The organism is Nocardioides sp. Root240 (genome assembly GCF_001428825.1).
Classification (GTDB): domain Bacteria; phylum Actinomycetota; class Actinomycetes; order Propionibacteriales; family Nocardioidaceae; genus Nocardioides.
Map to the genome: position 1 here is coordinate 135,000 of NZ_LMIT01000011.1, position 57,149 is coordinate 192,148.

The following is a 57,149-nucleotide window of genomic DNA, read 5'->3' on the forward strand; positions in this document are numbered from 1 at the left end:
TCGAGGCGTCGTACTTGAGGTAGAACTGCATCTTCGTCGGCCCACCGTCGTTCAGGTACAGGCCGACCCCGGGGTCGTTGCTCGCCTCGTCCGAGAACTCCCCCGCGATCGTGGTGCCGGCGATGACGGCCTGCTGCTCGGGGTCGAAGCTGTGCATCCGGATCCGGCCCTCCATGACGGCTGTGACGAGGCCGCGGATGGACTCCACACTGTTGCCGCGCCCGGCCGCGAACGCGTTGAAGACGGCCTTGGCGACCGCCTCCTGGTAGGCGCTGTGGACCCGGCGGTCGTTGGACAGCACGTAGATCTGGTTCTCGACGCCCCACACCACGTTGGCGGCGTTGACCGCGGGGTAGCCGGGGACGTTGACCGGTCCGGTGCCGCGCAGCAGGTAGGAGACCGCGACCGGGTCGACGTAGAACATGCCGTCGAGATGGCCCCCGACCTTGAGCTCCCAGCGGGCCCGGATGATCTCGGAGGCACGGACGAAGTCCGGGGTGAGCGTGGCGTTGACCGCCAGCCGCTCGAGCCGCTGCCCGAAGATCCGCTTCTCCTCGGCCGTCAGCGCGATGACCGGCGCGGTGTCACCGCCGAGGTCGGCCATGTCGACCTGCTCGACGATGTCGACCCGGCCGTTCTTCATCTCGACGAGGGAGAGCGAGCCCGGCAGCCCGCCGCTGCTCCGGATCTCCGCGTTGTTCTGCATGACCATCAGGTAGTAGCGCGGCCGGTCGGTGCCCATCATCTGCGGGATGATCTTCGCCGCCCGGTACGTCGACCCGAGGGTCGAGCGCGCATCGGTCACCAGGTCGCGGAGCTGCTCGTACTGGCCGCGGACCGGTCCGATGAAGTGGTCGGAGTCGACCTGCCCGAGCGCCGACGCGGCGTCGTCGAAGGCCCGCTCGCTCTGCTGGGCGGGCCCGGCCATGGCGGCGATGCGGTCGACCGGGAAGGCGCCGTTGGTCGGCTGGAAGGTCTGGGCGGCCACGAGGTCGGCGGCGTCGGCGATCGGCGGCAGCCCGTCACGGCCGATGTCTGCCAGCACGTCGGAGGCGACCTCGATGCCCTTCAGGTCGTCGCCGAACAGCGGCGTCAGCTCCAGGACCGACCAGGTCGGACCGCCGGTGCGGGACTCGGCGGTCTCGGCGGCGTCCTGATAGGCGGTCATCGCGCTACGCGCACCCTCGGCGTCGCCGCGAACCAGCGCGGCCTTCATGACCCGGGCCTGGTCGGAGACCTCCTGCAGGGCACGGTTCGTCGACCAGAGGGTCCAGCCGACCCACAGGACCGCGAGGACCACCAGCCCGATCACGACCAGCGCGCCGCGCGACTGGCCGGTGACGACGTGACGGAGCCTGCGCCGGAACCGCTCCATCGGCGTGAGCGGCTTGCTGCGCCGCCGACGCTGGCGGCGCACCTCTTCCGTCATGGCCGGTGAGCGTAACAGCGGCCGTTTCCTGATGTGACCGGCCGATTCGATGAGCGCGTCCGAGGCCTCGCACCCCGAGCGCCGCCCAGCATCCACGGCGGCGGCGTTGCAGACGCTCGACGTGCGCCCAGCATGCCTTCGCGCCTGCGCCTGGCCGACGCGGCGCTGAGCGACGCTCAGCGCACGATCCCTCGGACGTACTCATCTCGTGGCGCCGTGCAAGCGTTCGTGAGGTGACCGCCTACACTTTCGACGGCCGGCGTCCGCCGGCAGACGCAGCCAGGACGTGAGGGCAAGGTCGAAGCTTTGGACTTCAAACAGTTTGTGGGAGTGCTCCGGCGCCGTTGGCTCACCGTGGTGTCCCTCGTGGGGGTCTCGCTCGCTGTCGCATCCCTGCTGAACTTCGTGCTGCTGACGCCGAAGTACGAGTCGGACTCGACCGTCTTCCTCAGCGTCGACGTGCGTGACACGACCGACGCCTACGCCACCCTCCTCTTCGCGTCCAACCGCGCCGAGTCGTACGCCAAGGTCATCAAGAGCACCGAGCTGGCGGCCGAGGTGATCGACGAGCTCAACCTCAAGATCACCCCCGAGGACCTCTCCTCGCGCACCAACGCCGAGGTGGTCGAGTCGACCTCGCTGATCAAGATCAGCGTCAAGGACGAGAACGCACGTGACGCGCAGCAGATCGCCGACGTCATGACGGACCGGTTCACCAAGTACATCGGCAAGATCGAGGCGCCGGGCGGCGAGGGCAGCTCGCCCATCGTGGCGCGGGTGACCGACAAGGCGTCGTACAACCCCAGCCAGGTCAGCCCGAACATCCTGCTGAACATGATCGTGGCGTTCCTGCTCGGCATCCTGCTCGGCGTCGCGCTGGCGCTGGCCCGCGAGATCCTCGACCGCACCATCCGTACGGCGGACCACGTCGCCGACATCACGCCCGCGCCGGTCCTGGCGAGCATCGGCTTCGACGGCGACATCAAGTCGGCGCCGCTGCTCACCGACCTGGGCGGCTTCGCGGCCCGCACCGAGGCCTTCCGCCTGCTGCGCACCAACCTGCAGTTCATCGACCTCGACCACCGGCCGCGCTGCCTGGTGATCACCAGCGCCGTCCCCGGCGAGGGCAAGACGATGACGTCGACCAACCTCGCCGTCGCGCTCGCCCAGACCGGTCGCAACACGCTGATCATCGACGCCGACCTCCGTCGTCCCCGCGTCGCCAGCACCCTCGGCCTCGACCCGGCGATCGGCCTCACCACCGCGCTCGTCGGCAAGACCGAGATCCACGACGCGATCCAGGTCCACGAGCCGAGCGGCCTGCACGTCCTCGCCTCGGGCGCCAAGCCGCCGAACCCCACGGAGATCCTGCAGTCGCGGATCACCCAGGACCTCGTCGAGCGCCTGCGCGCGTCGTACGACATCGTGATCATCGACGCCCCGCCGCTGCTGCCGGTCGCCGACGCCTCGGTGCTGGCCAAGCTGGCCGACGGCGTGATCATCGTCGTGCGCCACGCGAAGACGACCCGCGACCAGGTCACCGAGGCCGTCAACCGCCTCAACCAGGTCGGCGCCCGCCTCTACGGCGTCGTGGTCAACATGGTCGCGCGCCGCGCGGTCGGCTCCTATTACTACTACTACTACGAGGAGACCGCGCCCTCCGGTCGCGGCAGCAACAGCTCCTCGGGTGGCCGCCGCCGCGCCTGAGCGCAGCAGCACCGCACGAACGCCGAAGGGCCGGGAGATCATCTCCCGGCCCTTCGGCGTTGCTGGTGGCTGCCGGTGACTGCTCAGCCGGCCTTGTGGACGAAGACCATGAGCGTCGGCGCGAGCCGCGGCGGGGTCAGCCGGTCGACGAGCTGGGCGGCGCGCCAGGCCGGCGCCGAGCCACCGAAGTACGTCGGCTCCGACGCGTGGCCGTAGACGACCAGCTCGTGCGGCCTGGGGAACAGCTCGGCGAGCCGACGGCGGGTGTTCATCGCGTAGCGCACCGGGAAGACGTCCTCGGCCTTGCGGTCGGGCTGCAGCCGCTTGAGGACCTTGGTGTGCAGCGAGTTCGGGACCGCCCGCGCACCGACGCCGATCATCCCCCACTTGTTTGGGGTCCGCGCGACGAACCAGCCGCCCGGGCGCACGATGCGCAGCAGCTCGGCCGCGACGGTCGGGGCGTCCTCCTCCGAGACGTGCTCCAGCACGTGGTCGGCGAGGACCACGTCGAAGCGGCCGTCGGGGAAGTCGAGCGGTTGGCCGGGCTCGATCACCTGCGCCGAGGCGAGGTTGGTGTTCTTCATGACCACCGGGTCGACGTCGACGCCGACGACCTCGGCCACCCGCTCGTGGAAGGCGCGCAGCTGCTTGTGCAGCGCGGGCAGCGGCTCGGTCGCCCACAGCCCTCGGCCGGCGCCGAAGTCGAGCACCCGGCTCTCCGGGGTCAGCAGGGCGTTGACCCGGGTGTAGAACTCGATGAAGCCGTCGTACCGGGTGTAGCCGCCGGCACGGACCTCCGGGTACAGCCGCGACAACGTCTCGCCGGGCTCGAATCCCTGTCCCGCTTCACTCATCTGGTCGTCCTCGCGTCGGGTCGTCACTGGTGGTGTCCGCTCAGCATGTCGTCAACGATGTCCAGCACCTTCTGGGGCGGCGCGGAGACGTCGTCGAGCACTCCGGAATTGCGGCCCGGTCCCCCGGTCGGCCCGTCACCCACAAGGTAGCGGTAGTCCGCGTCGATGGCCTGGCAGATCGACCACAACCCCAGGTGGACGTACGTCGAGGCGAACATCTCGAGCACGCGCACACCGGGCCGGGAGAAGGTGATGTTGCTCAGCCCGGCGCCGTGGGGAGAGACCACGACCTCCGCACCGTGGAACAGGTCGATCTGCTCCTGCACGCTGTGGGCGCCGGGGTCGATGCGGACGAAGCCACGCCGCTCCAGCTCGGGCCACAGCGCGGGCTCCTGCACGTAGCGGCGGGTCCGGGGGGTGTCGCCACGGGTGATGTAGATCCGGCGCGGGCCGTCGGCACCGGCACCCGGCGTCGGCGCCAGGTGCTCACGCAGCCACCGCACGGTCGCCGGCGGCGCCTGGAGCGCCCAGTTCGGGTTGCTCGGTACGACGAGCCGGTCCGCCGCGACCGTCCGGCCGCGCTCGGGCTGGATCAGCCGCCCGCCGACGCCGGCGAGCTCGAGCAGCTGGCGCTGGTAGCGCGCCCCGTGCGGGACGACGACCGCGTCGGGCCGCAGCGCGTCGAGGCCGCCGAGGCACTCGTCGAGGACCGCGAGGCGGCCGATCGCGTCGTACAGGAAGTGGTAGTAGTTGATCGACGTGCCGCGGGTGGTCAGGCTGAGGACCGTGCCGGGCACGTGCTCGGTCGGTCCGAGCGTGGGCCGCAGGAAGACCGGGTGCTCACGCCAGTCCTCGACGCCGAAGTAGGTGCTGGTCTCGTGGTCGAGCACCTTGCCCGGCGTCGTCGTGGCGGCGTAGTCGCCGGAGAGGCGCCCCTCCTTCACCTCGAGCACGAAGGTCGCCGGCACGATCGCCGTGCGGAGCTCCTCGAAGAGCCAGTGGCCCGCCGGATCGCCCTTCGTGGCCGGGCGGGTGAGCTGCTCCTCCGCGCTCCCCGGGTGCAGTACGACGTGCGCCGGGTCGAGCGCGGCGGTCTCGCTGGAGCGGGCGGTCGCCCGGACCGGGACGCCGCGGCGGCCCAGGACGCGCGAGAGCACCCGGAACACGCAGCCCAGGACGAAGGTCAGCGCACGGTGCAGGCGCTTGAACAGCGGCCACCACGGCCGCAGCCAGGAGGGGAGGCTCATCGGGGTCCCCGCGACGTTGTGCGCTGGAGGAGCGGAGCGGGGGAAGCGTAGAACTTCGTGGGGTGGTTCATCTGGACACCCGGTCCCGCGAGCGGCTGACGAAGCGCTGGACGGCCATCGCGGGGCGGCTGTTGACCGCGGTGCGCGCCGCGCGGCGCAGCCGCGGCGAGCGGACCATGCGCCGCGCCACCCGGGCGAACCGGCCGCCCACCCGGCTGAGCACGAGCTCGAGCTCCCGCTCGACCTCGACGTTGACGGCCACCTGCGCCGGGTGCCGCAGCGGGAAGTCCATCGCCGCGGCGCCGTGGTCGCGCTTGCCCTCGGCCGCGCCGTGGGTCGCGTCCGCGCCCCAGCCGACGTTCTCGACGAGGTTGCGCGACGGTGAGATCGCCAGCCCGCCGAGGGTGAGCATGGTGATCCACCAGTGCTTGTCCCAGCCGTGGGTGATCGTGTCGTCGGACCGCGCCGCGTCGGCGAAGTGCTGCTCCCCCGACCGGGTGACCAGGTGGCCCGGCTGCTGGGTCGGCGCGACCGTGCGCACCGGCGCTTCGCTGGGCGCGTGGTCACGGGTGAAGATCGCGCGGTGGCGCTGCCACCGGTCGGCCCAGGTCGCCCAGCCCCACACGCTCGCCCACGCGGTGTAGGCGTAGCTGTCGCCGCCGAAGAGCCGCTCCGGCACACCCATGCCGCTCCCCGAGACCTGCCAGATGCGCGGGTCGTCGCGGTGGTGCGCGAGCAGCTCGTCGGCGTACCGGAAGAAGGAGGGGTCCGGGTGGCAGTCGTCCTCGAGCACGATCGCGGACTCGACCTGCGAGAACAGCCAGTCCAGGCCGAGCTCGACGTTGGCCTCGAGGCCCAGGTTCTCCGGGGCGAAGCGACGGTGCACCTCGCACGGCCAGTCGACCGCGTCGAGCAGTGCGCGCGTCGCCGCGCAGAGCTCGGCGTCCTCGGGCCGGTCGGCCCGCGGGCCGTCGGCGATCACGTAGAGCTGCTGCGGTGCTGCTTCCCGGATCGCGGCGAGGGTCTGCTCGGTCAGGTGCGGTCGGTTGAAGACGACCAGGGCCACAGGGGTCGTGAGCACGTGTTCCTCGGGTGCGGGGCGGGGGGACTTCCGGGTGGACAACGGGGCAGCGTGCTCCGGGTTCCGGCGACATTCCACCAGATGGGCGAGCGCACGGTTACAGTTTCCGACCGTGTCCCCCACCAACTCCTCGCCCGTGGCCAAGGCCCGCCACTGGGCCACCCAGCGCACCAAGATCGCTGCGGCGCGCGCCGGCTTCCTGATCACCCGGATGAACGAGGAGAGCCGCCGCTACGTCGAGATCTCCCACAACGACGAGGTGCCGCTTCCTGCCGGTGCCGAGCACGAGCTGCGGCCCGACAACCCCGCGCTCGACGAGCTCGAGGCGGCGTACGACGGCCTCGGCATCCCCGCTGCCGCGCACACCCAGTGGCGCCAGAGCTTCCTGAAGAAGAACCTGTCGCTCGCGTGGTTCCGCGGCGACAACGCCTACGTGTGGCAGTTCCGCCACCTCGGCAACTCCGCACGGATCCGGATGTACCTGTCGATGCTGGACGTGAAGCAGCGCGACCGGCTCGGCCTGTTCGACAAGCTGAGCGAGGACGGCCTGTTCGGCGCGTTCACGTTCACCTTCGGCGACCGCGCCCCGATCAGCCGCGACCTGCTCGACAGCATCAACGAGATCAACTACCTCGACGACCAGATGGGCCTGTCGTCCATCGAGGGCCTGCGCGTCCTCGACATCGGCGCCGGCTACGGTCGCCTCGCCCACCGGATGGCGACCGCCTTCCCGGACATCGCCGCCTACGACTGCATCGACGGCGTCTCCACGTCGACCTTCCTGTGCTCGTACTACACCCGCTTCCGCGAGCTGCCCGAGGCGGTGCGCGTCGTCCGCCTCGACGAGCACGAGAAGCTCGGCGAGCGCTACGACGTCGCCGTCAACATCCACAGCTTCTCGGAGTGCTCCCTCGACGCCATCCGCTGGTGGCTCGACCGGATCGCCGAGCGCGACATCCCGTGGCTGCTCATCGTCCCGAACACCCCGGACGAGCTGCGCAGCACCGAGGCCGACGGTTCCATGAAGCCGTTCCGCCAGGACGTCCTCGACCGGGGCTACGAGCTGGTCGACGACCGCCCGATCCACCAGTCGGACGAGCTGCGCGAGCTGATCGACCTGCACGACCGGTTCTACCTGTTCAAGCGCAAGGGCGCCTGACCGCTCGGGCCAGGAGGCCCCACGACGCGGGCCGCCCGCCGTTCACACGCTCCAGTGCTCGAACGGCAGGCCGGTCAGCGCCCGCAGCCGTGCGGCCTCCGGCGCCAGCAGCTCCTTGAGCCGCGCCTCGGTCCCGGGCGCGAGGGTGGGACGCTCGACGAGGTTCCCCGAGCGGCGCCAGGCCGCCATGCTGATCATCTTGCGCGGCCCGGCGGGCAGGCGTCGTACGGCGCGCAGGAGCGGCCCGCGGCGCAGCTTCAGCACCCAGGCGGGGATCTGGTACTTCTCCTCGAGCGTGTTGTGGCGCCCGTAGTCCTCGGCGCTCACGTCGGGCGGCGTCAGGCCGAGGAAGGTGAAGACCCGGGCCATCGTGCCGACGACGTCGGCGCCGAGGTCGGCGAGGTCGAGCACGAGGATCTGCTCCGCCGGGTAGCGACGCAGGAACTCCTCCAGCTGGGTGGCGTAACGGCTCGACGCCATCACCGCGTTGGCCGGGTCGGCGGCGTCGACGGCCTCCTCGTCGAGCGTGCGGTGGGCGTGGTGCCACTGCAGCTGCTCGACGTAGTCGGCGACGATCCGGTCGACCGGGTCGCGGACCAGGTAGATCAGCTTGGCGTCGGGGACCAGGTCGGCCATCCGGTCCACCACCCCCGGTACGACGGGGAACTTGGTGTAGTGCGGCGAGGACTCCACCCGGATGCGGGTGCCCGTGGGGAAGTGGTCCTGGTAGCGACCGACCCAGCCGAGCGCGCCCGGGTCGGAGAAGAAGCGCATCTCCTTCTCGGTCGACACCGCGACGTCGGGGTGGACGTCGAGGTAGTTGTGCATGCTCGTCGTACCGGCCTTCATGGCGCCGATCACGATCACGTTCGGAAGGCGGTCGGGGTCCGGCGTCGTCGGCACCGCGTCCGCCCGGGCCACGCGGTTGCGCGGCGCGAAGTGCGCGGAGCAGTTCACGCAGGCGTCGAGCGGGTGCCCCTCGGAGCGCAACGACCAGCCCAGCTTCGTCATCTGCTCGGGGGTGCCGACGGTCAGCACCGGGGGGATGCAGACGTCACACTGCAGGGAGACCTGGGCACCGGGAACCTCGGCAAGCACGACCACGGGCGTGAGAATACGGCCCAGCCGTCGTTGGTGATGTGTAAGGTCGCGTCGTGCGACAGGCCCTCACGACTCTTGTGTTCCTGCTGCCGCCGAGCGGACTCAAGATCCGCCTCCTCAACCGGCTCGGGCACCAGATCCACCCGACGGCCGTCATCGGCATCTGCCTGGTCCGCCGGGTCGAGCGGTTCGAGGTCGGCGAGCGGTCGCTGATCCACCACTTCAACCTGTTCCGCGACCTCCGCCTGGTCAAGCTCGGCGAGGGCTGCCGGATCATGCTGTTCAACCAGGTCGTCGGCGACTCCGGCTACGAGCCCGGCGCCGAGCAGACCGAGAACCTGCGCACGCTGCGGCTGGGCGACTTCTCGCACATCATCAGCCAGCACTACCTGGACTGCGGCGGCGGCGTGGTGCTCGGCAACGAGACCTGGGTGACCGGGATCCGCTCGACGCTGCTGTCCCACGCCTTCGACCCCACCAACGGCGGCGTCATCCTCGACCCGGTCACGATCGGCGACCGCGCGGTCGTGGCGACGTCCTGCACGATGCTGCCCGGCACGACGATCGGCGAGGGCGCCCTCATCGCTGCCGGGTCGACGACCTGGACCGGCCAGGAGGCCAAGGGCGGCCACCTGCACGGCGGTGTGCCGGCTCGCCGGCTCGCCGCGATCGACATCCCCGCACATGTCTACCTGCGGGCCCGTCACCCCGGGGCCACCGGTGTCGTTGCCCCTCCGAACCCCCCATCTGAGTAGAGGCTGGCATGAACGAAGTTGAGACCAGGATCGTCGCGATCGTCACGGAGCTCCTCGAGCGCTCCGACCGCGAGGACCTCACCGTGACCCTCGAGTCCCGCCTGCACGGCGACGACGGCCTCGGCCTGGACTCGCTCCAGACCGCCGAGCTGTCGGCGATCCTCGAGGACGAGCTCGGCACCGACCCGTTCGGCGCCGGCCTGCTTCCCGAGACCGTCGGCGAGGTCGTGGCGTTCTACGCCGACCAGGCCGCGGCCTCCGCATGAGCGCACCCGAAGGTTCGGCGGCTCCCCGCACCGTCATCATCACCGGCGGCAGCCGGGGTCTCGGCGAGGGGATCGTCCAGCACTTCCTCGACGCCGGCGACCGGGTCGCCACCTGTGCTCGCAGCGAGACCGACGCCGTGCGCACCTGGCAGAAGGACCCGGCCTACGACGGCCGGTTCCTCTTCCGCGAGGTCGACCTCGCGGACCGCGAGGCCTGCACCGCGTTCGTCAAGGACGTCCTCGGTGAGTGGAAGTCGGTCGACATCCTCGTCAACAACGCCGGCGTCGCCCGCGACGGCATCCTGGCGCTGTTCTCCGACGAGGACACCGACACGGTCATCGACCTGAACCTCAAGGCGACCATCCACCTGAGCCGCCAGATCGTCCGCAACATGCTGGCGCACGGCGGCGGCCGGATCGTGAACATCTCCTCGATCACCGGCCTGACCGGCTACCGCGGGCTCAGCGTCTACGGCGCCACCAAGGCCGCCCTCGACGGCTTCACACGCGGTCTCGCCCGCGAGGTCGGCTCGCGCAAGATCACGGTCAACAGCATCGCCTCGGGCTACCTCAAGACCGAGATGAGCCACGGCCTCGACGACGGCCAGCTGCAGCAGATCATCCGTCGTACGCCGGCGGGCCGGCTCGGCGACCCCGAGGACATCGCGCGCGCGATCGCCTTCCTGGTCGACGAGAAGAACGACTGGATCACCGGTCAGGTGCTCGTGGTCGACGGCGGCCTCACCGCCTGACCCGGACGACAGCAGCGCCGCAGGCCTGACGGGCTCGCCCGTCAGGCCTGTCGCGTCTCCACGCCCTGCCGGCCGCGCGCGGCGTGGCGGCCCCTGGGGGCGCGGTTGTCCCAGGCGATGGCGACCCACCAGCAGGCGGTCGAGGCCGCCGTACCGACGGCCATGGCCCACAGCGCACCCTCGGCGTCGCCGAGCGCGGCACCGGCGACCATGCAGACGCCGATCAGCAGCAGCGCCACGATGTCGGTCACCATCGCGGTCTGGATCCGGTGCCGGCCGATCAGTGCCGCGCGCAGGCCGCTCTGGCCCGCCATCAGCAGCACCTTGCAGCTGATGGCCAGCATCAGCGGCTGGACGAGGTCCCATGCCTCGCCGAGGACCGCCCACCCGATCGGGTCGGGGAGGAACACCAGGACCAGCAGGTTGACCACGCCGACGGCCACGCAGATCACGATCGCCTTGCGGACGTGGCCCCACCAGGCGCCCTGGTCCTCGCGGTCGCGGGCGATGTCGGTGGCGGCGGCGGTCGAGACGGCCAGCTGGACGGCGGTGCTGGGGGCGGCCAGCAGCGTCGCCGCCCGGTACGCCGCCACGGCGAGCGCCGAGCTGAACAACGTCATGAGCGAGGCGAAGAGCAGGGTGATGCCGCTGCTCGCGACGCCGCTGACCAGCGAGCGCCACGAGAACGACCAGTGCTCGCGCACCCAGGCGACGCCGTCGCGGTCGGGCAGGCCGTACTGCACGAAGACCCAGAGCCCGGAGATGCCCCCGGCCCAGCTCCACAGCAGCACCGGCCAGACCAGGCTGTCGAGACCCCCGGCCAGCGCGCCCCCGAAGCCGACGATCATGAGCAGGAACCACAGTCCGTCGATCACGACGGCCCGGCCCGGCTCGCGGCGCGCGATCGAGAGGTAGCGGCCGACGTCCTGGACGACCAGCAGCGGCATGGGTACGGCGAGCGCCAGCACCGGCCACGCCAGCGCACTGCCCGACAGCAGCAGTCCCGCACCGGCCAGACCGGTGAGCACGCCAGCGGCGAGCCCGGTCACCGTGGCCGAGGCCAGGATCGTGCGCGGCCGCTCGTCGGCCTCCTCCGGGTGCACGACGACGGTGGTCGAGATCAGGCTGCGCACGGCGACCTGGGCCACCGTGTAGACCATCACGATCAGGCTGAACCGCCCGAAGTCGACCGGGTCGAAGGCGTGCGCGACCCAGATCAGCGCGGCGATGTTCGACAGGCTGGAGAGCACCTGGTCGACCGTGATCAGGCTGAGCCGGCTCCCCGCGCCCTTCTGCCGCGGCGCCGCCTCAGTGGCCTCCTCTGTTGCGCTCACCGGCCCGCCGCGACATCGTCCAGGAAGGCGCGGTAGGTCGCGATGAGGCCGGCCGAGCGGTCCACGTCGATGCGGTTGTCGTCGGTCGCGATGGTGTGCACGAGCCGGCCGCGGTAGCTCAGCGTCGCCACGAACACCACCTGGTTGGGGGCAGGCGCGAGCTGGCCCTGCACGAAGGTCAGCCACTCCGGGTCGGTGCCCGGGTCGATGACGCCCATGTTGCTCACGACCAGGCACGGCGGCCCGGCGCTCAACGCGGCCGCCACCAGGTTGCGCCCCGTCTCGAGGTCCTCGACCTTCTCGGTGCGGGTGAGCTGGAAGAAGAGGTCGCCCTCGCCCCGCGCGAGAGCCTCGCGGATCGTCGCGACGATCTCGCCGGAGAGCGTCCACGGGTCGGTCGGGTCCACGCGGAAGGGGCGCGCCAGCACCGCAACGGACATCGCGGTGGGGGCGTCGGGGGTCGGGCTGGGCGTCGACAGGTCGGCGGGTACGGCGAGCTGCACCGTCGCGCGCCCGTCGCCGCCCGGCGCGTCGGCGTCGCACAGCTCGCGCGCCACGATGCCGAGCCACGCCGCGGCCACGGTCGAGAATGCGCTCGATCGGTGCGCCCGACCGGCGGCCAGGAAGGCTGCCGCGGGCTCCGGCTCGAGGACCAGCTGCTGCAGCCGCGGCCGCGCCGGCACGGAGGTCTCCGGCCACCACTCCGGTCCGGGGGTCCCGAGCTCGAGGTTGCGCGCGCGGATCGTGCGCAGCAGCTCGAACATCGCCGTACGGTCCTGCTGCCACGCGTGGGCGTCCTCCACGGGCGGCGGCGGGGTCGACAGCTCCTGCTGCTCGGGGATGTCCTGGCCGTCGAGCAGGCGCACCAGCCACTGGACCTCGCCGAGGCCGATCCGGCCGTCGAGCAGCGCGTGGTGACCGAGCAGGATCAGCCGCGAGCGCCCCTCCTCGCGGCTGCACAGGTGGAGGAGCCTGGGCGCGAGGCCGAGCTCGTGGCGAACGGTGGCCTCCTCGTCGAACACCTGGTCCCAGGCGTCCGTGGGCAGCTCACGCGTCGTGAGGTGGCCGGGCGCGACGCCCGGGTCGGCGAGGGTGAGGTCGTCGGTGGCGACCGCGCGGCCGAGGATCCGGCGGGCACGGAACTCGTCCCACACGGCGGCGACGGTCTCGTGCTCGAAGCAGCGCGCGAGGTCCGCGGAGATCATCACGTTGCTCGGCCACTGGTGGTCGAGGAAGGTGTAGTACTTCTCCGGGGTCGTCATCGGACGGTGCACGCCCACGTCAGTGGTCACCCCCGGACATTGTTCGAGGGTGGCCCGTGCTCCGGGTGCGTGCCCGGCAAGGCGGCGGAGCGAAGTCGTACTCGTTCGTCCAACGAGCGACGCCAACGCCGCCGGGTGCGTGCCCGGGGTGCGGGACACGCGAACAAGGTCCGGGGGTGGCCACTCACTGCTCCTCTTCGTAACCCGGTGCAGAACGCACCGGCTCCCTTTCCAACGCTCGCGACGGGCGAGCGTCACGATCCTCCCACCCGTCGCGGTGCCTTGCTCGTGCTCGGCCATACTGGCGCCATGATCCGCCTGCTCGAACGAGCCGCCGCCGCAGTGCCGGACCAGCCGGCCGTGGTCACCACCGAGGCCACCACGTCGTACGCCGGCCTGCTGGCCGCCGCGCGCACGGTCGGCGCCGCCCTGCGCGAGAGCGGCATCGACCGCTTCGCGGTGGTCGAGCCGGACGCCGGCCGGGTGCTCGCCCTGCTCGCCGGCGCCGCGCTCGTCGGCGCCGAGCCCTGCCAGTACCAGCCCGACATCGACGCCACGCAGTTCCGCGAGCAGGCCGCCGCACTGGGCCACACCGTCGTCGTCTCCCGCCGCGACGACCTCGCGGGCGAGGGCCTCGTCGTCGTACGGCCGGACGAGCTGACCTCCGACTCCCCCGTCACGGACTCCGGCGACGACGGCGAGCAGCCGATCCTGATCCGCACCACCGGCACGACGGGCCTGCCCAAGGCGGCCCGCCACGACTGGTCCGTGCTGGCCCGCACCGCACGCGACACCAGGGCCCGTCCCGGGCAGCGCTGGTTGCTCGCCTACGGCCCGCAGCAGTTCGCCGGCATCCAGGTGCTCCAGCACGTGATGGCGATCCAGGGCACCCTCGTCGCACCCTTCCCGCGCCAGCCCCGCGACGGCCTCGAGGCGTTGCTGACCCAGCAGCTCGACTGCGTCAGCGCGACGCCGACGTACTGGCGCTTCCTGCTCGCCGAGGCGCGCAGCCGCGGCGTCGCCCTGCCGCCGCTCGCACAGGTGACGCTCGGCGGGGAGGCCAGCTCCCCCGACCTGCTCACCGACCTCCGCGCCGCGCTGCCGGGCGCCCGGATCTCGCAGGTCTACGCCTCGACCGAGTTCGGTTCGATCGCCTCCGTGGGCGACGGCCGCCCCGGCCTGTCCGTCGCGAGCCTGTGGAGCGAGGAGAACCCCGACGGCCTGCTGCGGGTGGTCGACGGCCAGCTCTGGGTGCGCGCCGGCACCGGCATGAGCGGGTACGCCGGCGACCGGTCCGACACGCCCGTCGAGGAGGACGGGTGGGTCCCCACCGGCGACCTCGCAGAGGTCGTCGAGGACCGCGTCCTCTTCCGCGGCCGCAACTCCGAGGTCATCAACGTCGGCGGCGTGAAGGTCCACCCGCTGCCCGTCGAGGAGCGGATCAGCGCGCTGCCCCAGGTCTCGATGGCCCGGGTCTTCGGTCGTCCCAACCGCCTGACCGGTGCGATCGTCGCCGTCGAGATCGTCCCGACCGGCGACCCGGAGGCCGTCGACACCAGCGACCTGCGCCGCGCCGTCAAGGAGGCGGTCGCCGACCTGCCCAGCGCCTGGCACCCCCGCAGCGTCTCCGTCGTGACCGATCTCGAGACCCGCGGGGCGAAGACCGTCCGCGGGATGGTCGAGTAGCCCGCCTCACCAGCTCCGCGGGGTTTCCCCTGCCCACGCCGGGCAGGTCCGTTATCCTCCGCAGCAACTGCCGGTCCGTCCGAGGCCGGCCGAAACCTGGCACGGAGGATCCCTTGCCGTCTGACTTCGCCTACAGCTCCCTGCGCCGACTGGCGTCCGCGCCCGGTGCGCGCCACGTGATCCAGCGGATGCGCGGTGAGCAGGACGAGATCCGGCTGGCCATCGGTCGCCTCGAGAGCCACCTCCTCGACGTCCGGAAGCCGAGCCGGCTCGAGGACGCCGAGTTCAAGGTGTTCTCCCAGTTCGGCGAGGACGGCATCATCCAGCACCTCGTGCGCAGCGTGGCGCCCGCCGAGACCACCTTCGTCGAGATCGGCACCGGCGACTACCGCGAGTCCAACACCCGCTTCCTGCTGCAGAACAACAACTGGCGCGGCGTGGTGATCGACGGCGGGGAGGCGCACGTCCAGTTCGTGACGGGCACCGAGATGGCGTGGCGCTACGACGTCGAGCCGGTGTCGGCGTTCGTGACGAAGGAGAACGTCAACGCCCTCATCAGCGACAACGGGCTGCGCGGGCCGATCGGGCTGCTGTCCGTCGACGTCGACGGCATCGACTACTGGCTGTGGGACGCGATCGACGTGGTGGAGCCGGCCATCGTCGTCTCCGAGTACAACGCCCTCTGGGGCCCGGACGCGACCATCACGGTCCCCTACGACCCGTCGTTCGTGAACGTCGAGGCGCACTACTCGATGCTCTACTTCGGCGCCTCGCTCGGGGCACTCGTGCACCTCGCCGGCAAGAAGGGCTATCGCTTCGTGGGCTGCGCGAGCAACGGCGCCAACGCCTTCTTCGTCCGCGAGGACCTCGCCGGGGACCTGCCGGCGCACACGGCCCGGTCCGGCTTCCGCGAGGCCCACTTCCTCACCGGGCGCAACCCCGACCGCACCCTGTCGCGCGAGCGCAGCATCGCCAAGCGCCTCGCCCTGATCGGGCAGCAGCCGGTCATCGACGTCACGACGGGACAGGAGACCACCGTCGCGGCAGCCGTCGGCGCCCGGGGCGTCGAGTGAGGCACCGCCTCCGGGTCCTCCGGGCCCACGCCCTGGCGTGGGTCGGGCTGCTGCGCCTGGCCGTCGCGATCGCGCGCGGCCGGGTCGACCAGGTCTGGGTCGGCGACTCCCACGCCGCCTACTTCGTGGCCGACCATTTCCCGCCGATGGTCGTGGGCAGCACCGCCGAGCGGCGCTGGGTGTGGCACCTCGGCCCGCGGCTGATGTTCTCGATCGCCCGTGACGGCTTCAAGCCCGAGATGCACCGCGCCCTCCGCATGCTCGGTCGCGTGCCCCACAGCCGCGAGGTGACGTGGGTCTTCAGCTTCGGCGAGATCGACAACCGCTGCCACCTCGCGCCACGGGTCGCCGACGGCCTCGACCTCGACTTCGTCGCCGCCTACGTCGACCGGATCCGCGGCGCCGTCACGGACCTGGGGGCCCCGAGCGGGCTGGTGCTGTTCCCGCCGCCGCCGGCGCTCGAGGACTTCGTCCACGAGTCCTTCCCGGTCCGCGGCACCAACGAGGAGCGGCTGGTCACGCACCGGATGCTGCGCGCGCGGCTGGCCGACGAGATCAGCGCGCCCGCCTCCGGGCCGCGGTTGGTCGCGCTCGACCTCACCGACGACCTGTCCGACCCGCAGGGCTGGTTCGACACCGCGCTGCACTTCGACGGCGTGCACGCCAACGACGCGGGCCGGGCGCTCGCCCAGACCCGCCTGCACGAGCTCCTCGCGCAGGCCTGACCCCCGTGGCCGCAGGCTGCGCATCTCCGGCGGGCGCTGCGGCTGGTCAGGGGGTTGCGTTCGCAAGCGGCAGCGACGGCGAACGCTGGGCGATGGGTCGGGTCCGGCGGCCGGATTGCGGTCCGGCGCTCGCAAGGGACCCCTCGTTTGGGCAGGAACCGCAAGTTTCGGGCCGATTGTTCTGCGGTTTGTGACCACTCGAAGGGGTCACCGGCACGCAACGGACCAGCACCCGCTGGGCGGCCGCCCCGGGAGCCACCGCTCGCGGGTCAGAGCGTGCCCGGCACCAGCTTCTCGATCGCCGCCCGGCCGTCCTCGTCGTCGACGTGCACGACGGCCACGTCCCAGTAGGCCCGGCCCCGGGTGCGCTGGTTGGCCGGCGCGTCCAGCACCGCTGCTCCGTGCGCGCCGGCGTCGGCGGTCGTCGTACGACCGATCGGGGTGGCCCCGTTGTCCCACACCGCGACGTCGCGGTAGCCGAGCGCCTCGAGCCGGCTCCACACACTGAGCGGGTCGTGCCCGGCGATGCGGGTGAGGTACGGGTCGTACTCGAAGAACAGCACCGGCTTGGTGTCGGCCCACGCCTCGGCGACGGCCGGGACCAGCTCGACGTCGTAGCCGTCGGTGTCGGACTTGACCAGGCGCAGCTGGTCGAAGTCCGGGTGGTCGGCGCGCAGTTTGGCCGGCGAGACCATCGGCATCGCGTCCGCGTCGCCGCCCTCGGCGAAGCGGGTCGTGCCGCCCGTGCGGACGGCGGTGCGCGCAGCCTGCGCGTCGTCGACCGACAGCAGCGCCTCGACGACCGCGACCCGGTCGTCGCGGTCGACGTTGCGGTGCAGGAACTCGAGGTACGCCGGGTCGGCCTCGATGCAGAGCACCTTGCCGTCGGCGGCGTTGAGGATCTGCACCGTCGAGTCGCCGACGTTGGCTCCGATGTCGAGGACCGTCAGCGGCGAGCTCTCCGCCAGCAGCCGGGCCAGCTCGACCAGGTTCTGGCCGTACGCCGGACCCCAGAGCGCGTAGTCGGGGAGCCGGTGCGACCACGGCAGCACCAGGGTCACACCCTGGACCTCGCGGACGACGGGCCGGAACGGGAACTGGTCGCGGATCAGCCAGCCCAGCCGCCGCTTCGCGATCGAGGCAATGTCAGCCGGTCGCATCATCCACCGATTTCCTTCTTGTGCTGGACCAGGCGGCCGAGGTGCTCGATGTCGGAGTCGACCATCAGCTCGGCCAGGCCCTTGGCGTGGGTCTGCGCGCGCCAGCCGAGGACGTCGCGCGCCTTGGAGGCGTCACCGATGAGCGCGTCGACCTCGGTCGGGCGCTCGTAGGACTTGTCGTAGCGGACGTGGTCCTCCCAGTTGAGCCCCGCGTGGGAGAAGGCGTACTCGCAGAACTCGCGGACCGTCGTACCGACCTCGGTGGCCAGCACGAAGTCCTGGGGCTCGTCGTGCTGCAGCATCCGCCACATGCCCTCGACGTACTCGGGGGCGTAGCCCCAGTCGCGGACGGCCTCGAGGTTGCCGAGGTCGAGGTGGTCGGCGATGCCGAGCTTGATGGAGGCGACGCCCAGGGTGATCTTGCGGGTCACGAAGCTCTCGCCGCGGCGGGGCGACTCGTGGTTGAAGAGGATGCCGGAGACGGCGAAGAGGTCGTAGGCCTCGCGGTAGTTGACCGTCACCCAGTGGGAGTAGAGCTTCGCGGCGCCGTACGGCGAGCGCGGGTAGAACATCGTCGACTCGTTCTGCGGGGGCGGGGTCGCGCCGAACATCTCGGACGTCGACGCCTGGTAGAACCGGCAGTCGATGCCGGCCGCGCGGATCGCCTCGAGCAGCCGCAGCGTGCCCACGGCGTCGGTCGACGCGGTGTACTCGGGGAGCTCGAAGGACACCTTCACGTGGCTCTGCGCGCCGAGGTTGTAGACCTCGTGGGGGGTGATGTCACGGATCTGGTTGCTCAGGCTGACGCCGTCCGTGAGGTCTCCGTAGTGGAGGTGGAGGTCGGCCGACTCGTTGAGGTGATCGATCCGGCTCCGGTTCAGGGTGGAGGAACGACGGACGAGTCCGTGGACCTCGTACCCCTTCGAGAGCAGGAGTTCAGCGAGGTAGGAGCCGTCCTGACCGGTGATTCCGGTGATGAGCGCACGCTTGGTCACGGGGGCACAGTATCGTCGCCCATCGTGCGTGTGCTGGTAGATGCCGTCCTTGCCCGTCCCGGCAGCGTCTCAATTGTCGTCCAGCACCTGGTGCGTGGCTGGGTCGAGGCTTTTCCGGACGACCACATCACCGTCCTGTTCGGTCCTGACAGCGAGCGCTTCGCCACGCCGCCCTCCGTCGCGACCACCGAGATCTCCGGCACCGGTCCCCTCGGCAAGCTGTGGTCACGCTCCGGCGCGATCCGTCGCGCGGCCCGCGAGCTCGACGTCGACGCCGTCCTCAGCTCCGCGCCGGCGAGCAGCCTGCTCGGCACCCGCCAGCCGCGCGGCCTGATCTTCTACGACCTGCGCCACGAGCTCCGCCCGGGCCAGTTCTCCCGGAAGACGCGGATCGCGCGCCGGGTGTCGTGGGCGTGGAGCATGCACCTCGCCGACGGCATCTTCTGCATCTCCGACCGCAGCCGCGACGACCTGCGCAGCCGCCACCCGCGCCTGGGCCGCACCGCCGTCACCGCCGCCCTCGGCTCCGACCACGCCCTCGCGTGGCGCCGTCCCGAGCCGGGCGAGCGCCCGTACGCCCTGGCCTTCGGCCACTTCGGCAACAAGAACGCCGACGCCGTGATCGCCGGGTGGGCCGACTTCGTCGCCGCCCACCCCGGCTGGGTGCTGCGCCTGGTCGGCATGGGCCGCGCCGACCGCGAGGCCGCGCAGGCTCAGGTCGACCGGCTCGGGAGCACCGACAGCGTCGAGCTGATGCCGTGGCTCGACGACGAGGCCTTCGGCGAGTGCTTCGCCGGCGCCGGCATGGTCGTCTTCCCCTCCGACTTCGAGGGCTTCGGCCTGCCTGCGGCGGAGGCGCTGCGCCTGGGCATCCCCACCGTCGTGTCCGACGACCCGGCGCTGGCCGAGGTCACCGGCGGGTACGCCGTCGTGACTGCCTCCACGAAACCGGCCGACCTCGCGGTCGCGATGGGCCGGGCCACCGAGCTGTCCGCCGAGCGGATCGCGGAGGGGCAGGCCTTCGCGGAGGCGTTCACGTGGCGTCGTACCGCCGAAGTGGTCCGTTCCGGACTGATCCTCGTCTGAAATGTCCCCGGACCTGCTGTACTACCGTCCGTCCCCCACGTCCGTTCGCCCCCACCGGAGTCGTGCATGACCCACTGCCCTGCCTGCGCGGGCACCCGCGTCCACACCGCCGTGGCCTCCCGGGCCACCGGCCGCCGGATCAGCACCTGCCGTGACTGCGGCGTGCGCTACTGGTCCGACCACATGGCCGAGGAGCGGATGGACGCGATCGTCATCCAGAAGGAGTGGTCGGCCGACGACTACGGCGACTGGGTCGACATCAAGCGCGAGGGCGCCGGGCCCGGCGCCTGGCGCGAGGCGCTCGGCTGGATCGGCGAGGCGCTCGGCGAGCGCGGCGACCGCCGACCGCTGATCTACGACATCGGCGCCGGCGACGGCGAGTTCCTCAGCGTCGCGCGCGACGAGTTCGGCTACGACGTCACGGGCAACGAGATCGTGGCCGGTGCCGTCGAGCTGGCGCGCGAGCGCCACGGCGTCCGCCTGGACCTCGGCGGTCTCGAGGCCCACGGCCACGTCGAGATCGCCGACGCCGTCACGCTGTGGTGCGTGCTGGCCCACGTGAACGAGGGCGACGAGCTGCTCTCGGACATCCACACGATGCTGCGCCCCGACGGCGTCCTCTTCCTCCAGACCCCGCACTGGACGGCGGCCGACCAGGCCGCCCACCTGGTCAAGCGGGCCACGCGCGGGCGCGCGAGCCAGGTCCCCGACCGCCGGATCGCCCAGCACCACTGGATCCTGCACACCAGGCGCAGCATCACCGCCCAGCTCGAGCGGCTCGGGTTCGTGGACGTCGTGGCGGAGCCGCGGCTGCGCTACACGCTCACGTCGGAGGCGTACGTCCTGTCGCTGAACCCGCCGTCGTGGTCGGTCCGCCCGGCCACCAAGATGCTGGACAAGCTGGTCTCCAGCCCGGTCGCGCCGCGCATCGTGCTCGACGTACGGGCACGCAAGGGCCGGGCGTAACGACCCGGCCCTTGGGGGCTCAGCGGTTCAGCACCTTCCGCACCAGCCGCCAGATCACGGGCTGGGTGATGATCTTCCGCACGATCGCGCGCAGCCACAGCGGCCGGATGATCGCGCGGGCCACGCGCGAGATCCAGCTGTCGGTGCGCACCATGATCAGCTCGAGCTCCTCCTCGACCTTGCGGTTGCGCTCCACGGCCGGGGGGTGACGCAGCGGCAGCTCGAGCGGGCGCGCCGGGATCGAGTCCTTCTGCGCGCGCGTGTTGGACGCGCCCTCGCCGTACCCGTCGTTCTCGATCAGGTTGTGCCGCGGGACGGCGGACAGCCCGTTCTGGTTGATGATCGTGACCCACCAGTGGTGGTCCCAGAAGTACGACGACGGGTCGACGTCGGTCGACACCTTGGTGAAGTGCCGCTTGCCGGCCTCCGACACCAGGGCGTCCGGGTGCGGCGGCGCGGGGACCGCGCGCTGCGGCGGGACGAGCTGCCCGGGCTGGTCGACCGGGACGTGCTCGCGGTTGAACAGCTTGCGGTGCGCCTGCCACCGGTCGGCCCACGACGCCCAGCCCCAGATGCTCGCCCAGGTCGCGAAGTCGTAGCTGTAGTCGTGGAAGTAGGACTCAGGCACCTCGTGGGTGTCACCCGAGATCAACCAGACCTTCTTCTCGTCGCGGTAGCGCTCGAGCAGCTCCTCGCAGTAGATGAAGAAGGTCGGGTCGGCGATGCAGTCGTCCTCGAGGAAGATCGCGCGGTCGACCTGCGAGAAGACCCAGTCGATGCCGGCCTCGATGTTGGGGTCGAGCCCGCGGTTGGTCTCCGCGAAGCGCGGCACCACCTGGCAGGGCCAGTCGACCTCGTTCATGATCAGCTCGCGCACCGCGGCGCACTGCCGCGCGTCGTTCTCGTTGCCCTCCCGCGGGCCGTCGGCGACGACGAACAGCCGCTCCGGCTTCGCGGCCCTGATCGCCGCCAGGGTGCGTCGGGTCAGGTCCGGTCGGTTGAACACGAACATGACGACTGGTGTCTGCAACGACATCTCCTCTTGCTGCGGTGATTCGCGATCCGGGGCGACCATATCCGTCCCGAACGCGTCGTGCCGCTGATACAGTCGCGCCCGCTCGAATCGCCACGGCCTCGCAGTGGACAAACCCCCGAGTCCGACAAGATGGGACCCCCACCATGAACGACTTCTGGTACGGCAAGCGTGTGCTCATCACGGGCGGCGACGGCTTCGTGGCCAGCAACCTGGCCGACGCGCTGATGAAGAAGGGCGCGGTCGTGACCATCACGGTCCGCCACAACCGCCCGGTGCCGACGGCCGACCTGCTCGGGCACATCGACCGTCCCGACGTCGAGGTCTGCGACATGGACGACTTCGCGCAGGTCCAGCGCGTGGTCAACCGCCACCAGATCGACACGATCTTCCATCTCGCCGCATCGGCCATCGTCAGCGATGCGGCCAACGCGCCGATGAGCACGCTGCACAACAACATCCTCCCGACGATGAACCTGCTCGAGGCCGCGCGCATCAACGAGGTGCCGCGCGTCGTGATCGCCTCGACCGACAAGTCCTACGGCGACCACGCCGACGCCGACGACCCCGAGCCGCTGCCGTACGTCGAGACCCACGCGCTGCGCGGCCTCGACGTCTACTCGGCCTCCAAGGCCTGCGCGGACCTGATCACGCAGACCTACTCGTTCCAGTTCAAGGTGCCGGCGCTGATCGTGCGCTCGTGCAACATCTACGGCTCCGGCGACCTGAACTTCTCGCGCCTGATCCCCCGCACCAGCCTGCGGATGATGGCCGGCAAGGCCCCGGTCATCAACCTCGGCAACGCCGACGTGCTGCGCGAGTACATCTACATCGACGACCTGTGCGACGCCTACCTGTTCCTCGCCGAGAACATGGAGCGCCACTACGCCCAGGAGATGCCGCGCACCGGCCGCTCGACGTACGGCTGGGCGGCCTACAACGTCGGCGCCTTCACCTCCGGCACCGACCAGCCGATCGAGAGCTTCTCGAACATCAAGAGCGTCACCCAGGTCATCGACACCATCAAGGGCGTCCTCGGCACCGACCTCGAGCCGACCACCATCCCGAAGCCGGACAACTTCATCGAGATCCCGGACCAGTTCCTCGACTCGAAGAAGCTCCACGACTTCGGCTTCGTCCCGAAGATCGACTTCACCGAGGGCGTACGCCGCACCATCGACTGGTACGCCAAGCACCAGGAGCTGCTGACCAAGCTCGGCGCACGCTACGTGCTCGACTGAGACACCCCGCCTTCCGATCAGCCCCGTCCGGTGCGAGCGCACCGGACGGGGCTGGTGTCCTTTTCGCCGCCCGACGAGCCCACCTGTCACGGACGGACGCCGGTCGGGTGCGGTTTCCTGGACGGTCGGCTTTCCAAACGGCAGCGACGGCGAGGCCTGGGCGGTGGGTCGGGTCCGGCGGCCGGGTTACGGACCGGCGCTCGCAGGAGGGCCCCGTTGTGGGCAGAAACTGCAGGTTCCGGGCCGTTCTTCTTGCGGTTTGTGCCCAATCGACGGGTGTCCTGGCCGAGATCGGACCCGCGAGCGATCCACGCCCGTCGGCGGCCGCCTTGGCGGCGGCGCGGGCGAAGCCCGTGCCGACAACCGCGCCGACAGCCGACCGGCAGGGCCCCGGGGTCAAGGCCGCCGAAGGCGCCGCGCAGCGGGCGAGCGCAGCGAGCGCCTTGACGCCGGGGGACGGTCGGCTACGCGCGGCCGCCGGAGCTACCGCGACGAGCCACCGCAGCAGGCGCCGCTACACGTACGCCAGTGATTCTTCGGCGCCCGTCCGCAGCCGCTCGAGGTCGGCGGCGACCATCGCGTCGATCGTCTCCTCGAAGCTGACGCTCGCACGCCAGCCGAGCGCGGCGGCGGCCGGCTCCGGGTCCGCGACGAGGAAGGCCGTGTCGGCAGGCCGCACGAGGGCGGGGTCCTGCTCGACGTACCCGTCGGCGCCGTCGAGCCCCGCGGCGACGAAGGCACGCTCCACGAGGTCGCGCAGGCCGTGGGGGCGTCCGGTGCCGATCGGCAGGTCCACCGGTACGTCGGCCGCGAGCATCAGCCGCACGGCCTCGACGTAGTCGCCCGCGAAGCCCCAGTCGCGCACCACGTCGAGGTTGCCGAGCACCAGCCGGTCGCTCTTGCCGAGCGCGATCTCGGCCGCGCCGCGGGTGATCTTGCGGCTGACGAAGGTCTGCGCCCGCAGGGGGCTCTCGTGGATGTAGAGGCGGCCGAAGCAGGCGGCCAGGCCGGCGTCGCGCGCCGCGCGGACGACGTCCTCTGCCGCGGCCTTCGACCGGGCGTAGGGGCTCGCGGTCGCTTCCCCGCTCACCTCGGCCGACGACGCCTGGAAGAGGCGGACGTCGCGCCGCGTGCGGTCGCGCAGCCGGCGGGCCGCGTCGACGAGCACCTCGACAGCGGTCTGGTTGACCGCGACCGTCAGCTCCGGCTCCTGCCAGCTGCGGCCGACCGAACTGACCGCCGCGAGGTTGTAGACCTCGTCGGGCTCGACGTCCGCGACGAGTGCCGCGAGGCCCGCGGCGTCGCGCAGGTCGAGCTCGCGCAGGTCGACCCCGCCCAGGTATGTCGCGCGGGCGTCGCCGGCACCGAAGCCCGGCGTGACCGTGCCGACGACGCGGTGGCCGTCGGCGACGAGGGAGCGAGCCAGGTAGATCCCGTCCTGTCCGGCGGCTCCGGTCACCAGTGCCGTGCGAACGCGGGATGTCACGGCCGTAGTCTAGGAGGGCCGGGCTGCCCCCACGTCCCGGATCGGCCGTGACGGACGACGAAGGTGTTCGTTGGTAGGGCATCGCTGGGGGGCGACCATCACACTCTTCTTGGAGGAACAAGCATGAACGCGGGCCCAGTGGATGTTCTCGTCGCGGGTGGCGGTGGCTTCATCGGAGGTCACCTGGTCGCCGACCTGCTCGCCCAGGGCAAGACCGTTCGCTCGGTCGACGTGAAGCCGCTCGACGAGTGGTACCAGGTCCACCCGGACGCGCAGAACAGCGTCGGCGACCTCTCCCTCCTCGACCAGGCCGAGGCCGCGACCCAGGGCGCGCGCGAGGTCTACATGCTCGCCGCCGACATGGGCGGCATGGGCTTCATCGAGAACAACAAGGCCCTGTGCATGCTGACGGTGCTGACCAGCACGCACATGCTGCAGGCCGCGCAGAAGTACGACGTCGAGCGCTACTTCTACTCCTCGTCCGCGTGCGTCTACGCCGCCGACAAGCAGACCGACCCGTCGGTCACCGCCCTCAAGGAGTCCGACGCCTACCCGGCCATGCCGGAGGACGGCTACGGCTGGGAGAAGCTCTTCTCCGAGCGGATGGCCCGCCACTTCCGCGAGGACTTCGGCCTCACCACGCGCATGGCCCGCTACCACAACGTCTACGGCCCCGAGGGCACGTGGACCGGCGGTCGCGAGAAGGCCCCCGCCGCCGTCTGCCGCAAGATCGCCGAGGCGGTCATCTCCGGCAAGCACGAGCTGGAGATCTGGGGCGACGGCGAGCAGACCCGCAGCTTCATGTACATCGACGACTGCGTGAAGGGCTCCCAGATGATCCTGGCGAGCGACCACGTCGAGCCGATCAACCTGGGCTCCGCCGAGCTGGTGTCGATCAACCAGCTGTACTCCATCGTCGAGGACATCGCCGGCATCACGTGCAAGCGCAACTACGACCTCAGCGCGCCGCAGGGCGTCCGGGGCCGCAACTCCGACAACACCGAGATCAACGAGGTCTTCGGCTGGGAGCCCTCGATCAGCCTCGCCGACGGCCTGGCGAAGACCTATGCGTGGGTCTACGACCAGGTCAAGCGCGCGCAGGGCTGACGCGTTGCGGATCCTCGTCCACGACCACAGCGGGCACCCCTTCCAGGCCGAGCTGAGCCGTGAGCTGGCCCGGCGCGGGCACGACGTCACCCACTCGTACGTCGAGGGCTACGTCTCGGGCAAGGGCAAGCTCGAGGCAGCCCCCGGCGAGACGATCACCTTCGAGGGGATCGGCGGCGCCAAGGTCATCGACAACCAGGCGATGCTCCAGCGCCTGGTCCGCGAGACCGCTCGCGGGTTCGAGCTGGTGCGCCACGTCCGGAAGGTCAACCCGGACATCGCGCTGATGTCGAACGTGCAGATCCCGACGCTGGTGATCTTCGCGTTCTTCATGGCCGTGCTGCGGCGCCCGTGGGTGCTGTGGCACCAGGACGTCTACGCCGTCGCGATCCGCTCGTTCGCGGGCAAGAAGCTCCCGAAGGGCTTCGCGCTCGTCGCCCGGGCGTTCGAGGTGGCCGAGCGCTGGTGCTCGCGGCGGGCCGCGGCCATCGTCGTGATCGCGCCGTCCTTCGTCCCGGTCCACGAGAAGTGGGGTACGGCCGACAAGGTCACGGTGATCCCGAACTGGGCACCGCTCGACGAGATCCGGCCGACCCCGCGCAAGAACGAGTGGGCCGCCGAGAACGGGCTCGACGACGTCCAGACCCTGGTCTACTCCGGCACGCTGGGCCTCAAGCACAACCCGGCACTGCTGGTCCGCCTCGCCAAGGCGACCATCGACGCCGGCCGCCCGGTGCGACTGGTCGTCGTGAACTCGGGCCCGGCGGTCGACGTGCTGAGTGCCGAGGCGCAGCGCCTCGGCGTCGAGATCACACTGCTCCCCTTCCAGCCCTACGAGCGGCTGCCGGAGGTGCTCGGCACGGGTGACCTGCTCGTCGTGCTGCTCGAGCAGGAGGCCGGGGCCTTCTCCGTCCCGTCCAAGACCCTGTCCTACCTCTGCGCCGGCCGGCCGGTGCTCGGGCTGATGCCGGGCGAGAACCTCGCCTCGGCGCTCGTGACCCGCGCCGGCGGCCTGGTGCTGCCCCCGACCGACGCCTCGATGCCTGAGGCCGCCGCCTGGGTCGCGAAGGTCCTGACCGACGACGACCTGCGCCAGGAGCTCGGGGAGGCGTCCCGCGACCTCGCCGAGCAGGAGTTCGCGCTGCAGCGCCTGGCCTCGAGGTTCGAACAGCTGCTCGAAAAAGGAAAACGCTGAGAGGCATTGCCTCGAACGTTTCGATGTAACACGTATCTCTTTCTGAACTCGCTCGTTGGCTTGCATGTGCGGGTGCCCCCATCCCGCATCGCGGCGACCGGATATCTCGGGCTGGTCATCGACAGGAGGTTTGCAGCTTTGCGCAAGCGCGTTTTCGACGTCGTCGTCATCTGCCTCGCTGCCGTCGTCTGGGTCCCTGTGGTGACCCTCTCGGCTGCGGCCGTCCTCATCTTCTCCGGACGCCCGATCTTCTACCGCTCCCGGCGGTGGGTCGGCCCCGGCACCATCATCGAGATGGTGAAGCTGAGGGTGATGGTCCGCGACGCCAACAAGGTGGTCGCCCCGGTCGACGCCGGCCGGTTCCTGAACACCCCGCCCGACTCGCCCCTCTACACCGGTGTCGGTCGGATCCTCGACCGCCTCGGCCTCAACGAGATCCCCCAGTTCGTCCACGTCCTGCGTGGCGACATGACCATCGTCGGCGCCCGCCCCCTGACCGAGATGGTCCGCGAGGCGCTCGTCGAGCTCCACCCCGACCTCGACACCCGGTGGGAGACTCCCGCCGGCCTCACCGGCCTGCCGCAGCTGATCGGCCGGCACGGGGTCACCGACCAGCAGCGACTCGAGCTCGAGGCGGCCTACTCGCACCGCGCCGCGACCCGGCCCAGCGTGATCCTCGACTTCCGGATCCTGCTGTCCACGGTCCTGATCACCTTCGGGCTCAAGAAGCCGATGACCTACGACAAGGCCATGGCCATGGCGATCGGCCGGCCGGCCCGTCGTACCGTCCAGGTCCCCGACCTCAGCACCGGCTACTACGGTGCCGAGGCGGACGTCGCCTGACGCCCACCAGCACGCACAGGAGCCCCCGGCCAGTGGCCGGGGGCTCCTGCGTCGGTGCGGGCCCGCGTCAGCGCATCTGGATGGCGACCTGGCCGAAGTAGTGCCAGGCGTGGGCCAGCACGTCGTACTCCCGCATGTACGCCGAGCAGTAGTCCTCCAACGCCCGGAACTCGTTGAGCGCCGAGGAGAACTCGTCGAAGATCACGATCGTCCCGGGCGTCAGCAGAGCGTTGAACCGGGTCAGCACGTAGAGCGCGGACGAGTACAGGTCGGCGTCGATGTGCACGACCATCTGGTGCCGCGGCGTGAACGTCTCCAGGAACGGGTCGACGCTCTCCTGGAACCAGCCGGCGACGAACGAGACCCGCTCGTCGTCGATCTCCGGCACCACTCCCTGGAGGTCGAAGTGCGCGGCCGCGATGCTGCGGTCGAAGCGCTTCCACTCCTCCGGCAGGCCCTCGAACGAGTCGAAGCCGAAGAAGCGGGAGTCCCGGTTCGTGTTGAGGTCGGCCCAGTGCCGGACCGAGCGGCCCTCGAACACGCCGAACTCGAGGTAGTCGATCGCCTTGTCGCCGATCAGCTCGGCGTGCAGGTGGTCGTACATGAGCTCGCGGTCCGTGAACGCCGGGGTGCCGGCCGGGACGTGCTCACGACGCCACGTCTCGATCTTGGGGAGGTTGACGATCGTGTCGAGGCGGCGGCTGTCGCGTCCGGCCTTCGCGATCGCGACCTTGGACGAGAGCCGCGCCCTCGCCAGGGCGCGCTGTACTGCTGCTGGGGGCATCACCGAGATCTCCTGCGGCGCCGTGTGGGGTGGAGGAGCGCCGCTCTTTACCCAATCACAGGACGCGGTGCGGATGCCGCCCCGGTGTCCGTCACGTCCGGCTCGGCGGCCTCGTCGCCGTCCTCCCGGCCGCCGGAGCCGGCGCGCACGGCGAGCAGGATCGCGGGCGCCATCGGCACCCACAGCGTGTGGTCCTCGAGTGCCGGGAACGTCGGCGTGATCGCGATGAACGCCCACACGGCGTACCCGATGCGACGGTTCGGGTGGTTGCCGATGATCGGGCGCGCGAGCGTGAAGAGCACGAGGAGGTAGCCGAGCAGCCCGACGATGCCGATGCTCGCCGCGACCGCCAGCAACACGTTGTGGGCGTAGATCGAGTCGGCGAATCCGTTGCCCAGGATCGGGTGCTGGAGGAAGAGGTCGACACCGAACTTCTGGGCCTCGGTGCGGGCCTTGTCGGCGCCGAGTGCGTCGGCCGAACCGGCGAGCCGGGTGATCGCGGAGCCCTCGCCCGACTGGCCGACGATGTAGGGCAGGGAGAAGACGAAGAGGGCGCCGCCGATGGCGAGCAGGAATCCCTTGAAGGCCGACCGCTCGACGAACGGGACCATCAGGATCAGGCCGGCGAGCACCGCGACGCCGGCCCGGCTGCCGCTGATGACGACCGACCCGGCGGACGCGGCGGCGAAGCCGGCCACCATGACGCGGTACCAGACCGCGTCGTTGCGACGCCACAGGTACATCAGCACCGCGAAGGCCATCACGCCCGCGCCGCCGAACTCGTTCGGGTGGTTGGCCATGCCCTGGTTGCGGTTGCCGACCGCGCCGCCGACGGGGGCGTAGGCCAGGCTGACCATCTGCCCGGCGACGTAGCACCAGAGCAGGATGTCGATGGTCCGCCAGCTCGGCGCCCACAGCGCGAGCAGGCCCAGGAGCCCGACGATCATGACCAGCCACTGGGCGAACTGGACCGCGCTGATGAACGGCGCCGGCGAGAAGACCGTCGACAGGGTGCCGGTCACCAGGATCAGCGAGATGCCGATGATGTAGGTCAGCGGCAGGTTCAGCGAGCGGCGCATCAGGGTCGGGACCAGCAGCAGCACGGCCAGCGCGAACACCAGGTCCGTCGGCGAGATCGGGCTCTCGGCACCGCCGGGCGAGATCACGCCCTTGTACATCGGCGAGGTCGCGAAGGCCAGCATCATGGCGGCCATGGCGACCCGCTCACGACCGAGGACGGCCAGCGCGACGACACCCCCGGCGACCATCAGCGCCAGCGCCGCGGCGATCGGGCCGCGCGAGGAGGCGGCGACCAGCGCGATCGTCAGGCCCCACAGGCCCACGGTCACCAGGCGCCGCTCGACGACACCCGTGGTCTCCTGACCGGTCGACGAGCTCATCGCGGGCGCGACACTCTGGTTCGACACGGTTCTCCTTCGGCTACGTCCGTCGCGGACGGCGAGGGTGAGTCTAGATCAGGGGCGGGACGGATCCCGCGCTTGATCAGCCGCCGGCGAAGGGCGGCAGGAACTCGACCGTCTCCCCCGGCCGTACGACGACCTCCGCCGGGTCCCCGGAGGACACCGGCCGGTCGCCGACGAGCACCGAGCACACCTTCACGACGTCGCCGAGGCGTCCGTCGGGGTGGCGCGCGAGGAGCTCCTCGCGCAGTGCGGTCAGGCTCACCGGACCGGGGACGGCGACCGTCTCCTCCGCCACGCCCGCCGCGGACCGCGCGGCGGCCCAGTAGCGGACCCGGATGACCTCGGTCTCATTCACCGTCGCGACCCTTCCCCGTTGCCGTCCTGTTTCGATATCCTCCCCTACACGGAAAACCGGCCGGGGCCCAGCGTTGCGTTTCGGTCTCTCGACATGGGCCTGCACGACCTGCAGGCACCAGTGAGGAGACCCAGGTGAGCACACTTCTGCTCCTGACCAGCGCGCTCCAGCCCTCTGCAGAGGTGCTTCCCGGACTTGCGCTGCTCGGTCACCACGTCAAGATCCTCCCCGCTGAGGGCAGCGCCCTCCTGGAGGCGCCCGAAGCGGACCTGCTCCTCGTCGACGGCCGTCAGGACCTGGCCGGTTCACGGGACCTGTGCCGGCTGATCCGCACCACGGGCACCGACGTACCTGTGCTCCTGGTCGCGACCGAGGGCGGACTCGCCGTCGTCAACCACGACTGGGGCATGGACGACGTCGTGCTGCACACGTGCGGCCCGGCCGAGCTCGAGGCGCGGATCAAGCTGGCGATCGGCCGGCTCGCCGCCGCCCGCGACGCCGCGGACCCGGAGGCCCACGTCATCCGGTCCGGCGAGGTCGTCGTCGACGACGCGACGTACACCGCGAAGGTCGGCGGCCGCGTGCTCGACCTGACCTTCAAGGAGTTCGAGCTCCTGAAGTTCCTCGCCCAGCACCCGGGCCGGGTCTTCAGCCGCCAGCAGCTGCTGCAGGAGGTCTGGGGCTACGACTACTTCGGCGGCACCCGCACCGTCGACGTCCACGTGCGACGCCTGCGCGCCAAGCTCGGCCCCGAGAACGAGACCCTGATCGGCACCGTCCGCAACGTCGGCTACCGCTTCGTGCTCCCGTCGAAGGAGGCCGCGGCGGAGGCCGACTCGGCTCGGCTCACCGAGGACGTCGACGCCTGACCGGCTGAGGTCTCACCGCTGCTCGGCCTCCCGGCCGGCGGTCTTCTCGCCCCGCTCGTCGAAGTGCTCCTGCGGGTGCATGAACCGCAGGACCTCCTCCTTCAGCGCCGGGCCGAGCTCGCCCCAACCGTCCTTGTAGCCGTAGACGGAGGCGAGGGAGCGGGCGTCGTAGTCGCCGTTGAAGATGTCGACGTCGGCGCAGGTGATCAGCGCCGGGTGCGCCACGCCGACCGCCGCGGAGATCCGGGTCAGCTCCTTGCGCAGGGTACGCAGGTAGACCGCGCAGCGCTCGGCCTTCGACACGGGGTCGAGCCCGCGCACCAGCCACGGGTTCTGGGTGGCCACGCCGGTCGGGCAGTGGTCGGTGTGGCACTTCTGCGCCTGGATGCAGCCGATCGACAACATCACCTCCCGGGCGACGTTGATCATGTCCGCGCCGAGCGCGAACGCGACGGTCGCGTTGTCCGGCAGGCCCAGCTTGGCCGAGCCGATGAAGGTGACGTCGTCGGTCAGCCCGAGCTCGGCGAAGGTGCCGTAGACCCGGGAGAAGCCCATCCGGTACGGCAGTGACACGGAGTCGGCGAAGATCAGCGGGGCCGCACCGGTGCCTCCCTCGCCACCGTCGACGGTGATGAAGTCGACGCCGCGCTGCCGCGGCTCCATCAGCCGGGCGAGCTCCTCCCAGAAGTCCATCGCGCCCACGGCCGACTTGATGCCGACCGGCAGCCCGGTCTCCGCCGCGAGCATCTCGACGAAGTCGAGCATGGAGTCGACGTCGTGGAAGGCGGTGTGCCGTGAGGGCGACGAGCAGTCCTTGCCCTCGGGGATGCCGCGGATCTCGGCGATCTCCGGGGTGACCTTCGGCGCGGGCAGCAGACCACCCAGACCGGGCTTGGCGCCCTGGCTCAGCTTGATCTCGAGCGCCTTGACCGGCGCGGTCTCGAGCATCGCCTTCAGGCGGGGCAGGGAGAAGCTGCCGTTCTCGTCGCGACAGCCGAAGTACGCCGTACCGATCTGGACGACCAGGTCGGCACCGTTGCGGTGGTACGGCGAGATCGAACCCTCGCCGGTGTTGTGCAGGCAGCCCGCGGCCGCGGCGCCCTTGTTGATCGCGGTGATCGCGTTGGACGAGAGGGATCCGAAGCTCATCGCCGACACGTTGACCACCGAGCCCGGCCGGAACGCCTTCGCCCGGCCGCGCGGGCCACCGAGGACCTTCGCGCTCGGCAGCGTCCAGTTGTGGTCCTGGTCGCTCGGCAGCTTGTCGGCGAAGGTGCGCTGCTTGATGTAGGCGTGCCCCTGCGTGTGCTCGACGTCGACGTCGGTGCCGAAGCCGAAGTAGCTGTTCTGCTCCTTGCTGGACGCATAGATCCACGTCCGCTGGTCGCGGCTGAACGGCCGCTCCTCCTCGTTGCTGGTGACGATGTACTGCCGCAGCTCCGGCCCGATCGTCTCCAGCCAGTACCGGGCGTGGCCGATCACCGGGAAGTTCCTCTGGAGCGCGTGCTTCTTCTGGATGAGGTCGCGCACGGCGACGGCCCCCAGGGCCACGGCTGCCCCACCTACCGCGTGGCTGAGCTTCATGGAGCAGGTCTACCGTGTCGTGGCGTCACATGTAAACGGTCGGAAGGGCCCGCGATAGCGTCCAAGGGTGCCCACCGAGGAGTTCCTGACCGGCCCCTCCGCGCTGGCGGCCATCGGCGCGGTGCGCGCCGCGATCCGCGCCGCCGGCGAGGCGGACCCGCTCGACGAGGCCGCCGACCTACGCCTGCGGCACGGCCTCGACGGCATCGACGCGTTCGTGACCGCCGAGGGCTTCGCCCTGCGCCGGGGCGCGGAGCTGGACGTCGCCGTCGCCCCCTCCGCCCGCCGTGCCGGGCTCGGTCAGCGTCTTGCCCGGCTCGCCACCCAGCAGCCCGGGGAGCTCGCCGCCTGGTCCCACGGCGACGACCCGGCCGCCCGCGCCATCGCCGACCGGCTGGGCTTCGTCCGCGCCCGGGACCTCTGGGTCATGAGGCGACCGACCGCCGTACCCCTGCCGGCGACGGAGCTGCCGGCCGACGTACGGATCCGGGACTACGGCGACGGCGACGCCGGCGCGCTGCTCGCGGTCAACGCCGCCGCCTTCGCCCACCACCCCGAGCAGGGCGGGCTCGACCACGAGGGGCTCGCCGAGCGGATGGCCGAGCCGTGGTTCGACCCGGCCGGGCTGCTGCTCGCGGTCGACCCCGACGGGAACCTGCTCGGCTTCCACTGGACCAAGCAGCACGACGCGGCGACCGGCGAGGTGTACGTCGTCGGCGTCTCCCCCGCCGCCCAGGGCCGCGGCCTGGGCCGGGCGCTGACCCTCGCCGGCCTGCACCACCTCGCCTCGCGCGGTGTCGGCGAGGTGCTGCTCTACGTCGAGTCCGACAACGCACCGGCGCGCCACCTGTACGGCACGCTCGGCTTCACGCATGATCCGCGGGACACGCACGTGCAGTACCGGCGGCCCTGAGGGCCCCGGCCGCCCCCAGGTTCTGGGACATTCCGCGTAACCCCGAGACGTCTGAGTAGATTTACCTTCCATGAGCTCCGTCACCGACGACGAGCCCGGGTCCGAGGACTCCGGGCTCGACGAGTCGCGCTCCGAGCGCGGCAAGGGGCGGCGAGGTCGGTTGTGGCGACGCCATGACAAGGAGACCGCTCCGCCCGTCGGCGAGCTCGACGCGGACGACCTGCAGGAGCTGCTGCGCCGCAGCCACACCTCCGGCATGGTCGTCGGCGAGGACTCCCCCGAGCCCACCACGCCTGCGGTGCACGAGCCCCCGGCCGAGCTGCTGGGCGATGCCTCGCCGGACGACGTGGAGGGCGCTCCCGACGCGGCCGACGACATCGCGGCGCGGGTCGGTTCCCGGACCGGTCCGCTCGACGCGGTCGACCACGACGACATCGACTGGGGCGCGCTGGTGTCGCCGGCCGACTCCGGTGGCGCGCAGGAGTCCGACGACGTCGCCGGAGCGAAGCCGGAGCCGGACGTCGACCCAGAGGTCGATGACGAGGTCGAGGCCGTCGACGAGGTCGAAGCCGTCGACGAGCCGGTCGCCGAGGAAGCCGAGGAGACCGACGCGGCCCTCGAGCCCGAGCCCGAGCCCGAGCCGACGACAACGCCCGCGGCGGAAGGCGAGTCCGCGGCCGACTGGGCCGCCCTGATCGACCGTGCCGTCCACCGTGAGGAGCCCCCGGCACCTGCCGAGGGCGGCCTGGCAGCGCGGATGGCCCGGGTGCGCCAGGAACCGTCGGTGGCCGAGTACGACGGCGAGGCTCCCCCTGCCTGGCCCGCCCCGCGGCCGCTGACCGACGAGGGCGGCGAGTCCTACGACGGCAACGACTGGTCCGCGATCATCTCCCGTGCCACGCGCACCTCGATGGGCGATCCGCTCACCGACCCGCTGACCGATCCCCTGACCGACCCGCTCGACGAGGTCGCTGACGACCCGGTCGACGAGCCCGCCACCCAGGTCCTGGAGGAGGTGGCCGAGGAGCCCGACGCCGAGGAGCCTGCCGCCGAGGAGCCCGCCGCCGAGGAGCCCGCCGCCGAGGCCGGGCCCACCGAGGAGCCGGTGACCGAGGACACGGTCGAGGCCGACGTACCCGCCGACGACCCGGCCCCGCGCCCGAGCAGCCTCACCGGCCAGCTCGGCGACCACCACGCGTCCGACGAGGAGGCAGGCCAGCGGATCATCGCGGCCGCCTTCGACGGCGGCTTCGCCGAGCCGACCCCGGTCGCGGCCCCGAAGGGCCTCGCCCGCCTGCGTCGGCGCAACTCGCCGGGCGCCGCGCCCCGGCCCGAAGCGCGACCGCTGCAGGAGTTCGTCGAGCCGCCGATGCTCGAGGAGCCGATCGCGGGCATCGACCAGCAGGCCGACGTACCGCGTCGCCCGGCGGAGGTCCTCGCCCACGTCCGCGCCGAGATCGAGGCCGAGCTCACGCCGACCGTCGACCCCGAGGCCCAGGACACCGAGGGCGTCACCGAGGCACCCGCGAACGCCGACGTCGTCGCCGCGCTCGCCGCCCGGCTGCGGCGCGACGCCGAGATGGCCGCCGCGGAGCAGGCCGCCGAGCGGATCGCCGCCGAGGAGGCCGCCCAGCGCGCCAGCGAGGCGCGGGCCGAGGCCGACCGCCTCGCCCAGGAGCAGGCCGAGACGGCCGAGGCAGCGCACCGCGCGCGTGCCGAGGCCGAGGAGCTGGCGCGCGCCGAGGCGGCCGCACGCCTGGCCGCCGAGCAGGCTGCCCGCGAACGTGCCGAGCTGGCCGACGCCGAGTCGGCGCGCCGCGAGGAGGCCGAGCGGCACGCCGTGGAGCAGGCGGAGCGCGCCGCCGCCGCCCACGCCGAGCGCGAGGCCGCCGAGGCCACCGCCCGCCAGCAGGCCGACCTGGCCGCCGCCGCCGCAGCCGCCCGGCAGGAGGCCGAGGCCGCGGCGAGCACGTACGCCGACGCAGCCCGCCAGGCCCACGAGGAGCGCGCCGCCGCCGAGGACCGCGCCCGCGTGATGGCCGAGGCCGCCGCGGTCAGCGCGGCCGAGCACGCCGAGTTCGCCCGCCGCATGCTCGAGGAGCGGGAGGCCGCGGAGCGGACCTCCGCCGAGATCGCCCAGGCCCGCGCCCTCGCCGAGGAGGCCGCCCGTCAGCAGGCCGCCCTGGCCCAGGAGGCGCACCGCGCCGCCGAGGCCGCGGAGGAGCGGGCACGTCTGCTCGCCGAGCAGGCCGCGGCGAGCGCCGAGGAGCACGGTGCCCTCGCCCGTCAGGCCGTCGACGAGCGCGCGGCCGCCGAGCAGGCTGCCGCCGAGCACGCCCGCCTCGCCCAGGAGTCCCACGTCGCCCGCCAGGCCGCCGAGCAGGCCGCCATGGAGCAGGCCGACCTCGCCCGGATCGCCCTCGAGACCGCGGAGGCCGCCGAGCAGCGCTCGGAGGAGGCCGCCGCGCGCGCCGCCGAGCAGGCCGAGGCCCGGGTCGCCGCCGACGAGTCCGCCGCCGAGCACGCCCAGCGCGCCCAGCAGGCCCACGAGGCCCGCCGGCTGGCGGAGGTCGCGGCGCGCGAGCAGCTCGAGCTCGCCAGCGAGGCCCAGGCCGCCGCAGCCGCCGCACACGCCTCCGCGGCCGCCCTGGCCGAGGAGAAGAAGGCAGCCACCGAGGCACTGGCACTCGCGGCGGAGTTCGCCGCGGACGCCACCCGCGCCCGGTCCGAGGCCGAGGCGCGCGCGACGAGCGCGCTCGCCGAGCTCGGGCAGGCCGCCGCCAACCACCAGGCCGCCCTCGACGCCCTCCAGACCGAGCTGGTCGAGGCCCGCGCGACGGCCCTCGAGCACGCCCGCGCCCGGGTCGACGCCGAGGCCGCCGCCGCCGAGCAGGCCGCCGCCCGCGCCGAGGCCGAGGCCCGCGCCGCCGAGTTCGCCGAGGAGCGCGAGCGCGCCCTCGCCGAGGCCAACCAGGCCCGCGAGGCCGCCAAGGCCCGTGCCGCCGAGCTCAACCTGGCCCGCGAGCAGGCCGTCGCCGACGCCCTCCAGGCCCGCGAGGCAGCCGAGGCCCGCGCCGCCGAGCAGGCCGCCGCCCGCGCCGAGGCCGAGGCCCGCGCCGGTGAGCTCGCCCAGGAGCGCCAGGACGCCCTCGCCGAGGCAGCCCGGGTCCGCGCCGAGGCCGAGGCCAAGGCCTCGGACCTCGCCCATCAGGTCGCCCAGATCCGCGCCCGCCTCGAGGCCCAGCAGGAGGCAGCCGTCGAGCCCACCCCGGTGCCCGCGCCCGCCGCGGTGTGGCCGGTCGCCGTGGTGCAGCCGGAGGTCTCGCCCCAGCCGGAGCCCGAGCCGGAGCCGGAGCTTGCGGCCGAGCCGGAGCCCGAGATCGAGGAGGAGCCGGTCGCGGGTCTCGTCGAGGTCGAGCCGGTCGAGGAGCCCGCCGCCGAGGTGGAGCCCTTCGTCGTACCCGAGCCGGAGCCCGAGCCCGAGCCCGAGCCCGAGCCCGAGCCGGAGCCCGAGGCGATCGTCGAGCCGGAGCCGGAGCCCGAGCCGGAGCCCGAGCCCGAGCCCGAGCCCGAGCCCGAGGCGCTCGTCGAGCCGGAGCCCGAGGCGCTCGTCGAGCCGGAGCCCGAGGCCGTGGAGTTCGACCGTCCGCCGACGCTCGTCGAGCAGTGGCGCGCTGGCATCGAGACCGTCGACGAGACCGAGGACCTGGTCGACATCGACGCCGATGCCGCCGACGCAGACCCGGAGCCGGACCTCGAGACCCCCTCGCCGGTCGGCGAGGACGAGCCCGTCCAGGAGCCGACCCAGGTCGCCGAGCTCGACGAGGAGCCGACCGAGGAGCCCGCCGCCGAGGTGGAGCCCTTCGTCGTACCCGAGCCGGAGCCCGAGCCGGAGCCCGAGCCCGAGCCGGAGCCCGAGCCGGAGCCCGAGCCCGAGCCGGAAGCGTCCGTCGAGCCCGAGGTCGAGCCGTTCGTCCTCCCGGAGCCGACCGTCGAGACCGCCGTCGAGCCCGAGCCGACCCCCGAGCCCGAACCAGCCCCCGTGCCCGTCCGCCGCCCGTCCCACGCGGACGCCGGCCGCGACGCCGTGGCCGCCTTCGCGAGCGAACGCCCGGCGACGACCGGTCGCGTCGTGCCCTTCCACTCCAAGCGCGGCAACTCCAGCCTCGCCGTCATCGCCCTGCTCCTCGCCGTGGCCTGCGCCGCGGTCGTGGGCCAGATGGCGGTCAAGAAGACGATCCTCGACGACGTCCCGCTGAGCGCCACGCTCACGGTGGTGGCGACCATCCTGCTGATGTACGCCCTCAAGGCGATCAACAGCACCCGCACCGTCGCGATCGACGAGCAGGGCGTGCTCAAGGTGACCTTCGGTGACTTCAGCAGCCAGTTCGACCTGACGAGCCCGAACACCAAGATCGAGCAGACCGGTACGCCGGGCTCGCGCAACTGGCGCATCAACATCCTGCGCCGCAGCATGTCCCCCGTCGCGATCGACAGCCGCAGCGTCGACGCGCACACCTTCCTGGAGGCACTTCGGCAATGGCGACCGGACCTCTAGGCACCGACCCGGCTCCGGATCTCGCGGCCCTGCAGGCCGAGCGGGACGCCTACGCCCGCCGTGCGGCCGCCGCGGAGGCGCAGCTCGCCGGCCTCACCAACGAGCTCGACGCCGCGCGCGCCCGGATCGCCGCTCTCGAGGCGGCGCCGGTCGTCGACAGCGGGCACCTGTCCCTGTTCGACGGTACGACGGACGACCGGCTCACCGGCGACGGCAGCGACCCCCGCGTGCTGTCCATGGTCCTCGGCGCCACCGCGGTGGTCTCCGGCATGGTGGCGCTCCTCGCACTGCTCAACGGCAAGCTCGGCACGCCCTTCGGCTTCGGGATGGTCGTGCTCACCCTCGGCCTCGCGTGGGGCGCCGCCCGCACCAAGGTCGTGCCCGTGGAGGTCAGCGTGGTGCGCGGGATGGTCTACGTGCAGCAGGGCGAGTCGTCGTACCGCTTCGACCTCCGCAAGCCCGAGACGTCGGTCGACATGGTCGGCCAGCCGGGCGACTCCGGGTGGGCGGTCCACTTCGGACGCCGCGGCCTTGACCCGTTCGTGGTCGACGGCTCGATGGTCGACGCTGCCGAGTTCGTCCGCCAGATGCGCGAATACCGCGCCGACCTCTGAGGGTTGCTGACCTTCTCCTGCGGTTGGTGACGGTTGCAACCGTCACCAACCGCAGGAATCCCCGCCTAGGCGGGTATCCCTGCACTCCCGGATCAACGCAGCGCGACCCGCAGCCGCCCCGCGATCTCCAGCACCGCAGCGCGGCTGGACCGGCCGACGCCGAGGATGTTCAGGAACCCGTGGATCTGGTCGACGAACCGCCGCAGCTCCACCTCGACGCCCGCGTCGGCGAGCTTGCGGGCGTAGGCCTCGCCCTCGTCGCGCAGCGGGTCGAAGCCGGCCGTCACGACGTACGCCGGCGCCAGTCCTGCCGGGACCTCGACGCCGAGCAGGTTGACCCGCTCGTCGGCGAGGTCGGCGGGCGTGGGCAGGTAGATCTCGTTGAACATCGCGATCGACTCGGCGGTGAGGTAGAGCCCCTCTCCGAACAGCCGGAGGCTCTCGGTCGCGCGGCGGGCGTCGGTGCACGGGTAGATCAGCAGCTGGAACGCGAGCGGCACGCCGGCACGGGCGGCGGCGAGCGCGGTGAAGGCCGCGATGTTGCCGCCGGCGGAGTCGCCGGCGACGCCGATCCGGGTGGGGTCGACCCCGAGCTCGGCGGCGTTGTCGTGGACCCAGCGCAGCGCCGCGAAGGCGTCGTCGAAGCCGCCGGGGAAGGGCCGCTCGGGGCCGACGCCGTACTCGACGGCCAGCACCGGCACGCCGGACTCCTCCGCCAGCAGGCGGCAGGGCGCGTCGTGGGAGTCGAGGTCGCCGTACAGGAAGCCACCGCCGTGGAAGAACACCAGCAGCGGCTGGGCCTCCGACGCCGGGCGCGCTCCGTGCGGCAGGTAGTGGCGGGCGGGCAGGCCGGCGACGGTCAGCTCGCGGACCGCACCGATCGGCTGGTCCCCGCCCACGAGCCCGGCGTTGGCGCGCAGGTCGGCGCGCCCGCGCTCGATGTCGGGGACGCCGAGCTCACCACGGCGGGCCAGCTGCTGGAGGCGGAGCATCACCTGGAGATCGGTCGCGAGCGTCTGCCCGTCGAGCACGAGCGCCTTGCCGGCGATGACGCGCTGGGCGGCGGCCGGCAGGCCCATCAGCGACTTCAGGGCGACGGACTCGGCGGTGGCGCGGAGGTTCACGCTGACAACCTAGAGGTTGCGCGGGCCCGCTCGCTCACCCGTGCCCGGGTTCCCGGCCGGCGGCGGTCGAGGTCACCTCCCGTTCACCGAGGAATGCCACACTCGATGCATGTCCACGGAGCAGCAGACCGACCTCGCCCCGTCCCTCGGTACGACGAGCGACGGCGCGGTCGCGACGGAGAGCGTCGTGGAGCCCTACACCCCCGACCCGGCGCTGGTGGAGCACATCGAGTCCGTCGACAACCGGTTCGTCGACCGCGAGCTGTCGTGGTTGCGCTTCAACGAGCGGGTGCTGGAGCTGGCCGAGGACGAGAGCCTGCCGCTGCTCGAGCGGACCCGCTTCCTGGCGATCTTCACCAGCAACCTCGACGAGTTCTTCATGGTCCGTGTGGCCGGCCTGAAGCGCCGGATCGCGACCGGCCTGGCCGTACGCGCGGCCAGCGGGCTGATGCCCCGCGAGGTGCTCGAGGCGATCTGGACCCGCACCGACGAGCTCAGCCAGCGCCACGCCAGCGTCTTCCAGCACAAGATCGTCCCCTCGCTGCGCGAGCAGGGGATCGAGCTGGTCCGGTGGGCCGACCTCGACCGCGACGAGCAGAAGTTCTGCAAGAAGCTGTTCAAGGAGCGGGTCTACCCGGTGCTGACGCCGCTGGCGGTCGACCCGGCGCACCCGTTCCCCTACATCTCGGGCCTCTCGCTCAACCTCGCCGTGCTGATCCGCAACCCGAAGACGGGCAAGGAGCACTTCGCCCGCGTGAAGGTGCCGTCGAACTTCGACCGCTTCGTCGCCGTGGGCAACGCCCGCTTCGTCCCGCTCGAGGACGTGATCGGCGCCCACCTCGGCCGGCTCTTCCCCGGCATGGAGGTGCTGGAGGTCCACACCTTCCGCGTCACCCGCAACGAGGACCTCGAGGTCGAGGAGGACGACGCCGAGAACCTCCTCGCCGCGCTCGAGAAGGAGCTGCTGCGCCGCAAGTTCGGCCCGCCGGTGCGCCTGGAGGTCGAGGAGTCGATCGCGCCGTCCGTGCTCGACCTGCTCGTCTCCGAGCTCGACATCACGCAGGAGGAGGTCTTCCGCCTGCCCGGACCGCTCGACCTGCGCGGCCTGCACTCGATCGCCGACCTGCCGCGCGACGACCTCAAGTACCCCTCCTTCGTGCCGGCGACCCACGCCCGCCTCGCCGAGGTCGAGTCGGCCGCGCCGGTCGACGTCTTCAAGGCCCTGCGCCGCCGCGACGTCCTGCTGCACCACCCCTACGACTCGTTCGCGACCTCGGTGCAGCGCTTCATCGAGCAGGCGGCGGCCGACCCGCACGTGCTGGCGATCAAGCAGACGCTCTACCGCACCTCCGGCGACTCCCCGATCATCGACGCCCTCATCGACGCCGCCGAGGCCGGCAAGCAGGTCCTGGTCCTGGTCGAGATCAAGGCCCGCTTCGACGAGCAGGCCAACATCCGCTGGGCGCGCAAGCTGGAGAAGGCCGGCTGCCACGTCGTCTACGGCCTGGTCGGCCTCAAGACCCACTGCAAGCTGGCGATGGTGGTCCGCGACGAGCCCGAGGGCATCCGTCGCTACACCCACATCGGCACGGGCAACTACAACCCGAAGACCTCGCGGATGTACGAGGACCTGGGCCTGCTCACCACCGACGTGACCATCGGCGAGGACGTCGCCCACCTCTTCAACAACCTGTCCGGCTGGTCCCGCAAGGCGACCTACGAGCAGCTGCTCGTCGCTCCCGACTCGGTCCGCACCGGCCTGATCGACCTGGTCCACCGCGAGATCGAGCACCACAGGGCGGGCCTGCCCGCCGGCATCCGGATCAAGGCCAACTCGGTCGTCGACGAGGAGATCATCGACGCGCTCTACCTCGCCTCCGCCGAGGGCGTGCCGGTCGAGCTGCTCGTGCGTGGCATCTGCGCGCTGCGCCCCGGCGTCCCCGGCCTGAGCGAGCACATCAAGGTGCGCTCGATCCTCGGCCGCTACCTCGAGCACAGCCGGATCTTCTCCTTCGAGGGCGGCGGCGAGCCCACCGCCTGGATCGGCTCCGCCGACATGATGCACCGCAACCTGGACCGCCGGGTCGAGGTGCTGGTGCGCCTCCCGGAGCAGTCCCGCGACGACGTACGACGCCTCCTGGACCTGGCGTTCGCGCCGACCACGCAGGCGTGGGAGCTCGGCGCGGACGCGCACTGGGTCCGCAACGACGGCGCGGAGCACCTCCAGGAGACGCTCATCGAGAGGCAGCGCAACCGCCGTTCCAGCTCCTGACCCGGGCCGCGACACGCGGGCTGACCTGCGAGGACTCTGCAGGGGTCGGTCCGGCGTGGTCCGCGGCACAGGGCGCGGAACCAGCGCGGGTTGCGTTCACCGGCTCGTGACCCCCTAGCATGATCGCGTTCGTCTCCGCCTCAACGGGAGTCCATGTGGGTCTGCGTCTGCGTCCGGTCGATACCTCCTTCTACGACCTCTTCACCAAGTCCGCGCAGCACCTGGTCGGCGGCGCCGAGCTGCTCGCCGAGATGTTGTCGGACAACTCCGACAAGGCGTCGGTCGCCGAGCGCATGCGTGCCGCCGAGCACGCTGCGGACGAGACGACCCACGAGATCGTGAAGAAGGTCAACAGCACCTTCGTCACGCCCTTCGACCGCGAGGACATCTACGCGCTGGGCTCCGGCCTCGACGACGTGATGGACATGATGGACGAAGCGGTCGACCTGATCCTTCTCTACGAGGTCCAGACCCTCCCGGCCGAGCTCTCCGAGCAGGTCGAGGTCCTCCAGCGGTGCGCCGAGCTGACGGCGGCGGCGATGCCGCGCCTGCAGTCGATGCAGTCGCTCGACGACTACTGGATCGAGATCAACCGGCTCGAGAACGCCGGTGACCGCAACCACCGGCGGATCCTGGCCTCGCTCTTCTCGGGCGAGTACAAGACCATCGAGGTGCTCAAGCTCAAGGACATCGTCGAGTCGCTCGAGGGCGCCATCGACGCCTTCGAGAAGGTCGCCAACACGGTGGAGCAGATCGCCGTCAAGGAAGGCTGACCCAAGGCCGTGGACCTCACCCTGGCGATCGTGATCGCCGTGGTCGTCATCGCGCTTGCGTTCGACTACACCAACGGCTTCCACGACGCGGCGAACGCGATCGCCACGTCGGTCTCCACGCGCGCGCTCACCCCGCGCATCGCGCTGACGCTGGCCGCGCTGATGAACTTCATCGGCGCGTTGCTCGGTCAGGAGGTCGCCAAGACGGTGGCCGACGTGGTCACCATCGAGGACGACACAGGCCACCTGCTCGTGGGCGTGCACCACGGGCTGGTCATCGTCATGGCGGGCCTGCTCGGCGCGATCATCTGGAACCTGATCACCTGGTACTTCGGCCTGCCGTCGTCGTCCTCGCACGCCCTGATCGGCGGTCTGGTGGGCGCCGCGTTCGCCGGCGGTGTCGAGGTCAAGTGGGACACCATCGTGCAGAAGGTGCTCATCCCGATGGTGATCTCGCCCCTGTTCGGCTTCTGCGCGGCGTTCGCGGTGATGACGGCGATCCTGTGGATCTTCCGCAGGGGCAACCCGCACCGCATCAACCGTGGCTTCCGCGGCATGCAGACGATCTCGGCGGCTGCGCTCGCCCTCGGCCACGGCCTGCAGGACGCGCAGAAGACGATGGGCGTCATCCTGCTGACCCTGGTGATCGCCTACCCGGGCTCCTACGACATCGAGACGCTGCCGATCTGGGTCGTCATCGCCGCCGCCGGTGCCATCTCGGCCGGTACGTACGCCGGCGGCTGGCGCATCATGCGCACCCTCGGTCGCAAGATCATCCACCTCGACCCGCCCCGCGGCTTCGCGGCCGAGTCGGTCGGTGCGGGAGTGCTCTACACGACCGCGTTCGTGTTCCACGCCCCGATCTCGACCACGCACACCATCACCTCCGCGGTGATGGGCGCCGGCGCCACCAAGCGCTTCTCGGCGGTTCGCTGGGGCATGGCGCGCACGATCCTCGCCGCCTGGGTCTCGACCTTCCCTGCCGCCGCGCTGGCGGCGTGGGGCTGCTACGAGGTCCTCAAGCTCGTCCTGCTGTGAGCCCGCGTGCACGGCGCGAGGAACGAGCGCCGGGCACGCATCAGGGGCCAGGTCGAGTAGCGCCACGACCGAGGAACGAGGTCGTGACGCGCGTATCGAGGCCCGGCAAGAGGTCTCGATACGTCCTCGCCCAGGGGCTCGGACTACTCGACCAACGAAGCGGGGCCCGGCCCCTCGACCGCGACGCGGCGCTGTGACCTCGGTCAGACCGGGTCGATGGTGAGGCTGTAGCCCCGCCCCCGGATCCGTCGTACGACGGCCACGGTGCCCAGGCGCGCACGGAGCCGGGTCACGTGCATCGCGATGGTGTTGCCGCCGGGACGACGGCCGTTGTCACCCCACAGCGCGTCGCCCAGCTCGTCGTCGGTCACCACGCCGGGCGAGTGCAGCATCAGGGTCCGCAGCAGCTCGAACTCCTTCAGCGGCAGGTCGGCGATCCGCTGGCCGTTCACCCGCACGGTGAAGGCCGTCGCGTCCAGCTCGATCGGGCCGACCTCGACCCGGGCGTGCTCGGACACCGAGCGCGGACCGTGGGAGATCAGCTCCCACAGGTGCTGCGGGGCGTAGGGCCGCAGCACCACCGCGGAGGCACCAGCGAGCATCAGCGAGCCCACCCCACTCCCCCGCCGCGTGGTCGCGGCAGCATCCGTGAGCTCGTCGAGGTCCTCGGTGCCCGCGATGACGTACGGCGCGCCGTGTCGCCGGATCAGGCCGACGAACTCCTCCGCGGGGATCCCGGGCGTGCCCGGGGCCACGACCACGGCGTGGGGATCGGTCCTGCCGAACTCCACCAGGCCGTCCAGCGTCGAGGCCACCCAGGTCACGTGGACACCGTGACCTGCCATGCCCTCGGCGAGCGCGCCCTCGTCCGGCTCGGGGTCGACCACGAGGAGCTGTGCTCCGGTGGCCTCCGTCCAGCGGTGGAGGTAGGCGCGCACGGATTGGCGACGGGCGTCCACGCGCCCGTCCCGCTTCGCCACGTCAGTCCCGATCAACATCGGCGACCGCCCTCCCGAGAGAGCAGCACGCCGATCAGCCGAAGCGACCGGAGATGTAGGCCTCGGTCGACGGGTCGTCCGGGTTGGCGAACATCTTCTTCGTCGGGTTGAACTCGACCAGGTGGCCGGGCTCGCCGGTCGCCTTGAGGTTGAAGAAGCCGGTGTCGTCGGAGACGCGCGCCGCCTGCTGCATGTTGTGCGTGACGATGACGATCGTGAACTCGTCCTTGAGCTCGTGGATCAGGTCCTCGATCGCGGACGTCGAGATCGGGTCGAGCGCCGAGCACGGCTCGTCCATGAGCAGCACCTGCGGCTCGACGGCGATCGCGCGGGCGATGCACAGCCGCTGCTGCTGGCCACCGGAGAGGCCCATGCCCGGCTTGTTCAGGCGGTCCTTGACCTCGTTCCAGAGGTTGGCGCCGCGCAGCGACTTCTCGACGACGGCGTCGGCCTCGGACTTCTTCAGCTTGCCGGCGTTGAGCTTGAGGCCCGCGAGGACGTTGTCGTAGATCGACATCGTCGGGAACGGGTTCGGGCGCTGGAAGACCATGCCGACCTGGCGTCGTACGGCGACCGGGTCGACGCCCGGGCCGTAGAGGTCCTGGCCGTCGACGACGATCTTGCCCTCGACGCGCGCCCCCGGGATGACCTCGTGCATCCGGTTGAGCGACCGGAGGAAGGTCGACTTGCCACACCCGGAGGGACCGATGAACGCCGTCACCGCACCCGCGCGGATGGACATGTTCACGCCCTGCACCGCGAGGAAGTCGCCGTAGTAGATGTTGACGTCGGAGACGTCGATGCTCTTTGACATGGTGTTCCCTCTCAACCCTTCTTGGGGGCGAAGATCTTGCCGACGATGCGTGCCACGAGGTTGAGCACCATCACGATGATGATCAGGATGAAGGCGGCGCCCCACGCGATCGCCTCGGCGGGTGCGTCGCCCCGCAGGTTCTGTCCGTAGATGAGCACCGGGAGGGTGGTCATCGCGCCGTCGAACGGGTTCATGTTGGTGCGGTCGGTCGCGCCCGCGATCAGCAGGAGCGGCGCCGTCTCGCCGATGACGCGGGAGGTGGCGAGCGTGATGCCGGTGAGGATGCCGCCCAACGCCGTCGGGAGGACGATGCGGACGATGGTCTTCCACTTCGGCGTCCCCAGTGCGTACGCCGCCTCGCGGAGGTCGTCGGGGACGAGCATCAGCATCTCCTCGGTCGCGCGCACCACGATCGGGATCATCAGCAGCGACAGCGCCACCGACCCGCCGAACCCGGAGACGTACGCCGGACCGAAGACAAGCGTGAAGACCGCGAAGGCGAACAGGCCGGCGACGATCGAGGGGATGCCCGTCATCACGTCGACCAGGAAGGTGATGGCCTTGGCGAGCTTGTTCTTCTTGCCGTACTCGACCAGGTAGATCGCGGCCATCACGCCGACCGGCACCGAGATCACGGCGGCGCCGATGGTGATGATCAGCGTGCCGATGATGGCGTGGTAGATGCCGACCGGCTGGTCGACCTGCGTCTTGAAGAACGAGTAGCTGAGGAAGGTGCCGTCGATGCGGCCCGCACCCTTGGCGACCACGCGCCACAGCAGTGACACCAGCGGGACGACGGCGACCAGGAAGGTCGCCCAGATCAGGCCGGTCATCATCCGGTCGGTCGCACCGCGGCGACCCTCGACGAAGACCGACCAGAGCGGCAGCACCACGAGGTGGGCGACAGCGGCGATGACCACGGCGGGCACCAGCCCCATGCCGAGGACCAGCAGCAGGAGCCCGAGGGCGACGGCGATGCCGGCGACGATCACCGGGGCGGTGCGCGGCAGGCGCGGGTGGACGAGCGGGATGTGCACCCGCTCCTGGACCTCTTGCACGGTCGTCATCGGGCCATCCGCCTCTCGCTGCGGCCGATGACCCACCGGGCCGCGAAGTTCACCAGGAAGGTCAGCAGGAAGAGCACCAGACCGGTCGCCACGAGGACGTTGAGCAGGTCGGCGCTGCGCTCCTTGTACTTGAGGGCGACGTTGGCCGCGATCGAGGTCGGGCTGGACTGCGCGATGATGTTCCACGACAGGTCGAAGCCGACCGAGAGCACCATGGTGACGGCCATCGTCTCGCCGAGCGCGCGACCCAGGCCGAGCATGACCGCCGAGACCATGCCCGAGCGGGAGTACGGGAAGACCGTCATCCGGATCATCTCCCAGCGGGTCGCGCCGAGGGCCAACGCGGCCTCCTCGTGCAGGCGCGGCGTGCGGGAGAAGACCTCGCGGGTGATCGCGGTGATGATCGGCAGGATCATGATGGCGAGCACGATGCCGGCCGTCAGGACCGTGCGTCCGGCCGTGCTCGGCTCGCCGAACAGGGCGCCGAGGATCGGCCAGCCGCCGAAGGTGGCGTGCAGCCAGTCGTGCATCGGCACGAGCTTCTTGGCGAGGAAGAACGCACCCCAGAGTCCGTAGACGACCGACGGCACGGCAGCGAGCAGGTCGATGACGAACGCGACCGGCGCGGAGAGCCACTTCGGCGCGTAGTGGCTGATCACCAGCGCGATGCCGAAGGCGAGCGGCACGGCGATGATCAGCGCGATGATCGACGCGGTGAACGTGCCGACGAGCAGCGGGAAGACGTAGCCCAGGAAGCTCTCGGCGTGCGGCCCGTAGACCCCGGCCGGCTTGCTGAAGCCCGTCGCGCCCTTGGCGAGCAGGAAGATGAAGACGCCGGCGAGGGCGGCGAGGATCGTCAGTCCGGCGGCGAGGGCCGCTCCGGAGAAGATGCGGTCGCCGATCCCACCGCGGACGCTCGCCCAGTCGGCGGGCTGGTCCTCGATCTCGGCGGTCGGGGCTGTCACTGGTTCACCTCGTGCTCGGGTGCTGGGAGGTTCGGGGGGAACGACGAGTGGAGGGGTGAGGACGGGGATCGCCCGTCCTCACCCCTCCGTCACGTCACTTGCTGCTGATCTTCGCGACGATGTCCTGGGCCTGCTTGGCCGTGGTCGCGGCGAGCTTCGCGGAGCCGGCGTTGTCGGCGGCGTCCTGCTGCCCCTCGTCGGAGACGATGTACTCGAGGTAGCCCTTGACGTTGGCGGCCTCGGTCGCGTCGTCGTAGGTCTCGCACGCGATCAGGTAGGACAGCAGGATGACCGGGTAGGCGCCGGCCTCCGTGGTGGTGCGGTCCACGTCGACGGCGATGTCGGTGGCGTCGCGGCCCTCGACGACCGGGGAGACCTCGACGGTCTTCGCGGCACCCTCGGGCGACGGCGCGACGTAGGCGTCGCCGACCTTGACCGAGACGTGCGAAAGGTCGCCGGCCTGGCTGGCGTCGGCGTAGCCGATGGCACCCTCGACGTCACCGATCTGCTTGACGACACCCGAGGTGCCCTCGGCGGAGAGGCCGCCGGAGACCGGGAACGCGTCCTCCGCCTCGTACTTCCAGTCGCCGGGGGCGACCTTGCCGAGGTAGTCGGTGAAGTTCTTGGTGGTGCCCGAGTCGTCGGAGCGGTGCACCGGCGAGATCTTGGTGGCGGGCAGCTCGACGCCGTCGTTCTGCGCGGCGATGGCCTGGTCGTTCCACGTGGTGATCTTGCCGGCGAAGATCTTCGCGATCGTCGCGGCGTCGAGCTTGAGCTCGTCGACACCCGGGAGGTTGTAGGCGATGGCGATCGAGGAGATGTACGCGGGGACCTCGACGATGGTGCCGCCGCAGCGCTCCTTGGCCTTCGTGAGGTCCTCGTCCTTGATGTAGGAGTCGGAACCGGCGAAGGACAGCGCCTTGCTGATGAACTGGCTGCGACCGTCGGTCGAGCCGAGCAGCGCGTAGTTGACGACCAGGTTGCCGCCGTTGGCGCCCTGGAAGGAGGCCTTCCAGGCGTCCTGGGCCTTCTCCTGGGACGTCGCGCCGCCACCGTTGAGCTCGCCGCTGAGGCCGCCGTCGGTGGAGTCGGTGTCGTTGCCGGACTCGTTGGAGGCGCCACAGGCGCTCATCAGCAGGGCGAGGGCGGCGACGCCGGGAACCGCGGCGTTGCGGAGGGACTTGAGCTTCAAGGAACTTGCCTCTCAGAGGTGAGGGGCGCTCTTGCACGCTCTGCCCCTCGATTCGTACTGGACTCTGGCGAAGTTAGGCAGCGTCGGTAACGCAAATGGCCAGCAGACCTGAACGAACGGTGAACAGTGGCGGTCCGAGTGGCGGCGGACCGTGTCCCCGGTTACATCCTCGGCCGCGCGTTGCCCGATCCGGTCACAGGGCGGTCGCGCGCGGGCGGTGCCGCTCGACGGCGACGACGGCTCCCTTGCGCACGTGGAGCACCAGCATCTCGGCCGGCTGGAGGCCGGACTCGTCGTCCGGCAGGTCGAGCCCCGCGGCGTCGTACACGAGCGGGAGGACCGGACGGTGGGTGCACAGCACGCTGCCGACATCGGCCGCCAGCAGCTCCTCCACCACCTTGGCCACCGTCTTCGCGGTCGCTCGCTCCTCGCTCAGCCGCGGCCGCAGGTCGAGGTCGAGGCCGGCTGTCTCGGCGTAGGGGCGCACGGTCTGCACGCAGCGGGTGCTGGTCGACGTGGTCACCCGGGTCACGTCGTACGCCGCCAGCAGGGGCACCAGTCGGTCGGACTCGTGCTCGCCGGCGCGCAGCAGCGGGCGGGCCGCGTCGTCACCGCGCCATGTCTTGCGCGAGCGGGCCTGGCCGTGGCGCAGCACCACCACGGCGCGGGTGCGGCGTCGTACCTTCAGCGCGGCGGCCAGCGTGTCGCGGTCGTGGTCGTAGCTGAGCCGCTCGACGGCCTCGCCGACGGGCACCCAGGCGACGCCGTCGATCTCGTCGTTGGGGCGGTAGGCCGTCACGTCGTCGTCGCCGACCACGCGCCCGGTCCAGTAGTGGACGGTCTTCGTCCGACGTGCGACCGGGTAGCGCTGCGACGGCAGCGGCGGGCCCAGGCGCACGTGCAGGCCCGTCTCCTCGGCCACCTCGCGGACCGCCGCGGCCACCGCGTGCTCGCCACGGTCGAGCTTGCCCTTGGGGAACGACCAGTCGTCGTACTTCGGGCGGTGCACGAGGAGGACCTCACGACCGGGACGGAATGCGACCACGCCGGCGGCGAGAATGTCGGGCACGGGCCTAGGGTAATGACTCCGTCCCGCAGCGCTGCCCAGGAGAACCGCCCGTGCGTCGAGTCGTCCCGTCGTGGTCCCGCCGGCGCTGGATCGCGGTCGGCGCCGCAGTGACCGTTCTCGTCGGCGCACTCGTCGTCGTGTGGGTGGTCCGGGACGACGACCGGACCCGCCTCGACCGCGCACTCACCCTCGCCCCGGAGTCGACGGCGCGCTACAGCTGGACCGACTGGGCCGGCGTGCGCGAGGACCTGGGTGCCGACCTGTCCGCGTCGTCGGCGGGTGACGAGGTCGCGGACTTCCTGCTCCAGGCCTACGACCACGACCTCTCCGGCACCACCGCCCTCGACGAGTCCGCGCCCGTGATCCAGGACCGGCTCGGCTTCTCCCCCGCGACGATCGACTGGGAGCTCTTCGCGCAGGGCGAGCAGGGCGCGATCGTGATCATGGGCCTCCCCGACGGGTACGACGTCGAGGGCCTCCGCGACCGGCTGCGGGCCGCGGGCTTCGAGGAGCCCGACAAGGCTGGCGGCGTGTGGTTCGGCGGCGCCGACCTGATCTCGAAGCTGGGCGAGAACGTCAGCCCCGAGCTCGGCGCGCTGATGATCGACCAGGACGCCCACGTGCTCTACGGCAGCGACGACGTCGCCTACCTCGAGGAGCGCGCGGACACCGCGCGCGGCGACCGGGACGACGCGGTGTCCGGTGCGGCCGGCGCGATCGGCTCGGCGCTGAGCGGCGTCGTCTACACCGGCGACCACGCCTGCACCGAGCTGTCGATGATCGAGGCCGACCCCGCCGACCGGACCCGCGCCGACGAGCTGGTCCGGGATGCCGGCGGGGTGCACCCGCTGACCGGGTTCGCGATGGGGGTGCGGCCCGGCGGCGTCGTACGGGTGGCGATGGAGCTGGACACCGACGAACAGGCCCGCGCGGACGCCGACAGCCGGTCCCAGCTCGCGGCCGGACCGGCGCCCGGCCAGGGCGGCACCTTCCCCGAGCGGTTCACCCTCGGGAAGGTGGTCGCCGACGGGACCCTGCTCACCCTGGACCTGACGCCGGTCGACGGCACCGCGGTGCTGTCGGACCTCAGCGACGGGCCGGTGCTCTTCGCCTCCTGCTAGCCGCCAGAGCCCGTCAGCGGAAGCGGCGCAGCCGGAGGCTGTTGCTGACCACGAACACGCTGGAGAAGGCCATCGCGGCCCCGGCCAGCATCGGGTTGAGCAGGCCGGCGGCGGCGAGCGGCAGGGCGGCGACGTTGTAGGCGAAGGCCCAGAACAGGTTGCCCTTGATCGTCGCCAGGGTCCGCCGCGAGAGCCGGATCGCGTCGACCGCGACCTGCAGGTCGCCGCGCACGAGGGTCAGGTCGCTGGCCTCGATCGCCACGTCGGTGCCGGTGCCCATCGCGAGGCCGAGGTCGGCCTTCGCCAGCGCGGCCGCGTCGTTGACGCCGTCGCCGGCCATCGCGACCACCTTGCCCTCGCCCTGCAGCCGCGCCACGACGTCGACCTTGTCGGCCGGGAGCACGTCGGCGATGACGTCCTCGTCCGCGATGCCCACCTCGGCGGCGACCGTCCGTGCCACCACCGCGTTGTCCCCGGTGAGCAGCACCGGCCGGAGCCCGAGGGCACGCAGCTGCGCGATGGCGGCGGCCGAGGTCGGCTTGACCGCGTCGGCGACCACCACGATCCCGCGGGCCCGGCCGTCCCAGCCGACCGCGACGGCCGTGCCGCCGGTGCGCTGGGCCTCGGCGAACGCCTCCTGCAGCGCGGGCGTCAGGTGCTGCGACCACTCGGCCAGCAGCTGGGGGCGACCGACGAGCACGGCGTGGCTCGCCTCGCCGTCGACCAGCACGCCCTGGACGCCGAGGCCCTCGACGTTGGCGAAGTCCTCGACCGTCGGCAGCCCGCCCTGCTCGCGGGCCGCGGTGGCGATCGCCCGGGCGATCGGGTGCTCGGACGCGTCCTCGAGCGCCCCGGCGTACCGGAGCACCTGGTCGGCGTCCTCGCCGTCGTCGGCGACCACGTCGCGCAGGGCCATCCGGCCGGTGGTGACCGTGCCGGTCTTGTCGAGCACGATCGTGTCGACCGTGCGGGTCGACTCGAGCACCTCGGGCCCCTTGATCAGGATGCCGAGCTGGGCGCCGCGGCCCGTCCCGACCATCAACGCGGTCGGCGTGGCCAGACCCAGTGCGCAGGGGCAGGCGATGATCAGGACGGCGACCGCCGCCGTGAACGCCGCACCCGCACCGTTGCCGGTACCGAGCCAGAACCCGAGGGTGCCGGCCGCGAGCAGGAGCACGATCGGCACGAAGATGCCGGAGATCCGGTCGGCCAGGCGCTGGACCTGGGCCTTGCCGTTCTGCGCGTCCTCGACGAGCCGCGCCATCTGGGCGAGCTGGGTGTCGCCGCCGACCCGGGTGGCCCGGACGACGAGCCGCCCGCCGGCGTTGACGCAACCGCCGACGACCGCGTCGCCGGCGGCGACCTCCACCGGGACGGACTCACCGGTGAGCATCGAGACGTCGACCGCGGAGCTGCCGCTCTCGACGATCCCGTCGGTCGCCACCTTCTCCCCCGGCCGTACGACGAACAGGTCGTCCGCCTTCAGCTCACCGATGGGCACCAGCACCTCGGAGACGCCGTCGGGCCCGAGGACCGCGGCCTCCTTGGCGCCGAGCTCCAGCAGGGCCTTGAGCGCAGCCCCGGCCCGACGCTTCGAGCGGACCTCGAAGTAGCGTCCGGCGAGGATGAACGTGGTGACGCCGGCCGCGGCCTCGAGGTAGATGTTGCCGCTGCCGTCGCTGCGCTCGATGGTCAGCTCGAACGGGTGCTTCATGCCGGTCATGCCGGCCGTGCCCCAGAACAGCGCGTAGAGCGACCAGCCCAGCGCGGCCAGGGTGCCCAGCGAGATCAGCGTGTCCATCGTGGAGGTGCCGTGGCGCAGGTTGGTCCACGCGGCGCGGTGGAAGGGCCAGGACCCCCACACGACGACCGGCGCGGCCAGGGTCAGCGACAGCCACTGCCAGTTGTCGAACTGCAGTGCCGGCACCATCGCCATGGCGACCACGGGGACCGTGAGCACCGCCGAGACCAGCAGCCGCTGGCGCAGCGGGGCCGACGGGTCGGGCTCCTCGACCCCGACTCCGTCGGACGCGGCGGCCGGCGGACGGGGCAGTGTGGCGCCGTACCCGGCCTGCTCGACGGCGGAGACCAGGTCCTCCGGGCGGATCGTGTCGTCGTAGGACACCTTGGCCTTCTCGGTCGCGTAGTTGACCGTGGCCGTGACGCCCTCGAGCTTGTTGAGCTTGCGCTCGATCCGGTTGGCGCAGGACGCGCAGGTCATGCCCGTCAGCACCAGCTCGACGTCAGTGGTCATGTCCTTCGCCTTCCTGCTCGGTGGTCTCTTCGGTGGGTACGTCGGCGGACTCGCCCTGCTCGACCATGAACGCGGCCGTGCGGACCACGCCGTCGTGCTGGAAGTCCAGCCACAGGCCGTAGGTGCCCGCCTCGGGCAGCTCGACGTGGAAGCCGACCTCGGGACCGGGCTCGCCGTCCTCCGGGTGGGCGTGGACGTACTCGAGGCTGCCGGCGCGGATCGCGACCAGGTGGCCGTAGGCGCCGAGGTAGGGCTCGAGGTCGGTGACCTCCTCGCCGTCCCTGGTGACATGGAAGGTCGCCATGTCGTCGGTGCGCTCGAGGTGGACCTCGTAGCCGCCCGGCAGCACGGCGGTGTCGTTGACCGCACGCAGCTCGGTCGGCCGGCCGGTGCCGACCTCGATGTCGGCCTCCAGCACCTGCGCCTTCCCGCCGGTGGGCAGGAAGTCGGCGTACAGGCGCCAGTCGCCGTCGGTCAGGTCGACCGGGACCTGCCATTGGCCGGTCTGCGTGTCGAGCGTGGGGTGCACGTGGTGGTAGCCGACCAGGTCGCGGCGGACCGCGATCAGGTGGAGCTGCTTCTCGTGCTGGACGTCGTAGGCGGTCACCGGCTCACCGGATCCGTCGCGGATGGTGAACAGCAGGCGCTGGCTCCCGGCGTCGTACCGGGTCCGGGCGAGGTCGAGCTCGAGCCCGCTCGCCGGGGTGACCGAGAGCCGGTCGTCGTGACCGTGCTCCTCGGTGTCGGCGTCTAGGGGTCCGACCGCCCTGCCGATGCCGAACGACGCCGCGAAGACGACGGCGACCGCCACGGCGAAGCCGGCGACCCTCTGCCAGGTGCTCATCAGGCGAGGGCGTAACCGGCCTCGGCCACGGCGGCCTCGACGGCCTCCCGCGCGACGGGCTCGGCACTGGTGATGACGACGGCGCCGGAGGCCAGGTCGACCGCGACGTCCTCGACGCCGGGGATCTCCTGCACCTCCTCGGTGACGGAGGCGACGCAGTGGCCGCAGGTCATGCCGGTGACGGTGAAGGTCTGGGAGGTGCTCATGTCGGGTCTCCTCGGGGGACGGGGTTCAGGAACGGACGAGGCGGGCGATGGCATCGGAGGCCTCCTTGAGCTTGATATCGGCCTCCGCACCTCCTTCGCGCGCGGCGTTCACGACGCAGTGCGCCATGTGCTCGTCGAGCAGGCCGAGGGCGACCGACTGGAGTGCCTTCGTCATCGCGGAGACCTGGGTGAGGATGTCGATGCAGTACTGCTCCTCCTCGACCATCCGCTGGAGCCCCCGCGCCTGGCCCTCGATGCGGCGCAGCCGCTTGAGGTAGTCGTCCTTGGTGCGGTTGGCGATGTAGCTGTGCTGGTGCGCGTGGCCCTCGGTCATGTCCGAAACCATACCCCCCTACCCTATGCAGATCAAGGCAAAGGAAAACCGCCCGTCCCGGAGGACGAGCGGTCAGCGGGCACGGCGGGCGTCAGGCGCCCGGTGAACCCACTCCCAGGATGCGGTCGATCTCCGCCAGCGGCAGCCGGTCGTCGGAGGCACTGGCGGCGATGATGAGGTTCGTGGTCAGCTCGACCTCGACGAGGAGGTCGCGGTCCTCGAGGGTCACGTCGAACTGATCGGCCATCAGTCCCTCCCTCGGCTCGGAGCCAGAACGGTCAACTGATCTCATCTTCCCCCCTGATCGGGGTTGCAAACCCAAAAAGTTCCGCAAAAGTTCGTGGAGCCCCGCCGGACCCGGCGGGGCTCCACTGAAGACGTGAGTCTCCTCAGTCAGGCGAGGCCTGGATCAGAGGGGACGGACGTTCTCCGCCTGCGGGCCCTTGGGACCCTGCGTGACGTCGAACTCGACCTTCTGGTTGTCCTCGAGCGACTTGTAGCCGTTGGACTGGATCGCCGAGTAGTGGACGAAGACGTCGTCGCCGCCACCCTCCTGCTCGATGAATCCGAAGCCCTTCTCGGCGCTGAACCACTTGACGGTGCCCTGAGCCATTGTGCTCGTAACTCCTTGTGTCGGGGCGAGAGCCGCCACCTCGGCGACCCACAGCGGATGGAATGACACGTCGCTCCGACCCGTGATGGGGACACCACAAACCAGATACGCCGTCGGCCACAATCTCCGCAGGCGTTGAACCTTCCGAAACTGCATCCGCTGCAAACCCGACATTACCAATCGGCGCCGACAAGGGAACCTCCCTGCTGCAACGATCTCGCGATCTGCCATGAAGGTTCTGCTACGCACACGTGACGGAGCAGGAAACGACGCCGGGAGTAGGCCGTGTCGGGCTCGAACCGACGACCCTCGGATTAAAAGGTGTGGGGTCGAGCTTGGCCGCGGCGTCGCGTTTGGGGAGGTGAGCGGTGGTTTTCTGATCAGACGGCCGCGAGACCGGGGCCGTCGTTCCGACGTGATTCCGAAAGGGCAGCTGAAAGCGGCCCGTTGAGGGCAGCGCCGACGCTGCCGAGCTGGTCCTCGAAGTGGTGGCTGTAGACCTTCGCCGTGATCGCCGGGTCAGCGTGCCCGACCATGTTCGCGATCTGCGCCAGCGAGACGCCCGCCTCGACGGCGAGGCTGACGGCCGTGTGCCTCAGCTCGTGGATGACGAGGTCCGGTTTGCCGATCGATGCCGCGGCCGGCTTCCAGTACCGGCGCCGGAAGTTGCTCGGCCGCAGGTCGTCGCCGCGCGGGCTAGTGAAGACGCGGTCGCCCGGCTTCCTCCCCTTCGCGACGTCGCGGAGCTCCGGCACCAGGTCCGGGGGCAGGGGCACCACCCGGGTGCGGCCGGACTTGGGCGTGCCCTCGATGAGTCGTCCGTTGATGTCGGACAGCGTCGCGCGGACGGTCACGGCCGGCGCCCGGGCACCGGCTTCGAGGCGGTCCAGGTCGAGGTCCCGCACTCGCAGCGCGGAGACCTCGCCGAGGCGGAGTCCCGTGAAGCCCAGCAACCGGACCATAGTCCGGTACGCCGGATTCTCGGCACCCTGTGCGACAGCGACCGCATCGGCGAGCTCGAGGACTTGGGCTGCGGTGATCGCCGCCCTCGTCGACCTCGCGCGCTCGGCGGGCAGGCGCGCGCCCTTTGCCGGGTTGATCCGTAGGCGGTCATCGTGCACAGCGTGATCGAGCACCAAGCTGAGCACTCGGTGTGCCTGTCTGATCCTTGACGCCGACACGCCGTCGGCCGACAGCTGCGAGGCCCACTTGGAGATCGCTCCCGTGCGGATCGCCGACACGGGGCGGCCGCCGAAGGTGGGCTCGACGAGCAAGCGCCACAAGTCGGCGTACCCGGCGATGGTGGACGGCTTCAGCGGCCGCCCGGAGGCGCCTCGGACCTGCCACTGCGGCCACCATTCGGCATGGACGTCTGCAAGCTTCACGTTGGCCCGGTCGGGCCGGATCCACTCCCCGTTGTCGTGGGCCGTCTTCTGGTGCCGAAGCCAACGCTGCGCGTCACCGACCGTGGCGAAGGTCTTCGACTGCTCCTTCGCGTGCGGGGGCTTCCAGCGGGCGAGGTACCGGTTCGGGTCGGGCGAGCCGGCTGGGCCGGTGTGGCCGTAGCGGGCAGAGCGGTCTCCGCTCGCTTTGTACCAGCGGTCGGTGATCCCTTCGGCGACCCTGGCGACCTGCTTCTTCCTGGTCATTGCCGCTGGTCCTGTTCGCGCTTCTCCCTCGCCAGGCGGTCGCGCTGGCCGACCTCGAGGATGAGCCGGGTGACGCGGGCCTGTTCGCAGCTGATCGGCGGCAGGTCGACGGACTCGTCTTCGACCAGGGCTCGGATGCGGGCGACGCTGAGCGCCATGTCAGGCCACCTCT

General features: G+C 71.4%; 53 protein-coding genes (2 of these 53 cut by a window edge). 22 read left to right on the forward strand and 31 right to left on the reverse strand.

Annotation, left to right across the window (positions count from 1 at the left end; all coding sequences use genetic code 11):
- On the reverse strand, nt 1–1,429 hold the 5' portion of the coding sequence (locus ASE20_RS14690) for a DUF4012 domain-containing protein (protein WP_056895318.1). It extends 419 nt beyond the left edge of the window; 1,429 of the gene's 1,848 nt are visible here — the first part of the coding sequence; the start codon lies at nt 1,427–1,429; its stop codon lies off the left edge, out of view.
- 306 nt (nt 1,430–1,735) lie between these two features.
- Here ASE20_RS14690 and ASE20_RS14695 point away from each other — a divergent pair, with 306 nt between their 5' ends.
- A complete protein-coding gene (locus tag ASE20_RS14695; protein ID WP_082612445.1) occupies nt 1,736–3,136 on the forward strand; it encodes a polysaccharide biosynthesis tyrosine autokinase in 1,401 nt (466 codons plus the stop codon).
- A gap of 83 nt (nt 3,137–3,219) precedes the next feature.
- Here ASE20_RS14695 and ASE20_RS14700 read toward each other — a convergent pair whose 3' ends face one another.
- From ASE20_RS14700 to ASE20_RS14710, 3 genes are all read right to left on the reverse strand, one after another.
- Complete coding sequence (locus tag ASE20_RS14700; protein WP_157538451.1) at nt 3,220–3,990, reverse strand: class I SAM-dependent methyltransferase; 771 nt, start codon at nt 3,988–3,990, stop codon at nt 3,220–3,222.
- Nucleotides 3,991–4,013: 23 nt separating this feature from the next.
- The gene (locus ASE20_RS14705) at nt 4,014–5,237 is read right to left on the reverse strand and encodes a glycosyltransferase family 61 protein (protein WP_056895320.1); all 1,224 of its coding nucleotides are present in this window, start codon (nt 5,235–5,237) and stop codon (nt 4,014–4,016) included.
- 67 nt (nt 5,238–5,304) lie between these two features.
- Nucleotides 5,305–6,318, reverse strand: a complete 1,014-nt coding sequence (locus ASE20_RS14710; RefSeq protein ID WP_157538452.1) for a glycosyltransferase family 2 protein — start codon at nt 6,316–6,318, stop codon at nt 5,305–5,307.
- Between the two features lie 112 nt (nt 6,319–6,430).
- Between ASE20_RS14710 and ASE20_RS14715 the strand changes: the two genes are divergently transcribed.
- Nucleotides 6,431–7,477 carry a putative sugar O-methyltransferase gene (locus ASE20_RS14715; RefSeq protein WP_157538453.1) on the forward strand — a complete coding sequence of 349 codons (1,047 nt, stop codon included), beginning with the start codon at nt 6,431–6,433 and terminating at the stop codon, nt 7,475–7,477.
- A 42-nt stretch (nt 7,478–7,519) separates the two neighbouring features.
- On the opposite strand, the gene ASE20_RS14720 is transcribed toward ASE20_RS14715, so the two are convergent.
- Entirely contained in the window at nt 7,520–8,581 is a 1,062-nt protein-coding gene (locus ASE20_RS14720) for a sulfotransferase family protein (protein ID WP_056895323.1), read from the reverse strand.
- A 50-nt stretch (nt 8,582–8,631) separates the two neighbouring features.
- Between ASE20_RS14720 and ASE20_RS14725 the strand changes: the two genes are divergently transcribed.
- From ASE20_RS14725 to ASE20_RS14735, 3 genes are read left to right on the forward strand one after another with little or no spacing between them, the layout of a single operon-like run.
- Nucleotides 8,632–9,333, forward strand: a complete 702-nt coding sequence (locus tag ASE20_RS14725) for an acyltransferase (protein WP_157538454.1) — start codon at nt 8,632–8,634, stop codon at nt 9,331–9,333.
- A gap of 8 nt (nt 9,334–9,341) precedes the next feature.
- On the forward strand, nt 9,342–9,599 hold the full coding sequence (locus ASE20_RS14730; RefSeq protein WP_056895325.1) for a phosphopantetheine-binding protein: 258 nt from the start codon (nt 9,342–9,344) through the stop codon (nt 9,597–9,599).
- Nucleotides 9,596–10,351: an SDR family NAD(P)-dependent oxidoreductase gene (locus ASE20_RS14735; protein ID WP_056895326.1), complete on the forward strand. Its 756-nt coding sequence runs from the start codon at nt 9,596–9,598 to the stop codon at nt 10,349–10,351. Before ASE20_RS14730 ends, ASE20_RS14735 begins: the two co-directional genes overlap by 4 nt.
- Before the next feature lie 41 nt (nt 10,352–10,392).
- Here the strand turns inward: ASE20_RS14735 and ASE20_RS14740 are convergent, their stop codons facing one another.
- A complete protein-coding gene (locus tag ASE20_RS14740; RefSeq protein WP_056895327.1) occupies nt 10,393–11,685 on the reverse strand; it encodes a hypothetical protein in 1,293 nt (430 codons plus the stop codon).
- Nucleotides 11,682–12,977 (reverse strand): phthiocerol/phthiodiolone dimycocerosyl transferase family protein, encoded by a 1,296-nt coding sequence (locus tag ASE20_RS14745; protein ID WP_056895328.1) that lies wholly within the window; start codon nt 12,975–12,977, stop codon nt 11,682–11,684. The genes ASE20_RS14740 and ASE20_RS14745 overlap by 4 nt, the downstream gene beginning before the upstream one ends.
- A gap of 279 nt (nt 12,978–13,256) precedes the next feature.
- On the opposite strand from ASE20_RS14745, the gene ASE20_RS14750 reads away from it, so the two are divergent.
- The 3 genes from ASE20_RS14750 to ASE20_RS14760 all read left to right on the forward strand — a co-directional run bounded on the left by ASE20_RS14750 (nt 13,257) and on the right by ASE20_RS14760 (nt 16,431).
- On the forward strand, nt 13,257–14,633 hold the full coding sequence (locus tag ASE20_RS14750; protein ID WP_056895329.1) for a class I adenylate-forming enzyme family protein: 1,377 nt from the start codon (nt 13,257–13,259) through the stop codon (nt 14,631–14,633).
- Nucleotides 14,634–14,746: 113 nt separating this feature from the next.
- On the forward strand, nt 14,747–15,706 hold the full coding sequence (locus ASE20_RS14755) for a hypothetical protein (RefSeq protein WP_056895330.1): 960 nt from the start codon (nt 14,747–14,749) through the stop codon (nt 15,704–15,706).
- Nucleotides 15,703–16,431 (forward strand): hypothetical protein, encoded by a 729-nt coding sequence (locus ASE20_RS14760; protein ID WP_056895331.1) that lies wholly within the window; start codon nt 15,703–15,705, stop codon nt 16,429–16,431. Before ASE20_RS14755 ends, ASE20_RS14760 begins: the two co-directional genes overlap by 4 nt.
- Before the next feature lie 269 nt (nt 16,432–16,700).
- Here ASE20_RS14760 and ASE20_RS14765 read toward each other — a convergent pair whose 3' ends face one another.
- Together ASE20_RS14765 and gmd are read right to left on the reverse strand one after the other, a co-directional pair.
- Entirely contained in the window at nt 16,701–17,594 is an 894-nt protein-coding gene (locus ASE20_RS14765; RefSeq protein WP_056895332.1) for an FkbM family methyltransferase, read from the reverse strand.
- Nucleotides 17,591–18,586 carry a GDP-mannose 4,6-dehydratase gene (gene gmd / locus ASE20_RS14770; protein ID WP_056895333.1) on the reverse strand — a complete coding sequence of 332 codons (996 nt, stop codon included), beginning with the start codon at nt 18,584–18,586 and terminating at the stop codon, nt 17,591–17,593. The genes ASE20_RS14765 and gmd overlap by 4 nt, the downstream gene beginning before the upstream one ends.
- A 24-nt stretch (nt 18,587–18,610) precedes the next feature.
- Between gmd and ASE20_RS14775 the strand changes: the two genes are divergently transcribed.
- Together ASE20_RS14775 and ASE20_RS14780 are read left to right on the forward strand one after the other, a co-directional pair.
- On the forward strand, nt 18,611–19,672 hold the full coding sequence (locus ASE20_RS14775; RefSeq protein WP_157538455.1) for a glycosyltransferase: 1,062 nt from the start codon (nt 18,611–18,613) through the stop codon (nt 19,670–19,672).
- 66 nt (nt 19,673–19,738) lie between these two features.
- Nucleotides 19,739–20,638 (forward strand): class I SAM-dependent methyltransferase, encoded by a 900-nt coding sequence (locus ASE20_RS14780; protein ID WP_056895335.1) that lies wholly within the window; start codon nt 19,739–19,741, stop codon nt 20,636–20,638.
- A 19-nt stretch (nt 20,639–20,657) separates the two neighbouring features.
- Here ASE20_RS14780 and ASE20_RS14785 read toward each other — a convergent pair whose 3' ends face one another.
- Nucleotides 20,658–21,668, reverse strand: coding sequence for a glycosyltransferase family A protein (locus ASE20_RS14785; RefSeq protein ID WP_162261000.1), 1,011 nt, complete (start codon nt 21,666–21,668; stop codon nt 20,658–20,660).
- Nucleotides 21,669–21,817: 149 nt separating this feature from the next.
- Here ASE20_RS14785 and ASE20_RS14790 point away from each other — a divergent pair, with 149 nt between their 5' ends.
- On the forward strand, nt 21,818–22,912 hold the full coding sequence (locus ASE20_RS14790) for an NAD-dependent epimerase/dehydratase family protein (protein WP_056895337.1): 1,095 nt from the start codon (nt 21,818–21,820) through the stop codon (nt 22,910–22,912).
- A 514-nt stretch (nt 22,913–23,426) separates the two neighbouring features.
- On the opposite strand, the gene ASE20_RS14795 is transcribed toward ASE20_RS14790, so the two are convergent.
- On the reverse strand, nt 23,427–24,398 hold the full coding sequence (locus tag ASE20_RS14795) for a GDP-mannose 4,6-dehydratase (RefSeq protein WP_082612450.1): 972 nt from the start codon (nt 24,396–24,398) through the stop codon (nt 23,427–23,429).
- Between the two features lie 123 nt (nt 24,399–24,521).
- On the opposite strand from ASE20_RS14795, the gene ASE20_RS14800 reads away from it, so the two are divergent.
- From ASE20_RS14800 to ASE20_RS14810, 3 genes are all read left to right on the forward strand, one after another.
- On the forward strand, nt 24,522–25,505 hold the full coding sequence (locus ASE20_RS14800) for an NAD-dependent epimerase/dehydratase family protein (RefSeq protein WP_056895339.1): 984 nt from the start codon (nt 24,522–24,524) through the stop codon (nt 25,503–25,505).
- Between the two features lie 4 nt (nt 25,506–25,509).
- Nucleotides 25,510–26,700 (forward strand): glycosyltransferase family 4 protein, encoded by a 1,191-nt coding sequence (locus ASE20_RS14805; protein ID WP_056895340.1) that lies wholly within the window; start codon nt 25,510–25,512, stop codon nt 26,698–26,700.
- A 138-nt stretch (nt 26,701–26,838) separates the two neighbouring features.
- Entirely contained in the window at nt 26,839–27,543 is a 705-nt protein-coding gene (locus ASE20_RS14810; protein ID WP_056895341.1) for a sugar transferase, read from the forward strand.
- Nucleotides 27,544–27,610: 67 nt separating this feature from the next.
- On the opposite strand, the gene ASE20_RS14815 is transcribed toward ASE20_RS14810, so the two are convergent.
- From ASE20_RS14815 to ASE20_RS14825, 3 genes are all read right to left on the reverse strand, one after another.
- The gene (locus ASE20_RS14815) at nt 27,611–28,327 is read right to left on the reverse strand and encodes a TylF/MycF/NovP-related O-methyltransferase (protein ID WP_157538456.1); all 717 of its coding nucleotides are present in this window, start codon (nt 28,325–28,327) and stop codon (nt 27,611–27,613) included.
- Between the two features lie 47 nt (nt 28,328–28,374).
- Complete coding sequence (locus ASE20_RS14820; protein ID WP_056917946.1) at nt 28,375–29,754, reverse strand: O-antigen ligase family protein; 1,380 nt, start codon at nt 29,752–29,754, stop codon at nt 28,375–28,377.
- 76 nt (nt 29,755–29,830) lie between these two features.
- The gene (locus ASE20_RS14825) at nt 29,831–30,106 is read right to left on the reverse strand and encodes a MoaD/ThiS family protein (protein ID WP_056895344.1); all 276 of its coding nucleotides are present in this window, start codon (nt 30,104–30,106) and stop codon (nt 29,831–29,833) included.
- Nucleotides 30,107–30,240: 134 nt separating this feature from the next.
- Here ASE20_RS14825 and ASE20_RS14830 point away from each other — a divergent pair, with 134 nt between their 5' ends.
- Nucleotides 30,241–30,975, forward strand: a complete 735-nt coding sequence (locus ASE20_RS14830) for a response regulator transcription factor (protein WP_056895345.1) — start codon at nt 30,241–30,243, stop codon at nt 30,973–30,975.
- Between the two features lie 12 nt (nt 30,976–30,987).
- On the opposite strand, the gene ASE20_RS14835 is transcribed toward ASE20_RS14830, so the two are convergent.
- Nucleotides 30,988–32,559 (reverse strand): FMN-binding glutamate synthase family protein, encoded by a 1,572-nt coding sequence (locus ASE20_RS14835; protein WP_082612452.1) that lies wholly within the window; start codon nt 32,557–32,559, stop codon nt 30,988–30,990.
- A 67-nt stretch (nt 32,560–32,626) separates the two neighbouring features.
- On the opposite strand from ASE20_RS14835, the gene mshD reads away from it, so the two are divergent.
- From mshD to ASE20_RS14850, 3 genes are all read left to right on the forward strand, one after another.
- The gene (gene mshD / locus ASE20_RS14840) at nt 32,627–33,472 is read left to right on the forward strand and encodes a mycothiol synthase (protein ID WP_225869057.1); all 846 of its coding nucleotides are present in this window, start codon (nt 32,627–32,629) and stop codon (nt 33,470–33,472) included.
- A 70-nt stretch (nt 33,473–33,542) separates the two neighbouring features.
- Nucleotides 33,543–38,030: a hypothetical protein gene (locus tag ASE20_RS14845; protein WP_056895346.1), complete on the forward strand. Its 4,488-nt coding sequence runs from the start codon at nt 33,543–33,545 to the stop codon at nt 38,028–38,030.
- The gene (locus tag ASE20_RS14850; protein WP_056895347.1) at nt 38,012–38,644 is read left to right on the forward strand and encodes a hypothetical protein; all 633 of its coding nucleotides are present in this window, start codon (nt 38,012–38,014) and stop codon (nt 38,642–38,644) included. The genes ASE20_RS14845 and ASE20_RS14850 overlap by 19 nt, the downstream gene beginning before the upstream one ends.
- Before the next feature lie 92 nt (nt 38,645–38,736).
- Here the strand turns inward: ASE20_RS14850 and ASE20_RS14855 are convergent, their stop codons facing one another.
- A complete protein-coding gene (locus ASE20_RS14855; protein ID WP_056895348.1) occupies nt 38,737–39,768 on the reverse strand; it encodes an alpha/beta hydrolase in 1,032 nt (343 codons plus the stop codon).
- Between the two features lie 109 nt (nt 39,769–39,877).
- On the opposite strand from ASE20_RS14855, the gene ASE20_RS14860 reads away from it, so the two are divergent.
- From ASE20_RS14860 to ASE20_RS14870, 3 genes are all read left to right on the forward strand, one after another.
- A complete protein-coding gene (locus ASE20_RS14860; RefSeq protein ID WP_082612453.1) occupies nt 39,878–42,040 on the forward strand; it encodes an RNA degradosome polyphosphate kinase in 2,163 nt (720 codons plus the stop codon).
- A 155-nt stretch (nt 42,041–42,195) separates the two neighbouring features.
- Entirely contained in the window at nt 42,196–42,813 is a 618-nt protein-coding gene (locus tag ASE20_RS14865; RefSeq protein ID WP_157538457.1) for a DUF47 domain-containing protein, read from the forward strand.
- A 9-nt stretch (nt 42,814–42,822) separates the two neighbouring features.
- Entirely contained in the window at nt 42,823–43,851 is a 1,029-nt protein-coding gene (locus ASE20_RS14870) for an inorganic phosphate transporter (protein ID WP_056895350.1), read from the forward strand.
- Nucleotides 43,852–44,054: 203 nt separating this feature from the next.
- On the opposite strand, the gene ASE20_RS14875 is transcribed toward ASE20_RS14870, so the two are convergent.
- From ASE20_RS14875 to ASE20_RS14900, 6 genes are all read right to left on the reverse strand, one after another.
- Nucleotides 44,055–44,849 (reverse strand): response regulator transcription factor, encoded by a 795-nt coding sequence (locus ASE20_RS14875; protein WP_157538458.1) that lies wholly within the window; start codon nt 44,847–44,849, stop codon nt 44,055–44,057.
- A gap of 34 nt (nt 44,850–44,883) precedes the next feature.
- Nucleotides 44,884–45,663 (reverse strand): phosphate ABC transporter ATP-binding protein PstB, encoded by a 780-nt coding sequence (gene pstB, locus ASE20_RS14880; protein ID WP_056895352.1) that lies wholly within the window; start codon nt 45,661–45,663, stop codon nt 44,884–44,886.
- An 11-nt stretch (nt 45,664–45,674) separates the two neighbouring features.
- A complete protein-coding gene (pstA, locus tag ASE20_RS14885; protein WP_056895353.1) occupies nt 45,675–46,730 on the reverse strand; it encodes a phosphate ABC transporter permease PstA in 1,056 nt (351 codons plus the stop codon).
- Nucleotides 46,727–47,695 (reverse strand): phosphate ABC transporter permease subunit PstC, encoded by a 969-nt coding sequence (gene pstC / locus ASE20_RS14890; protein WP_082612454.1) that lies wholly within the window; start codon nt 47,693–47,695, stop codon nt 46,727–46,729. The genes pstA and pstC overlap by 4 nt, the downstream gene beginning before the upstream one ends.
- A 94-nt stretch (nt 47,696–47,789) precedes the next feature.
- Nucleotides 47,790–48,887 (reverse strand): phosphate ABC transporter substrate-binding protein PstS, encoded by a 1,098-nt coding sequence (pstS, locus tag ASE20_RS14895; RefSeq protein ID WP_056895354.1) that lies wholly within the window; start codon nt 48,885–48,887, stop codon nt 47,790–47,792.
- A 193-nt stretch (nt 48,888–49,080) separates the two neighbouring features.
- Nucleotides 49,081–49,956, reverse strand: coding sequence for an NUDIX hydrolase (locus ASE20_RS14900; protein ID WP_056895355.1), 876 nt, complete (start codon nt 49,954–49,956; stop codon nt 49,081–49,083).
- A gap of 50 nt (nt 49,957–50,006) precedes the next feature.
- On the opposite strand from ASE20_RS14900, the gene ASE20_RS14905 reads away from it, so the two are divergent.
- Nucleotides 50,007–51,077 carry a hypothetical protein gene (locus tag ASE20_RS14905; RefSeq protein ID WP_056895356.1) on the forward strand — a complete coding sequence of 357 codons (1,071 nt, stop codon included), beginning with the start codon at nt 50,007–50,009 and terminating at the stop codon, nt 51,075–51,077.
- A gap of 13 nt (nt 51,078–51,090) precedes the next feature.
- On the opposite strand, the gene ASE20_RS14910 is transcribed toward ASE20_RS14905, so the two are convergent.
- The 9 genes from ASE20_RS14910 to ASE20_RS14940 all read right to left on the reverse strand — a co-directional run.
- The gene (locus ASE20_RS14910; RefSeq protein WP_056895357.1) at nt 51,091–53,331 is read right to left on the reverse strand and encodes a heavy metal translocating P-type ATPase; all 2,241 of its coding nucleotides are present in this window, start codon (nt 53,329–53,331) and stop codon (nt 51,091–51,093) included.
- Nucleotides 53,321–54,175, reverse strand: coding sequence for a hypothetical protein (locus tag ASE20_RS14915; protein ID WP_056895358.1), 855 nt, complete (start codon nt 54,173–54,175; stop codon nt 53,321–53,323). Before ASE20_RS14915 ends, ASE20_RS14910 begins: the two co-directional genes overlap by 11 nt.
- Nucleotides 54,175–54,381, reverse strand: a complete 207-nt coding sequence (locus ASE20_RS14920) for a heavy-metal-associated domain-containing protein (protein ID WP_056895359.1) — start codon at nt 54,379–54,381, stop codon at nt 54,175–54,177. Before ASE20_RS14920 ends, ASE20_RS14915 begins: the two co-directional genes overlap by 1 nt.
- A 25-nt stretch (nt 54,382–54,406) precedes the next feature.
- Complete coding sequence (locus ASE20_RS14925) at nt 54,407–54,715, reverse strand: metal-sensitive transcriptional regulator (protein WP_056895360.1); 309 nt, start codon at nt 54,713–54,715, stop codon at nt 54,407–54,409.
- Nucleotides 54,716–54,806: 91 nt separating this feature from the next.
- A complete protein-coding gene (locus ASE20_RS25170; RefSeq protein WP_164483676.1) occupies nt 54,807–54,962 on the reverse strand; it encodes a hypothetical protein in 156 nt (51 codons plus the stop codon).
- 162 nt (nt 54,963–55,124) lie between these two features.
- A complete protein-coding gene (locus ASE20_RS14930) occupies nt 55,125–55,328 on the reverse strand; it encodes a cold-shock protein (RefSeq protein WP_038681651.1) in 204 nt (67 codons plus the stop codon).
- 380 nt (nt 55,329–55,708) lie between these two features.
- Complete coding sequence (xerC, locus tag ASE20_RS14935) at nt 55,709–56,977, reverse strand: tyrosine recombinase XerC (RefSeq protein WP_056895361.1); 1,269 nt, start codon at nt 56,975–56,977, stop codon at nt 55,709–55,711.
- Nucleotides 56,974–57,135 (reverse strand): hypothetical protein, encoded by a 162-nt coding sequence (locus ASE20_RS24775; protein WP_157538459.1) that lies wholly within the window; start codon nt 57,133–57,135, stop codon nt 56,974–56,976. Before ASE20_RS24775 ends, xerC begins: the two co-directional genes overlap by 4 nt.
- Nucleotide 57,136: 1 nt before the next feature.
- Nucleotides 57,137–57,149, reverse strand: the 3' end of a protein-coding gene (locus tag ASE20_RS14940) for a hypothetical protein (RefSeq protein WP_056895362.1). Its footprint extends 281 nt past the window's final position; only the last 13 of its 294 coding nucleotides appear in the window; its start codon lies beyond the right edge, outside the window — the gene reads right to left on this strand; its stop codon occupies nt 57,137–57,139.

What these genes read in the sequence shown, in the direction of transcription:
- ASE20_RS14765 (WP_056895332.1), bottom strand. Translation starts at nt 17,594, where the DNA reads ATGATGCGACCGGCTGACATTGCCTCGATCGCGAAGCGGCGGCTGGGC.
- ASE20_RS14910 (WP_056895357.1), bottom strand. Translation starts at nt 53,331, where the DNA reads ATGACCACTGACGTCGAGCTGGTGCTGACGGGCATGACCTGCGCGTCC.
- ASE20_RS14700 (WP_157538451.1), bottom strand. Translation starts at nt 3,990, where the DNA reads ATGAGTGAAGCGGGACAGGGATTCGAGCCCGGCGAGACGTTGTCGCGG.
- ASE20_RS14850 (WP_056895347.1), top strand. Translation starts at nt 38,012, where the DNA reads ATGGCGACCGGACCTCTAGGCACCGACCCGGCTCCGGATCTCGCGGCC.
- ASE20_RS14815 (WP_157538456.1), bottom strand. Translation starts at nt 28,327, where the DNA reads ATGCCCCCAGCAGCAGTACAGCGCGCCCTGGCGAGGGCGCGGCTCTCG.
- ASE20_RS14800 (WP_056895339.1), top strand. Translation starts at nt 24,522, where the DNA reads ATGAACGCGGGCCCAGTGGATGTTCTCGTCGCGGGTGGCGGTGGCTTC.
- ASE20_RS24775 (WP_157538459.1), bottom strand. Translation starts at nt 57,135, where the DNA reads ATGGCGCTCAGCGTCGCCCGCATCCGAGCCCTGGTCGAAGACGAGTCC.
- pstA (WP_056895353.1), bottom strand. Translation starts at nt 46,730, where the DNA reads ATGACGACCGTGCAAGAGGTCCAGGAGCGGGTGCACATCCCGCTCGTC.
- pstB (WP_056895352.1), bottom strand. Translation starts at nt 45,663, where the DNA reads ATGTCAAAGAGCATCGACGTCTCCGACGTCAACATCTACTACGGCGAC.
- ASE20_RS14750 (WP_056895329.1), top strand. Translation starts at nt 13,257, where the DNA reads ATGATCCGCCTGCTCGAACGAGCCGCCGCCGCAGTGCCGGACCAGCCG.
- ASE20_RS14925 (WP_056895360.1), bottom strand. Translation starts at nt 54,715, where the DNA reads ATGACCGAGGGCCACGCGCACCAGCACAGCTACATCGCCAACCGCACC.
- ASE20_RS14835 (WP_082612452.1), bottom strand. Translation starts at nt 32,559, where the DNA reads ATGAAGCTCAGCCACGCGGTAGGTGGGGCAGCCGTGGCCCTGGGGGCC.
- ASE20_RS14915 (WP_056895358.1), bottom strand. Translation starts at nt 54,175, where the DNA reads ATGAGCACCTGGCAGAGGGTCGCCGGCTTCGCCGTGGCGGTCGCCGTC.
- ASE20_RS14780 (WP_056895335.1), top strand. Translation starts at nt 19,739, where the DNA reads ATGACCCACTGCCCTGCCTGCGCGGGCACCCGCGTCCACACCGCCGTG.
- ASE20_RS25170 (WP_164483676.1), bottom strand. Translation starts at nt 54,962, where the DNA reads ATGGCCGATCAGTTCGACGTGACCCTCGAGGACCGCGACCTCCTCGTC.
- ASE20_RS14730 (WP_056895325.1), top strand. Translation starts at nt 9,342, where the DNA reads ATGAACGAAGTTGAGACCAGGATCGTCGCGATCGTCACGGAGCTCCTC.
- ASE20_RS14860 (WP_082612453.1), top strand. Translation starts at nt 39,878, where the DNA reads ATGTCCACGGAGCAGCAGACCGACCTCGCCCCGTCCCTCGGTACGACG.
- xerC (WP_056895361.1), bottom strand. Translation starts at nt 56,977, where the DNA reads ATGACCAGGAAGAAGCAGGTCGCCAGGGTCGCCGAAGGGATCACCGAC.
- ASE20_RS14735 (WP_056895326.1), top strand. Translation starts at nt 9,596, where the DNA reads ATGAGCGCACCCGAAGGTTCGGCGGCTCCCCGCACCGTCATCATCACC.
- ASE20_RS14930 (WP_038681651.1), bottom strand. Translation starts at nt 55,328, where the DNA reads ATGGCTCAGGGCACCGTCAAGTGGTTCAGCGCCGAGAAGGGCTTCGGA.
- ASE20_RS14790 (WP_056895337.1), top strand. Translation starts at nt 21,818, where the DNA reads ATGAACGACTTCTGGTACGGCAAGCGTGTGCTCATCACGGGCGGCGAC.
- ASE20_RS14705 (WP_056895320.1), bottom strand. Translation starts at nt 5,237, where the DNA reads ATGAGCCTCCCCTCCTGGCTGCGGCCGTGGTGGCCGCTGTTCAAGCGC.
- ASE20_RS14845 (WP_056895346.1), top strand. Translation starts at nt 33,543, where the DNA reads ATGAGCTCCGTCACCGACGACGAGCCCGGGTCCGAGGACTCCGGGCTC.
- ASE20_RS14875 (WP_157538458.1), bottom strand. Translation starts at nt 44,849, where the DNA reads ATGTTGATCGGGACTGACGTGGCGAAGCGGGACGGGCGCGTGGACGCC.
- ASE20_RS14920 (WP_056895359.1), bottom strand. Translation starts at nt 54,381, where the DNA reads ATGAGCACCTCCCAGACCTTCACCGTCACCGGCATGACCTGCGGCCAC.